Raw genomic sequence first — 50,398 nt, forward strand, 5'->3', positions numbered from 1 at the left:
GCTCGGGCGAGGGTGTGGAAGGTGAGGTTGAAGCCGACGTAGGCGGGGGTGGCGTCGGGGGTCAGGCCGAGGTTCTCCACATCCAGGGCGTGCACCGCGAAGACGTACCGGTGCGGCCGGTCACCGGGCGGCGGCGCGGCACCGCCGAAGCCCTGCTCGCCGTAGTCGTTGCGCACGGTGAACGCATCGCCCAGGTCGTCGCCGGACGCGCCGCGCGGCAACTCCGTCACGTCGGCCGGCAGGTTGACCAGCACCCAGTGCCAGAACCCGCTGCCGGTCGGCGCGTCCGGGTCGAAGCAGGTCACCGCGAAGCCCTTGGTCTCCGCCGGAAAACCCGACCAGGCCAGGTGTGGCGAGACGTTCCCGCCACCGGTGCTGCCGTGCGCGTGGGCCGCGTCCATCGGCTCGCCGTTCTGCACATCGTCGCTGGTCAAGGCGAACGAGGCGACGGTCGGCAGCAGCTCGTACGGATCCGGGGCGATCGGTCGTTCCAGGGTCATCGACACAGGTCCTTCCGGTGGAAGTGGTGTTCTGCGCACCTTTCATACCCTGAGAAGCGGCGGCATTCGCCAAACCCGGTGCCGTGTCCGCCCGTAACCGAGAGCCCCTCACCCGGGTTGTCACCCTGCGACGTCAACTGAAGGAGTTTCTTGGCCGGAATCTGGCGCGACTTCCTCACCGCACTGGTCGAGGCCGTCCGCCGACGCGACACGCAGGCGCCACGCGACGAGCGGCGCCGGGCGGTGCAGCGACTCGCCGAGCAGAAGATCCGCGAGGACCAGCGGGAACACCCGCCGGAGGGGTGAAGCGGAGGGTGTGGGATTCGAACCCACGAAGACATCGCTGCCTTACCGGTTTTCAAGACCAGCGCCATCGGCCACTAGGCGAACCCTCCCGGGGCCGCGCAACGCACGGCCGTGCTTAGTCTGCCACGCCCGGTGAGTCGGGGAACGAGCGAGCTACCCGATCCGCCGTGATCACTCACCCTCCGTGCCCGTCCACAGCCACCCAACCCGATCCACAGTGGTGTCCTGAGCGCTCGATCCGGGATCGAGTGCTCTCGGCGGCCGACGGAGGCCACTTGATCCCGGATCGAGCGTGATCTTGAGCAGGGCGTGGCCGGATCGGCGAGCGTAGCGCGGCCGGATCGGCGAACGTTTCGCCGCCGGTGCGTCAAGCGGTGGGCGAATCGGGTATGACTGGGCCATGCGCGCGATCACGATTCCGGAGCCCGGCGGACCCGACGTGCTGACCTGGAGTGAGGTGCCCGACCCGCAGCCCGGCCCCGGCGAGGTGATCGTCGACGTGCGGGCCACCGCGGTCAACCGGGCCGACCTGCTGCAACGGCAGGGGCACTACCCGCCGCCGCCGGGCGCGCCCGCGTACCCGGGGTTGGAGTGCTCGGGTCTGGTGAGCGCGACCGGTCCCGACGTCACCGGCTGGCGGGTGGGTGACGAGGTCTGCGCGCTGCTGGCCGGCGGCGGGTACGCCGAGCGGGTGGCCGTGCCGGCCGGGCAGTTGCTGCCGGTGCCGGCCGGGGTCGACCTGGTCGACGCAGCCGCGTTACCCGAGGTAGCGTGCACGGTCTGGTCGAACGTGGTCCAGCTGGCCCGCCTGTCGGCGGGCGAAACGCTGCTGGTGCATGGCGGCGGCAGCGGGATCGGCACGTTCGCGGTCCAGCTCGGCGCCGCGCTCGGCGCGACCGTGGTGGCGACCGCGCGGGCGGCGAAACACGACCGGCTGCGCGAGTTGGGGGCCGGGCACCTGGTCGACTACCAGGAGCAGGATTTCGTCGAGGAGGTCCGGAAGGTCACCGACGGCCGGGGCGCGGACGTGGTCCTCGACATCATGGGCGCGTCGTATCTGGGCCGTAACGTGGCCGCGCTGGCCACCGACGGGCGGCTGGTGGTGATCGGCATGCAGGGCGGGCGCAAGGGCGAGCTGGACCTCGGCGCGCTGCTGGCCAAGCGCGGCACGGTCGCGGCGACCGCGCTGCGTTCCCGTCCGCTCGACCAGAAGGCCGCGATCGTCCGAGGGGTACGCGAGCAGGTCTGGCCGCTGGTCGAGGCGGGCCAGGTCCGCCCGGTCGTCGACCGGCGACTGCCGATCACCAGGGTGGCCGACGCGCACCGGCTGGTCGAGTCGAACGAACACGTCGGCAAGGTGCTGCTCACCGTCGGATGAACCCCACGGCAGGCCAGCCGCACGAGGCCAGCGCCAGCCGCACGAGGCCAGGGCCAGCCCGCACAGAGCCAGGGGCCAGCCCACAGAGCCAGGGGCCGGACGCACCGGTCAACCTCCTCAGCGAGGCAGGATGAGGCGCGCGCCGGGTCCCTCGCCGGCCAGCTCGTCGCCGGGGTTGTAGAGGGCGCAGCGGCGCAGCGAGAGGCAGCCGCAGCCGATGCAGCCGTCGAGGTCGTCGCGGAGCTGGGTCATCAGTCTGATTTTCTCTTCCAGCCGTTTGCGCCAGGCGGTGGAGAGCCGCGCCCAGTCCTCGGCGGTGGGCGTACGCGAGGCGGGCAGCGAGTCCAGCGCGGTCCGGATCTCGTCCAGCGAGATGCCGACCTGCTGCGCGATCCGGATGAACGCCACCCGCCGCAACTCGCCGCGGTGGTACCGGCGCTGGTTCCCGCCGGTGCGGTCGGCCCGGATCAGCCCCAGCCGCTCGTAGTAGCGCAGCGCGGACTGCGCCACCCCGCTGCGGGCGGCGAGCTGACCAATGGTGAGCGCTTCCTGCATCACATCGCCTTGAGTTGAACCTCGCTTTAACTTGCAGGCTATCCGCATGACCACACTCGCCACCACCACGGCCCGGATCGCCGAGGCCGCCACGCCCCTCGACGGCCGGCTCCCGGTCGCCCCGCTGCTGGAGCGGGTCCGTGCCGGCCGGGAGTTCGGCCCGAACGTCTATTCGACCGTCGACGTGCTCTGGGTGCTCTACGACCGGATCCTGCGGGTCACTCCCGCGACCGCCGACCACCCCGACCGGGACCGGTTCCTGCTCTCCAAGGGGCACGCGGTCGCCGGCTACTACGCGGTGCTCGCCGCGAAGGGCTTCGTTCCGCCCGACTGGCTGGACGACCAGGGCGGGCCGGAGAGCCGACTCGGCGACCACCCGGACCGGACGCTGGTGCCCGGGGTGGAGATCGGCTCCGGCTCGCTCGGGCACGGCCTGGGCCTGGCCGTCGGCAGCGCGCTCGGGTTGCGCGCCCAGGGACTGCTCGAACCCCGGGTGTACGTCCTCCTCGGCGACGCCGAACTGGACGAGGGCTCGAACCACGAGGCGATCGCGTACGCCGGCACGGCCGGCCTGGGGAACCTGACCGCGATCGTGGTCGACAACTCCTCCGCCACGCACGGCTGGCCGGGTGGGGTGGCCAACCGGTTCACGGTGAACGGGTGGACCGCCGCCACGGTCGACGGGCGGGACCACGCCGCCCTGCACACCGCCCTGACCGGGCACCACGGCCACCGGCCACACCTCGTCGTCGCGGTCGTCGAGAGCGGGGAGCAGCCATGAGGGAGAGCTTCGTCGACACCACCACGACGCTGCTGGCCGAGGATCCGCGTACCGCGCTGGTGCTCGCCGACATCTCCGCCGCCGCGTTCGCCCCGGCCGCGGAGCGGCACCCGGACCGGGTGCTCAACGTCGGCATCCGGGAGCAGTTGATGCTCGGCGTGGCCGGCGGGCTGGCGCTGACCGGGTTGCGGCCGATCGTGCACAGTTACGCGCCGTTCCTCGTCGAGCGGGCGTACGAGCAGATCAAGCTCGACCTCGACCACCAGGGAGTGCACGCGGTGCTGGTCAGCGTCGGCGCGTCGTACGACCGGGCGGCGGCCGGGCGGACCCACCTCAGCCCGGCCGACGTCGCGCTGCTCGACACCCTGGCCGGTTGGACCGTGCACGCGCCGGGTCACCCGGCCGAGGTGCCCGGCCTGCTGCGTGCCGCGGTGGCCGCAGACACCTCGGCGTACCTGCGGCTGTCGTCAGCGCACAACGAGCGCCCGCACGCCGGTGACGGGGCGCTGGTGGTGATGCGGGACGCCGGGGCGGGCGCGCCGCTGCTGATCGCGGTCGGCCCGATGCTGGACGCGGCTCTCGCGGCGGTCGCGGATCTGCCGGTGACCGTGGCGTACACCCATCGACCGCGCCCGTTCGACACCGCCGGCCTGCGGGCGCTCGCCGGCACCGAGGTGATCCTGGTCGAGCCCTACCTGGCGGGCACCTCGGTCCGGCTGGTCTCGACGGCGCTGGCGGACCGGCCGCACCGGTTGCTCGCGCTGGGGGTCGGGCGGGAGGAGTTGCGCCGCTACGGCTCGGCCGAGGACCACACCCGCTGGCATGGGCTGGATGCGGCGGGGTTGCGCCGCTCGCTCACCGGCTTCCTGTCTCCGGCCCGGGTCTAGCCGGGCCGGGTCTAGCCGGGCCGGGTGTCGGCGGGGCGGCGGCGGGCGCGCTCGCGGCCGAGGATCCAGATCGCCTCGACGCCGTCCCGCCAGGTGATCTTCTTGCCTTCCTCCCGGCCCCGGGCCCGGTAGCTGATCGGCACCTCGTACGGCCGGATCCGGCGGCGCAGCAGCTTGCCGGTCACCTCGGCCTCCATGCCGAAGCCGCGGGAGCGGACGTCCAGCGAGCGGTAGAGCGCCACCGGCATCAGCTTGAAGCAGGTCTCCAGGTCGCCGATGTAGGAGTTGAACAGCACGTTCGCCGCCATGGTGACGCCCTTGTTGCCCATCACGTACCAGAAGCTGTAGGCGCTGTGGCTGCCGAAGGTGCGATTGCCGTAGACCACCGTCGCCCGGCCGTCGAGCACCGGGGCGAGCAGCGTGGGGATGTCCTGCGGGTCGTACTCCAGGTCGGCGTCGAGGATGACCATGTACTCACCCTCGGCGCTGGCGACCGCCGTCTTGATGGCCGCGCCCTTGCCCGCGTTGCGCTGATGGGTGATCACCCGCAGCCGCGCGTCGTCGGCCCGGCCGAGAATTTCCCCGGTGCCGTCGCGGCTGCCGTCGTCGACCACCACGAGTTCGATCTCGCACGGATACTCGACGGCCAGCGCCTGCTTCAGGGCATCCGCGATGCGTTCTTCCTCGTTGTAGACCGGCATGAGGATCGACAGCTTCACGGGAATCTCCACGAGGGCGGCAATATGTCGGCCATAGCCTAGCCTGGCAGGTCAGTAATGTGGTGGCGACCACCAATGGAAACCGCGGTTCGGACACTCAGGCCGATGGTGTTTACTTCCGGCCATGTCGGCCGCCGGCTTCTTGTTCGTCCTGGCCCCCATCGCCGCCGCCACCCTGCTCAGCGTGGCGTTGCGGCCACGAGCCGTGGATAGGGCGGCGCCGCGCCGGCTCGCGGTGATCCGGGCGGCCCTGGCCACCGGCGTCTTCGCGGTGCTGGCCGTCGAAGTGCTGGGTGCGCTCCGGCTGCTGACCGCGCCCGCGTTCGGCGCGGCCTGGCTGCTCTTCCTGGCGGGTTGCGCGCTGGCCGCCGGGTGGCGCCGCCGGGTCGACGCGGCGGGCCGGGGCGCGGACACCGCCGGCGGGACGACTCCGTCGCTTTCGGACGCCGACTCGCTCGCCTCGCCGACGCCGTCGCCCGCCCTCGCCACGGCTTCGTCGGGCGCGCCGGCGCCGGTGGCTGTCCGGACGACCGCCGGCACCGCTACCCCCGGGCCGGGGCGGGCGGTGCCACCCTCCGGGGCGGACGCCACACCGGGCGGCCCGACCGGCGGGTGGCGCGCCGCGTTGACCGGTTTCTGGCGTACGGCGAGCCGGGGCGAACGGCTGCTCGCCGGCACGGTCGGCGGGCTGCTCCTGGTCGAGCTGCTGATCGCGCTGCTGGCCGCGCCGAACAACTTCGACTCGCAGACGTACCACCTGCCCAAGGTGGAACGCTGGGTGGCCCAGGGCGACCTGTCCTTCTGGGCCACCGCGATCCACCGGCAGGTGACCATCCCGCCGGGAGCGGAGTACCTGCTGCTGCACCTGCGGTTGTTCACCGGCGGCGACGCGCTGTACAACCTGGTCCAATGGGGTGCCGGGCTGGGCTGCCTGCTGGCGCTCTCCCGGGTGACCGCACAGCTCGGCGGTGGCCGGCGGGCCCAGCTGCTCACCGTGTTCGTGCTGGCCACCACGCCGATGGTGACCCTTCAGGCGACCAGCACCCAGACCGATCTGGTCTGCGCCGCCTGGGTGGCCTGCGCGGCAACCCTCGCCCTGGACGGGCTGCGGCGGCGCGCCGGCGTGGCCGACCTGCTCGCACTCGGGGCGGCCGCCGGGCTGACCGCGCTGACCAAGACCAGCGGACTGCTCGCGGTGGGTCCACTGCTGGTGCTGTGGGGGTTGGGTCAGCTCCGCCTGGCGTACGCCGACCGGCCGACCGGTCGCCGTCGGATCCCGGTCGCCGGCACCGCCCGTACGGTCGGCGCGTCGGTGCTGATCCTGCTGGTGGCCGCCACCGTGGTCGGTCCGTTCCTGGGCCGGGTGAACGCCGAGTTCGGTCACCCGCTCGGCCCGCCCCGGCTGCGCGAGTCGGTGCCGATGGAGCGGCATGACCCGCCGTCGGTACTCGTGAACGCGCTCCGCATCGGGCACACCGCACTGGACACCCCGCTGACCCCGCTGCGTCAGGTGACCGCCGCGGCGATCACCGGCGTGGCCGGGCTGGTCGGGGTCGATCCGCAGGACCGCGCGATCACCTTCGGGCAGGAGACCTTCCCGGAACCGTCCTGGTATCCGGACGAGGACCGGGTGGCGTTTCCGCTGGCCGGGACGTTGGCGCTGATCGCCGCCGTGGCGGCGGTACGCCGGCCGGGCCGGATCAACCCCGACTCGGCCGGGGCGCTGCGCGCGTACGCCCTGACGGTCGCGTTCGCGGTGCTGCTGCACACCGCGATGATCAAGTGGCAACCGTGGGGGAACCGGCTGGTGCTCTACGCCCTGGCGGTGTCGGTGCCGCTGGCCGGGCTCTGGCTGGACGCACTCTTCCGCCGTTCCGGCCGCGCTGCCGACAGGACAGGCCGTGGACGGCGGCCGGTCGCCGCGACGCTCGCGGTGACGGTGCTCGCCACCTGCGCGTTGGCCGGGGTGCTGGCGGTGTCCTACGGCTTCCCGCGCCGGCTGGTCGGCGCGGGCTCGGTCTTCACCACGGCCGAATGGGAGCTGCGCTTCCTGCGGCGTCCCCAGTGGGCGGAGGAGTACCGCTGGGCGGCCGACGCCGTTCGCGCCGCCGACGCCCGCCGGATCGGCCTGTCCCAGCGCAACGACGACTGGGAGTACCCCTGGTGGTTGCTGCTGCGCGACGCCGACGGCGGGCGTCCCGAGTTGCTCGCCCTCCAGTCGGTCCTGCCCGACCGGCCGGCGGCCGATCCGGCCTCGGTGGACGCGATCCTCTGCGTCGGCAGCCGTCCGCTCTGCGCTGAGCTGGTGCCGCCCGACTGGCGGTTGGAGTTCCGCAGCTACGTCGGTTACGCCCTGCCCGCCGACCGATGAGCTGACGACCGCCCGGCCGGCCACGACCTGCCCTATTGGCCCGGTTCGGCACAGCGCGCGCAAGTATTCCGAGATGCATTCACATGCCTCCATGGCACGCGTTACCGTCCGGCAACTCGATCGACGTCCCGCGATCGAGCCGAAAGGAGTGCGTCGATGTCTGGTACCCCTGCCAGGCGTGAACGGACGCAGCGACGGCGGCTCGCCCAGGTCGCCGTCCTCGCCACCGCTCTCGTCCTGCCGATGCTGGCCACCGCCACACCAGCCGCCGCGGCCGACCGTCCGACCGTCCAACCACTCCCCGCCCACCTGGAAACCATCCGGGCCACCGAGGCCACCGCGCTCTACGGCGCGCCGGGCATCCGCCCGCTCGACCAGCGGCGCACCGCGCTGATCACCATGGGCGACAGCCAGATATCCGGCGAGGGGGTGGGCAACTACGTGCCCGGCACCCACCAGCCGGGCAACTGGTGCGACCGCTCCTACGACCAGGCGGTGTTCCGGACCGGGATCACCGCCGACGCGCGGTACAACATCGCCTGTTCCGGAGCCACCCCGTGGAACCTGATCGCGGGCGGCCCGACCCAGCACAACGAGCTGAACCAGGGCGACCACCTCGCGATCAAGGCGCGCAACACGCAGATCAAGTTGATCTGGGTGGTCGTCGGCGCGAACGGCGACGGCACGATCCAGTTCGGCCCGGTCGCCACCGACTGCGCCATCCGCCGGGTCTTCTTCCAGGGCCCGTGCTACCCCACCTACTCCAACCAGTGGACGGTACGCACCGACGGCAGCCGCCGGGCCGTCGAGGAGGCGCTGACCGACATCCGCCGGACCATGACCAACGCCGGCTACCTGCGCTCGGACTACGAGCTGGTGCTCATGTCGTACGCCAGCCCGGCCAGCCCGGACGTGGAGGACAACCCGAACTTCCCCGGCTGGTACAACGGCGGCTGCCTGATCTACCTGGCCGACGCCGCGTTCGCCCGGAACAAGGCGGTGCCGATGTTCGAGACGGCGCTGCGGGCCGCGGCGGCGAACACCGGAACCCGCTACCTCGACGCCAGCCGCCTCTTCCACGGCCACGAGGTGTGCACCGACAACACCTCGGTCCGCGGCCTCTACATCGAATTGGGCATCTGGGACGAGAACGCGGCGCGCCAGTCGTTCCACCCGAACTACCGGGGGCACGGCATGTTCGCGCAGTGCATCACCCAGTTCTACGCTTCCGGCCAGGAGCGGGCGAGCTGCGTCGACCCGGCCAGCACCGGCAACGGCGTGCTCTACGCCGGGCTGATGGAGTTCAAGCAGCTGCGCAACGCGGCCACCGGCACCTGTCTGGACGGCAAGGGCTACGACTCGCGCAACAGCACCGTCCAGCAGTCGTACCGCTGCCACGGCGGGCGCAACCAGGGCTTCTGGTACGACCCGACCTGGCAGTCGCTGCACTCCGAGCTCTCCCACGACCGTTGCCTCGACGTGTCCGGCGGGTCGTTGACCTCCGGCACCGCGGTCAACATCTACGACTGCCACGGCGGCGCCAACCAGAAGTTCGTGTTCTCCGGCAACCAGATCCGGACCGCCGGCAACAGCAACCTCTGCCTGGCCTTCGACAACCCGCTGCTGGGCACGCCAAGGCTGCGCCTGGCCAGCTGCTCCAGCAACTCCCGACAGCAGTGGTCCTTCGACTCCCGCTCGTTCGCCAGCCCGGTGGGCTACGGGTACGACGACTTCATCGGTTCTCGGGTCTACTGACGGGTGGGGTGGCCCGCAGCACGGCGGCGGGCCACCCCCTCTCAGTCCTGCTTGAGCGGGACGACGATCAGCCGGGCTTCGGCGTTGCCGCCGGTCTTGGCGCCGGCGACACCGACGCTCGTGCCGACCTTGATGTCGGTCGACCGGACCGTCCGGCGCCGCTCGACGACCCGCAGGTCGTCGCCGAAGCTCCAGGTCAGGGTGAAGCCGTCGGCCGACCTGACGGTCATCGAGTCGCCGTCGACGGCGGTCACCTCGCCACGCTGCACGGCGACGGTCTTCGTACCGCCGTCCTTCGTCTGCACCACGGCCTCGCCGTGCAGCGTGTGCTCGCGCAGCAGCACCCGGGCCGCGCGGCGCTTGCGCCGCTCCTCGACCCGCTCCTCCCGCGTCTTCCGCTCGCCCGCGGACGACTCCGACGGTGCTGGCGTGGTCGCCTCAGGGTCCAGCTCGGCGGGGTCGAAGCCGAGTGCGGCGAGCGCCTGGCCCTCCGCGCCCATCGCCGCCACCACCTCGACGGCGGTCTCCGAAGCGGCGTCCCTGACGGGCTGGGCCGCACCGCAGCCGGCGGCGCCCAACGCGACCGCCACGAGCAGTGCGGTGGTGGCGGTGACAGGTCCCCTGCGTGCCATGTCTCGTCCTCTCGTCCGTGGTGCCACCAGCGTCACCGGCCCGGATGAGCGAGCCGTCAGGTCGACGTACGGATCAGGTAAGGATCCGGCGGCAGCCGGACGGCGAAGGCCGCCCCGCCCTCCGGTGCGTGTCCGGCGACGATCTCCCCGCCCAGCCGGCGGACCAGCCCGGCGGCGAGCGCCAGGCCGAGCCCGCTGCCGACCTTGCGCAGCCCCCGGTAACGCTGGTGCAGGGCACCGCGCTCGAAGGCCACCGCGAGATCGTCGTCGGTCAGGCCGGGCCCGCCGTCGCGGATCTCGACCACCGCGCCGGCCACCGGGTCCACGCCGGCCGGCCGGACCGCGAGGACCACCGGCGCTCCGGGAGGTACCACCCGCAGCGCGTTCTCCAGCAGCCCATCGACCACCTGCCGGATCCGCACCGGATCGGTGTACGCCGGCACCGGCCGCTCCGGTGTTTCGACCCGGAACACCACCCCGACGGCGGCGCACCGGTCGGCCCAGGTCCGGCCGGCGTCGGCGGCCAGCCGGGCCAGGTCGACCCGCACCGGTTCGATCGGGAAGTCGACCGCCTCCAGCCGGGCCAGCGCCAACAGGTCGGCGACCAGCCGGTCCAGGTGCTCCGCCTCGGCCAGCATGGTCCGGCCGGTGTCGGCCGCCGCCTCCGGCGCGACCACGCCGTCGGCCAGTGCCTCGGCGTAGCCCCGGATGGCAGTCAGCGGGGTACGCAGTTCGTGTGAGACGGAGAGCAGGAACTCCCGCTGCCGTCCCTCACTGGTGGCCAGCGCCGCAGCCAGCCCGTTCAACGCGTACGCCAGGTCGGCCACCTCGGCGGGCGGCTCGACCGGCACCCGGACGGACCGGTCTCCGGCACCCAGCCGGGCGGCGGCGGTGGCCGCCCGCCGGATCGGCCGGGCCAGCCGGCGGGCGAGCAACCACCCGGCCACCGCCCCGGCGGCCAGTCCGGCCAGCAGCGGCAGCCAGAGACCCCGCAGCACCTGGCGCCACACCCCGGCACCGGCCGGCCGGGTCAGCACCACGCCGTCACCGCCGGGCAGCGCCCGTCCCTCGACGAGCGCCCGTTTCCCGGCGACCAGCCGGCGGCCGGAGACGTCGCGCCCGCCGGACACCCGGTGCACCAGCTGCTCGGGCAGGCCCGGGCGGTCGGCGGCACCGTTGGAGATCAGGTAGATGGTGACGCCCTGGTTGCCGAGCTGGCGGACCAGGCGCTCGCCGGCCAGTTCGCGGACCCGAGCGGGCCGGGCCCGCAGCAGCTCGGCGGCGACCTGCGCCTGGGTGGCCAGCGCCCGCTGGTCGCGCCGCTCGGCCGCACGCACCGCCACCGGCGCCGCGACCAGCGCGGTGACCAGCACCGACACCAGGGCCACCGTGCAGGTCACCAGCACCGCGCGGGCGGTGAGTGTACGGCCGGGACGGTCAGCCATCGGCGGCGTACCCGACGCCTCGGTGGGTACGGATCACGCTCGCCTCGCCGAGCTTCGCCCGGACCTGGGCCACGTGCACGTCGACCGTACGGGTGCCCGCGTGGGCCGCGTACCCCCACACCCCGGCCAGCAGCTCCTCCCGGGTGAAGACCCGACCCGGCCGACCCATCAGATGCGCCAACAGGTCGAACTCGGTGGAGGTCAGCTGCACCGGGACGCCGTCCACGGTCACCGCCCGACGGCCCGGGTCGAGGGTGACCCGGCCGAGCGCGACGGGCTGCCCCACGCCGTCCGGTGGCCCGCCGGTGCGCCGCAGCACGGCGCGTACCCGGGCGACGAGTTCGCGGGGACTGAACGGCTTGGTGACGTAGTCGTCGGCGCCCAGTTCCAGGCCGACGATCCGGTCCACCTCGTCGTCGCGGGCGGTGAGGAAGATGACCGGCGTCCAGTCGCCCGCCTCGCGCAGCCGCCGGCAGATCTCGGTGCCGGCCAGACCCGGCAGCGCGATGTCGAGTACACAGGCCACCGGGCGCAGCCGGCGGGCGGCGGCGAGGCCGGCCACGCCGTCCCGTTCGACGTGTACGCCGAAGCCGTCCCGGCTCAGGTAGAGCCGGACCAGGTCGGCGATGCTCGGCTCGTCCTCCACCACGAGGACCAGACCGCGTCGCGGGTTGTCGACGGTCACCGGGCCATGATTGCCGATCGGCGGGGCGGGCCGGCGTCAGGCAGTGTTCGGGTTCGGTAAGAACAGCCGCTCAGCGGGCCACCGCGGGCTGGAACGCGGCGGGCCGGGTGGCGGTGGGAGCCTCGGCGACGGTGGCCACGACCCGCGGTCGCGCGCTGCGTACCCGGCTGCGGAAGGCGTGGTTGAGCACCGCGTCGAGCTGCCACACCTGCTTCGGGTGCTGGGTGCGGATCAGGAATCGCTCACGGATGCCGTCGATGGCGGTGGCGGCCAGTTCGACCGAGTGCAACCGGGGATCGGGGCTCCAGGTGACGTGGCTCAGCTCGCGCAGCTCGGTGTTGAGATGCAGCCGCAGGCGGTGCAGCACCCGGGTCTGCCGGGTCACCACCAGCCGTCGGTGGGTGAGCAGGAGAAGATAATCCACGGTCACCGGCCGGTCGGGCCGGCTGCACCGGGTGACCAGGATGGTGGCGTCGCCGGAACCGACACAGCGACGGAACACCGGCATGTGCCGGCTGGCGGTCTGCATCGCCAGACCGGCCTCGGAGGCGGCCGGGAGGAACGTTCGGGAGAAGACGTCCATGCTCTGCCCAACGACGCTGCCCACGGGGTGACGTGGCTCACTACATGCTTTTTGCAATTTCCACGTCAAGGCGTCGCACCACCAGTCCGGCACCGGCGGCAGCTGCCCGGTGGATCAGCTCGGCTCGATGTCGAGCAGCTCCTCCAACCAGCCGGGCACGGCGGCGGCGTACTCGGCGCGGGCCGGATTGGAGGTGGTCAGCGCACGCCGCCAGGACAGCGACCGGCTGACCATGGTCACCCAGGCGGCGACCTCGGCCAGTTGCCGCAGCGCGGCACGGTCGCGGCCGTCAGTCCACGGCTCCAGGTAGGCGTCCCGCAGTCGGTCCAAGGCCGGGTCGGTGGCGTCGCGCCCGGTGACGTGGGCGACCGACCGCAGCGTGACCAGCAGGGTGCCGAAGGGATGGGCCACCGAGGCGTCGCCCCAGTCGAAGAAGCGGTGACCGGTCGCGGCCACGAAGACGTTGCCGTCGTGCAGGTCGTCGTGCTGGATCGAGGGGAGGATGCCGCTCTCGGCCAGCCACCGGCAGCGGTCCGCGTACGTCGGCAGCAGGGCGCGCAGCCGGTCGTACGCCTCGACGGTCAGCCCGTCCGGGGTGCCCAGGAGCAGGGCCGGACGGTCATCGAGCAGCTCCGCGAAGAGCGCCGGCAGTGCCTCGGGCCGGTGGTCGGGCACGCCGAGGGCGAGCAGTTCCTCGACGTGCGCGGTGGTGGTCCGCTGGAGTTCGGCGTACTCGGACAGCACCCGTTCCCAGCGGCCGAGGTCGGCGTCGCCACCCGTCGCCTCGCGCAGCGTCGCGCCGCCGTCCGGCAGCAACGACCAGCCGCGGGCGGCGTCCACCGCGATCGGGTCGAGCACCCGGCCGGGGTGGAGCCGGGCCAGCGCGGCGAGCAGCGCCGCCTCGTACCTCGTGCCCGGAGTGTTCGCCTTGAACCACACGTCGCCGGCGTCGGTGGGCACCCGCCAGACCAGCGACCAGGGGCGGACCCGGGGCTCGACCGGACCGGCGACACGCCGGCCCGTCGGGGCGAGCGCCTCGGTCACCCAGTTGAGGGCGGCGTCCCGCCAGCGCGGGTCGGTCAGCTCGGTATGCGGTACGGCGGCGGTCACCGGGGCAACCTAGCCCGGTCGAGCCCGGCCCCGCGACCGGGTTTCGCGGCACAGCCGGCCGGTGGGTCACCACCCGAACGGCACGGGTCAGAGCAGCTCGACGATGGTCGCGTTGGCCATCCCGCCGCCCTCGCACATGGTCTGCAGGCCGTACCGGATGCCGTTGTCCCGCATGTGGGCGAGCATCGTGGTCATGATCCGGGCACCGGAGCCGCCGAGCGGATGCCCGAGGGCGATCGCGCCACCCCGCGGGTTGAGTCGCTCCGGGTCCGCCTCGGTCTCCGCCAACCAGGCCAGCGGCACCGGGGCGAACGCCTCGTTCACCTCGTACACCCCGATCTCCTCGATGCCCAGCCCCGCACGGCGCAGCGCCTTCGCGGTGGCCGGGATCGGCGCGGTCAGCATGGTGACCGGGTCGTCGGCGGCAACCACGGCGGTGTGCACCCGGGCCAGCGGACGCAGGCCGTGCCGGCTGGCCCACTCGCTCGTGGTGACCGCCAGCGCCGCGGCACCGTCGGAGATCTGCGAGGCCGACCCGGCGGTGACCACGCCGTCCGGGTGGAACGGGGTGGGCAGCTCGCCGAGCTTCTCCAGCGAGGTGTCGCGCCGGACGCCCTCGTCCGCCTCGAACTTGCCGCCGTCGGCCAGCGCCACCGGGGCCAACTCGGCCTCGAACGCCCCGGCGTCCTGGGCGGCGGCCGCCTTCTCGTGGCTGGCCAGGGCGAACTCGTCGAGCTGGGTACGGGACAGTCGCCACCGCTGGGCGATCAACTCTGCGCCGACGCCCTGATTGAACGGCAGCGGGGAATCCTCCGCGACGCCGGCCACGCCCCGGTAGCGGGCCAGGATCTGCTCGCTGAACGGCATCCCGCCGTGCACACTGGAGCCCATCGGCACCCGGGTCATCGACTCCACGCCGCCCGCGACGACCAGGTCCGCCTGACCGGCGAGCACGGTGGCGGCGGCGAAGTGCAGCGCCTGCTGACTGGAGCCGCACTGCCGGTCCACGGTGGTGCCGGGCACCGTTTCCGGCCAGCCGGCGGCCAGCACGGCGTTGCGGGCGACGTTCCAGGACTGCTCGCCGACCTGGGAGACGCAACCCCAGACCACGTCGTCGACCTGGGCCGGATCGATGCCGGTGCGCTCGGCGAGGGCGCGCAGCACGTGCGCCGACAGGTCCACCGGGTGCACCGTGGCCAGGCTGCCCTTACGCCGCCCGACCGGGGTACGCACCGCACCGACGATTACCGCGTCAACCATGTCTACTCCCCGGTAACTTGGGCTGGCCCCGATCCTACGCCCATGCCGGCGCATCGTCCGCCCGCGCTCACGCTGGCATGCTGGTGCCGTGGCTTCCGAGTCGATCGCGCGTCAGTGGCGGGTGTCCCCGACCCTGCCGGTGCTCAAGCTGGTCGCGGCGGCCGTCCTGCTCGCGCTGGGGCTGCTACTCGCCGACGGTGACCTGCTACGGCCGGTGCTCGGCGGGCTGGCCGCCGCCGCCCTCGTCACGTGGGGGGTGCGGGATCTGGTCGCGCCGGTCCGGCTCGCGATGGACGCGGACGGGATCACCGTGCCGAAGGGGTGGACCGGACGCCGGCACCTGCCCTGGTCGGTGGTCGAGACGATCCGGGTGGACCGCCGCTCCGGGCGCGGGTTCGGCGGCCCGGCACTTGAGATCGACGCGGGAGCCTCGCTGCACCTGTTCAGCCAGTTGGATCTCGGCGCCGATCCCACCGAGGTCGCCGAAGCACTGCTCGCCGCCCGGCCGCCCGCCGGCTGAGGCCAGCCACCATGCACCGACCGCCGACCGCCGACCGCCGACCGCCGACCGACGGTGGGCGGTCGGTGCCACCGCTGGATCGCCGGGCGGACCTGACGTCGTCGGCGTGGGCGTTGTCCTCAGCCGAGCAGCGCACCGTTGTCCTCAGCCGAGCAGCGCGGCGGTGCGGACCAGGACCAGCCCGAGCAGCGCGACCATGATGAGCGCGCCACCGCCGGCCTGCACCAGCGTCCGGCGCGACTTCGGGGCGTAGGCCAGCACCAGGGCCATGAGCGCGCCGAAGACCAGGCCGCCCAGGTGACCGGCGATCGAGATGTTCGGCACGGTGAACGTGAAGATCAGGTTGATCACCAGGATGGGCAGGATGGCCGAGGTGTCCCGGCCCAGCCGCCGCATGATCACGAACATCGCCGCGAAGAGGCCGAAGACGGCGGTGGAGGCACCGGCCGACATCTGGTTGGGAGCGCTGAACACGTACACGGCGACGTTGCCGCCGAAGCCAGCGATGAAATACAGCGCGGCGAAGCGCAGCGGCCCGAGCACCCCCTCCAGCGACCGCCCGAGCACCCAGAGCGCCCACATGTTGAGCAGCAGGTGCACCACGCCGTAGTGCAGGAACATCGCGGTGACCAGGCGGTACCACTCGCCCTCGGCGACGCCGCCGATGTGGCCGTCGGCGAACATCGCCCGGCCCAGCACGGCACCCCATTCGGTCAGCGGGGTGCCACCGCCCAACAGGCCGCCGAAGCCGGCGCCGCCGGCCGCCGCGTCCCCACCCCGGTCCGAGGTGATGGAGAGCAGCATGATCAGCAGGTTGAGGCCGATCAGCGTCTTGGTCACGTAGCCGAGCTGGCCGGCGGCACCGCCGCCAAAGGCGGTACGCGCCGGCCGCACACTACGGCGTCCGTCCGCCACGCACTCCGGGCACTGGAACCCGACCGACGCCTCACGCATGCAGTCCGGGCAGATCGACCGGTCGCATCGGGTGCATCGGACGTACGTCTCCCGGCCGGGGTGGCGGTAGCAGGCCGGGGTGGTCGGCGGGGATTCGCTCACCGCTGGCCCCAGGTGCCCGAGCGCTCAATCATGCGAGCAAAGGTACCTCGGCCCACCAATCAGGCGGACCGGGCCGCGTTCCGGTTGGTCCCGACCCGCCGTGCCCAGGCCCGGCCGGCGGACGGGACCTCGGCGCGCGTCACGCCGTGGGACGCTCGATCTCGACGCGCTCGATGACGACGTCCTGCAGCGGCCGGTCGCTCGGGCCGGTCGGGGTGTTGGCGATCGCCTCGACGACCTTCGCGGACTGCTCGTCGGCCACCTGCCCGAAGATGGTGTGCCGGTTGTTCAGGTGCGGCGTCGGCGAGACGGTGATGAAGAACTGCGAGCCGTTGGTGCCGGGCCCGGCGTTCGCCATCGCCAGCAGGTACGGCCGGTCGAAGCGCAGCTCGGGGTGGAACTCGTCGGCGAAGGTGTAACCCGGGCCGCCGCGACCGGTGCCGGTCGGGTCACCCATCTGGATCATGAAGCCGCTGATCACGCGGTGCGAGATGGTGCCGTCGTAGTACGGACCGCTGCCCGGCTTCCCGGTCCGCGGGTCGGTGTACTCGCGCGTGCCCTCGGCCAGATCGGCGAAGTTACGGACGGTCTTCGGCGCGTGGTTGGGGAAGAGCTCCAGCCGGATCGGGCCGGCGTTGGTGTGCAGAGTGGCGTAGACAGCCTCGGCCACGGGTACTCCTTACTCGTTGGTCAGTTCCATGCGGATCCTCCCATGTGCCCGATCTGGACATGCGGAGGCATCCGAAGGTGGAGGATGAGAAGGAGCAACTCCCAGGAGGTGGGACCGTGTTTGGAATCGGGCGGCGCAAGACCCAGGGGCAACTGGCCAGGGCCGAGCTGAACCGTGGCATCGGTCACCTGCGGCAGGCCGCGACGCACGCGGCAAGGGGTGCCGGCGCCACGGTCGGCCCGCGGGTGCAGGCGGCCCGTGGTGCCGTCGCGCCGACCGCCGTCATGGTCCGGGACCGGGCATCGAGCGGCCTCGTGACGACGGCCGCGGCGCTCGCGCCCCTGGCCATGGCCGTACGTAACGCGCAGGCCGAGGCGGCCGGCAGAGCCGTTGCGGGAAAGAAGGCCGCCACCGCCAAGCAGGCCGCGGTCACCAGAAAGGTCAAGGCGAAGAACATGAAGGCGAAGAGGAAGTCCCGCCGCAGCGGGACCATGATGGCCGGCCTGCTCGCCGCCGGCGCGGTGGCCGGGCTGGCCGGCGCGATGGCCCTGCGGCGCTACCGCGAGCAGCAGGTGTGGGCGGAGTACGACGCCACCACGTCGCTCGAGCCGATGCGCGACGAGGTGGAGACGATCGAGGTACGCACCGCCGGCCCGTCCGGGGCGAGCAAGGGATCGACCGCAGCGGGCAAGGCGGCGGCCAGCGGGAACGGTGCCGCCACCAAGGCGGCCGCCGCGTCCAAGATCGCCCCGACCGACCAGGTCCCGTCGGTCGCCGAAGGTGCCCGCGACACCACCGGCCGCCCCGCCGACAACCTCACCAAGGCCGTCAACAAGACCCGCCCCTGACTCCGCACCCGCCTCCGCACCCGCCGATCTTGCACTTTGCGTCGCCGCACAAGCCACAAAAGCCCCAAGACGGCGACCGAAACTGCAAGATCGCGGGCAGTGGTGTCGTCGGCCATCAGATGCCGTACTCCTTCCAGCGCTTGTCGACCAGCGAGGCCACCTCGGGGGACATGGTCATCTCCTCCGGCCAGCCCCGGGTGTAGCCCTCGCTGGGCAGCTTGCGGGTGGCGTCGATGCCCGCCTTGCCACCCCAGAACTGCTGGTAGGAGGAGTGGTCCAGGTGGTCCACCGGGCCCTCGGTGAGCAGCAGGTCCCGGGCGTAGTCGACGTTGCCGAAGGCGCGGAAGGCGACCTCGCGGTAGTCGTGCACGTCGCAGTCCTCGTCCACGATCACGATCAGCTTGGTCAGCGACATCATGTGCGCGCCCCAGATCGCGTTCATCACCTTCTGCGCGTGCTTCGGGTACCGCTTGCGGATCGACACGATCGCGCAGTTGTGGAAGACCCCGGCGGCCGGCAGGTCGTAGTCGACGATGTCCGGGATGAGGAAGCGCAGCAACGGCGCGAAGATCCGCTCGGTGGCCTTGCCGAGGCCGTGGTCCTCCTGCGGCGGCTTCGAGGTGACGATCGAGTGGTACACCGGGTCACGCTGCATGGTCATCGCCTCGACGTGCAGCACCGGGAACGGCTCGACCGGGGTGTAGAAGCCGGTGTGGTCGCCGAACGGCCCCTCCGGCAGCCGCTCGCCCGGCTCCAGGTAGCCCTCCAGCACCACCTGGGCGTGTGCCGGCACCTGGAGCGGCACGGTCAGACAGTCGACCATCTCGACCCGCTCGCCACGCAGGAACCCGGCGAACAGGTATTCGTCGATGTCAGCGGGGAGCGGCGCGCTCGACGCGTAGCTGACCACCGGGTCGCAGCCGATCGCGATGGCGACCGGCAGCCGCTGGCCGAGCCGCTCGGCGACGGCGTGGTGCGCGGTGGAGTTCTTGTGGATCTGCCAGTGCATGCCGAGGGTGTTGTGGCTGTGCTGCTGGAGCCGGTACAGCCCGAGGTTCCGCTTGCCGGTCTCCGGGTGCTTGGTGTGGGTCAGCCCGAAGTTGTGGAAGATCCCGCCGTCGCCCGGCCACACCTGGAGTCCGGGCAGCCGGTTCAGGTCGACATCGCCGCCCCGGTAGACCACCTGCTGACAGGGGGCGGTCTTGACCTTCTTCGGCGGCATCGACTTGAGCTGCATCACCTTGCCGATGCCGCCCATCATGCCGGAGAAGCCCATCGGCAGCTCCGGCTTGAGCAGCTCGCCGATCCGGTTGCCGATCTCGTCCAGCGACTCGACGCCGAGCGCCATCGCGGTGCGCTTCTCGGTGCCGAACAGGTTGATCGCCACCGGCATCTCGCCCCGGGTGGGCCGCTCGAAGAGCAGCGCCGGCCCGTCGGCCCGGACCGTCCGGGTGACGACCTCGCTGATCTCCAGCGTCGGGTCGACCGGCACGCCGATGCGGTGCAGTTCGCCCTCGCGCTCCAGCGCCGCGAGGAAGTCCTTCAGATCGGTGTACGGGAACCCACGAGCCGCCATGTCAGCAAGTCTCCCCCACCCCCCGCCAGGTGAAAGGAGGGGCCCCTTCTTAACGCCTCCGGTAGAGCAGGGGCCCCTTGTTAACACTCAGCGGCATGGACGGGAGCCGGCCGGGTAGTCGAGCGGCCCGACGAGAGCGGAGGGCCGACCATGGGTGGCGGACGGGTTCCGGCAGGGTTCGCCGAGCAGCGGACACAGGTCGGCGACGTCGCCGTCAACTACGTCCGGGGCGGCAACGGCCCCACGCTGGTGCTGCTGCACGGCTATCCGCAGTCCTGGTACATGTGGCGCCACGTGCTGCCGGAGCTGGGGCAGTCGTACGAGGTGATCGCGCCGGACCTGCGGGGCTTCGGCGACAGCGACGCCCCGTCCGGCGGCTACGACAAGAAGACCCTCGCCGGTGACGTGCACGGGCTGCTCACCAGCCTGGGCCTGGACCGCGACCTGCGGCTGGTCGGCCACGACATCGGCACCATGGTCGCGTACGCGTACGCCGCGGCCCACCCGGACCGGATCAGCCGGCTGGTACTCAGCGAGGCGCCGATCCCCGATGAGAGCATCTACACCTTCCCGGCGCTGACGGCCGCCGGCCCGGCGGTGTGGAACTTCGGCTTCTTCAGCCTGACCAACGGACTGCCGGAGCAGCTCGTCGCCGGCCGAGAGGCGCTCTGGGTCGACCGGTTCACCGACTCGCTGATGATCCGCAAGGGCAGCCTGGACGCGACGGACATCGAGGAGTATGCCCGGCACCTGCGTGACGAGGCCCACCTGCGGGCAAGCTTCGAATGCTTCCGCGCGTTCGGGCAGGACGTCGCCGACAACGCCGGGTACCGGAAGTCGAAGCTGCCCATGCCGGTGCTCGCCATCGGCGCGCAGGCGAGCCTCGGCGGCCAGGTGGCCGAGCAGGTCCGCCGGTACGCCGACACGGTGACCGGCCAGGTCGTCGAGGACAGCGGCCACTGGCTCTTCGAGGAACAGCCCGCCGAACTCACCGCCCTGCTGCTGCCCTTCCTCCAAGCCTGACGGGCTGCCCGGTCAGATCGCGTCAACGGAGACGGCGAGCTGGCCGACGTGCCGGAGGTCGCCTACCAGGTCACCTTGCGGGTCGACGAAACCCTGAGCCGCCGCCCCGGTTGACCGGGAAGCAGTGCATCCGGCCCGGCCAGGCCCGGGTTCCTGCGTCACGTCCTCACAGACCGCCGTACGAGTGCAGGCCCTCGAAGAAGATGTTCACGCCGAACAGGTTCATCAGCACGGTCAGGAAGCCGAGGATGGCCAGCCAGGCGGTGACGTTCCGCTTCACGCTCGGTGTCGCCCGGGCGTGCAGGTAACCGGCGTACACCACCCAGGAGATGAACGCCCAGGTCTCCTTCGGGTCCCAGCCCCACGGCCGGCCCCAGGCCGCCTCGGCCCAGATCGCCCCGGCGATCACCGCGAAGGTGAAGACCGGGAACGAGAAGGCGTGCAGCACGAAGGTGAGTCGCTCCAGGCCGGCCGCCGCCGGCAGCCGCTTCGCCAAGGTGTACGGGAAGCTGCGCTTGCCCTGCTCGTAGCCGGCCCGCATCAGGTACGCCATCGCGGGCACCACGCCGAGCAGGAACAGCCCGGAGGCGAAGACGATGGTCGACACGTGCACGATGAACCAGTACGAGTTGAGCGCCGGCACCAGCGGCACGATCGGCGTGTAGAGCACCAGCTCGGCGGTGGCCAGGAGCAGCGCCATGACCAGGTTCAGGAACAGCCCGAGGCGGCGCAGCGACGGCATCTTCACCAGCACCACCAGCCAGGCGGCGGCACCGATGAACGAGACCGTGAGCACGAACTCGTACATGTTGCCCCACGGCATCCGGTCGGCGGCGAGGCCACGGGTGACCAGCCCGACCAGGTGCAACGCGGCGCCCAGGGCGGTCATCACCACGGCGATCCGGCCGGCCAGCTCGGCACGCCGCGCGGTCCGCTCGGCCCCGGTCTGGGCGGCGGTGACGGCGGCGCTTCCCGCTCCGCCGACGGAGCCGGTCACGCCCGTGGCGCCGCCGCCGACCGCCGCGCCGACCAGTTCGCGGGCGGGTGCCGCGACGACCTTGGCGCGTGCGTTGCCGAGCGCGTACTCGACCGCGTGGCTGATCATCGCCAGCAGGTACACCATGGTGGCGATCGACACCACCTGGTCGGAGAGTGCGGACATCACTCGGCTCCTTCTCGCGCCCCGGCGCCAGCCTCGACTCCGGAGCCGGCGCCGGCTTCACCGCCCCGCTCGTCGCCGCGAATCGCGGACACCAGCTGGGCGAACTCGGCGGCGAACCCGGGATGCTCGGTACGCGGCAGGCCAGCCACCTCGACCAAACTACTACCGCCCGTCGGAGATCCACCGTCGGGGTACCCGGAACCGTCGGCCGAGCCAGCGGGCAGCACCCGGACGAAGATCCGCCGACGCCGGACGAACAGCGAGCCCATCAGCCCGAGCACCAGTCCGACGGAGCTGACCAGCAGCAGCATCGTGCCCGGGTCGTGCCGCACGGACAGCACTATGTACCGTCCCGTGCCCACGAACTCGACCGTGGTGCCGTCGTCCAGCGTCCAGCTCTCGCCCATCCGCAGCTGCTTCTGGCCGATCTCGGTAAGCCGGCCGTTGCGTACCTGACGCTGGTCGAGCTGGTAGACCGAGCCGGGGATGCCGGCGTCCAGGCCCAGGTTGCCCCGATAGGCGATCAGGTCGAGCAGCGGGTTCTGCTCGGTCGGATACTCGGACCGGGTGAACGGGGGCTGCTGCGGCGCGGTCGGCAGGTACAGGCCGGAGAAGGCCACCTGGAGGTTCGGGTCCCGCTCACCGGTGTCCGGGTTGACGTTGGCGTCCGGGAAGGCGGCCAGCCCCTCGCTGGTCAACCCGATGTCGCCGGTGGTGAGGAACGGGAGGTTACTGGTCTGGGTGTTCCCGAACCGGTCGGTGTAGCGGATCAGCGGGACATAGCCGTGCCCGAGCAGGTAGACGTTCGCACCGTCGAGGCGCAGCGGCGAGTTGACCGAGAACTCCGCCGGACGCGGCGCGCCGCCGTACTCGTCGACGGTGACCTTCGCGTTGAAGTACGAGGGCTGGCCGCTCGGCAGGAACCGGGCGTCGAACTCGTCCAGCTGCATGCAGAAGCGGGGCAGGTCGTCGCCGACCCGCGGGCCGAGTTTCGCCTCGGCGTACTGCTGACGGGTGTTGCAGAAGACGCCGTCCGGGCCGGCGACGAGCAGCCGGTTGCCGTGCCACCCGTACCAGGAGCCGAGCGCCACGCCGACCAGCACCACCACCATCGAGGTGTGGAAGATCAGGTTGCCGGTCTCCTTGAGGTAGCCCTTCTCGGCGGAGACCTCGTCGCCGCGGACCACCACCCGCCACCGCCGGCGCCGCAGCGTCTCGGCGACCGCCGCCGCACCCCCGGCCGGGGCGGGCAGCACCTCGTGCTGCGGCAGCCGCTCCAGCCGCTTCGGTACGGCCGGCGGCGCTGCCCGCAGCGCCCGGACGTGGTCGCGTAGCCGGGGCGTGATGCACCCGATCAGCGAGGTGAAGAGCAGCAGGTAGATCGCGGAGAACCAGACCGAGCCGAACGCCTCGAACGCGCCCACCCGGTCGAGCATCGGGGCCAGCTCGGGGTACGCGGTGTAGAAGTCGCGTACGTCCTCCGGGTTGACGCCGCGCTGCGGCAGCACCGAGCCGGGGATCGCGGCGACCGCGAGCAGGAAGAGCAACACCAGCGCGGTACGCATGCTGGTCAGCTGCCGCCACGAGTTGCGCAGCAGGGCGAGCACCGGGTTGGGGCGGCGCCGGGGTGCCTCGGCCGGCGCGGCCGGCCGGTCGTCCACGGCGGTCATCAGATGCTCACCTGGAAATCGCCCACCCCGATAGTGGTCTGCAGCCAGATCACCACGTTGGTCCACCCGCCGGTGACCAGCGCCAGGCCGATCAGGATCAGCAGGACACCGCCGATCCGGGTGATCCACCGGCTGTTGCGCCGTACCGCGCGGAAGACCCCGAGCAGACGGTTGAAGCCCAGCCCGAAGACGATGAACGGGATGCCCAGCCCGAGGCAGTACGCCACGGCCAGCACCACCGCCCGGTCGGTCTGCCCGCTGGTGGTGGCCATGCCGAGCACCGCGGCCAGGGTCGGCCCGGTGCAGGGCACCCAGCTCAGCGCGAACACCGCGCCGAGCACCGGCGCGCCGAGCAGGCCGGCGGCGGGCAGCCGGTTGATCCGGAACTCGCGCTGGAAGCCGGGCAGCACCCCGATGTAGCCCAACCCGAGTACGACGATGAGCCCGCCGATGACGATCTCCAGCGTCCGCTCGTAGTCGAAGAAGACCCGGCCGATGCTGCTGAACAGGACCGCGGTGGCGGTGAACACCACGGTGAAACCGGCGATGAAGAGCAGCGTCCCGGCGAGCACCCGCCCCTTGACGGCCGGGCTGACCGTCGGCCGTTCCTCCCGCACCGCCGTCCCGACGCCGGCTCCCGCGCCGCCCGTGGTGTTAACAGGGGGCCCTTCCTCTACCGGAGGCGTTAAGAGGGGGCCCTTCCTTTCACTACGGCCTTCGAGGTCGGTGCCGGCGAGGCCGGTGACGTAGGAGAGGTAGCCGGGCATCAGCGGGAGTACGCACGGGGACAGGAAGCTGACCAGCCCGGCCAGGGCTGCCGCGCCCACCGCCAACAGCAGCGGGCCGGACTGGGCAAGCTCGCGGAACGTCTCGCCCATCAGCGTTGGCCGGCCGGCGCGGGCGACTCCGCGGCGATCCGCTCCACGATCGGTTGCAGGCCGTCCTGCGTGACCGCCGCCCGGATCACGGTGGCGATCCGCCCCTCCCGGTCGAGGATGACGGTGGCCGGGATGGTGTTCGGCGAGATGTCCAGGTTCAGGGCCAGCCGGCTACCCGGGTCGAAGATGCTCGGGTAGCTGACCCGGCCCTCCTCGAAGGCGATGGCCTTGTCCCGGCTGTCCTGCACGTTGATGCCGAGGAAGGTCACCCGGGAGAGCTTGGTCGCCTGGTAGGTGGCCTCCAGGTCGTCGGCCTCGGCCCGACACGGCGCGCACCAGGAACCCCAGAAGTTGACCACGACGACCTGGCCGCGCTGGTCCGCCACGTCGTAGGACCCGCCCTTGAGCAGCTCACCGGCGATATCGGGGGCGCCGGTCCGTTGGTCCGGGCGGCATTGCACGATGCCGTCGACGTTGTCGCACTGCGGCTTCCCGCCGTCGCCGAAGCAGCCGGTCAGCAGCACCATGGCGGTCACGGCGGCGAACAGGCCGGCGGCCAACCTCCGGGCAGCCATCAGGCCCCCTTGGCCGTCCGCGCAGTCGGCGAGATCGCCACCAGGTGTGCGGCAGGTTCGGAGTAGCCGATGCCGACGACCTTGGCGCCGTCGAAGTGGAACGTGGTCAGCGAGGCCAGCGCGCACTGCCGGCGGCGCGGGTCGTGCCAGAGCCGCTTGCGCTCGACGTGCCGGCGCAGCGTCCAGATCGGCAGCTGGTGCGAGACCAGGACGGCCTCGCGTCCCTCGGCGGCGACCCGGGCGGCGTGCAGCGCGGCGAACATCCGCTCGGCGATCGCCTGGTACGCCTCGCCCCACGACGGGGTCACCGGGTCGCGCAGTACCCACCAGTTGCGCGGGTCGCGGAAGGAACCGTCGCCGGGCGAGACCCGCTTGCCCTCGAACCAGTTGGCGCTCTCGATCAGCCGCTCGTCCACCCCGACGGGCAGCCCGAACTGCGCGGAAATCGGTTCGGCGGTCTGCTGGGCCCGTTCCAGCGGGCTGGCCACCACGTGCACGACCTCGCGTTCGGCGAGCCCCTGCGCGGCGGCCTTGGCCATCTGGACACCCAGCTCGCTGAGGCGGAACCCGGGCAGCCGGCCGTAGAGGATGCCGTCCGGGTTGTGCACCTCGCCGTGCCGAAGCACGTGGACCACCGTCTTACTCACCGCTACCCCCCAGTTACCGCCGCTGCCGCCGCATTGGCCGCCGCCGGCAGGGCAGCGGCGATCTGTTCCAGGGCGGCGTCGTCGATCGCCGCCGAGACGAACCAGGACTCGAACGCGCTCGGCGGCAGGTAGACCCCGGCGGCGAGCATCGCGTGGAAGAACGCCTTGAACGCGGGCACCTGCTGGGTGCGGGCGCTGTCGTAGTCGACCACGTCGGCGTCGGTGAAGAAGATCGAGAACATGCTGCCCGCGTACGACAGCCGGTGCGGGACACCGGCGGCGGCCAGCGCGTCGGCGGCGAGCTTGCCCACGACGGCGGCGGTGTCGTCCAGCCGGCGGTAGAGCGCGTCGTCGGCCAGCCGCAGGGTGGTCAGGCCGGCCGCGCAGGCGAGCGGGTTTCCGGAGAGGGTGCCGGCCTGGTAGACCGGGCCGGCAGGGGCCAGCCGCGACATGATCTCCGCGCGCCCGCCGAACGCCGCGGCGGGCAGCCCACCACCCATGACCTTGCCGTACGTCCACAGGTCCGCGTCGACCGGGTCGAGGCCGTGCCAGCCGGAGCGGGAGACCCGGAACCCGGTCATCACCTCGTCGATGACGAGCAGCGCGCCGTACGCGTGCGCGATCCGCGCCAGTTGGTCGTTGAAGCCGTCGCGGGGGGCGACCACGCCCATGTTGCCCGGGGCCGCCTCGGTGATCACCGCGGCGATGTCCGGTCCCTGGGCGGCGAACGCCTCCTCGACCGCGGCGATGTCGTTGTACGGCAGCACGATGGTCTCGCTGGCCGCCGCGCCTGTCACCCCCGGCGAGTCGGGCAGGCCGAGGGTGGCCACGCCGGAACCCGCGGCGGCGAGCAGCGCGTCGACGTGTCCGTGGTAGCAACCGGCGAACTTGATGATCTTCGAACGGCCGGTGTGACCACGGGCCAGCCGGATCGCCGACATGGTCGCCTCGGTGCCCGAGTTGACGAGGCGGACCTGCTCGACCGGGGTGCGCTCGACGATCTCGGCGGCCAGGTCGACCTCGCCCGGGGTGGGCGTACCGAAGCTGGTGCCCAGCGCGGCGGCGGCCTGCACGGCCGCCACCACCTCGGGGTGGGCGTGGCCGAGGATCAGCGGGCCCCAGGAGCAGACCAGGTCGACGTAGCGCCGGCCGTCGGCGTCGTACAGCCAGGGTCCGTCACCGCGGACCATGAAGCGTGGTGTGCCGCCGACCGCCTGGAAGGCGCGCACCGGGGAGTTCACCCCGCCCGGCACGATGGCGCGAGCGCGGTCGAACAGGGCCGCTGAGGCCGGCGCGTCGACCGGGTAGCGGTCGGATCCGGCGGGAAACACCTCGGTCACGATGCCGCCATTGTGTCAGCGCCGGAAGGCGGATCGTCAGGCACCCCGGATCAGGGTTACCCGGCTCACCTGCGGCAGCTGCCCCCGGGGTGACTCGCCTCGACAGGCCGGGTGCCCGAGATCGCGATAGGCTGACCGGGTGGATCGTGCCGAACTGTCCATCACCGTTCATCGGACTGGCGACGAAGCGACGCTGCGCCTCGCCGGTGAGATCGACATGCTCACGGCCGCCCAGCTGTCGACCGTCGTGAATGAGGTGCTGGCCGAGCCGCCGCCGCGGATCGTGCTCGACCTCGGCGGCGTCACCTTCTGCGACTCGCAGGGGTTGGGGACGCTGGTGGTCCTCAGCCGCAAGGCCAGCCACGCGCAGAGCCTGCTCGTCCTGAGCAACGTGGGCGAGTTCCTGCTGCGCGTCCTGGACATCACCGGCCTCCGCAGCGCCCTGATGATCCGCAACGACGCCCGCACCAGCTGACCCGCCCCGCGCGCGCGTCAGCTGGTGGTGCCCCAGCGGGCCTGTTCGAGGGCGGCCACGGCGCGGGCGACGGCGTCCGGGTCATCCGAGCGGAGCAGGGTGGTGGCCTCGTCGACCGCGTCGGTCAGCAGCCGCCACTGCGCGTCACGCTCCCGCACCATCTCGGACTGCGCGGCCAACTGGCGGGTCTTGGTCCACAGCTCGACGAAGACGGACACCTTGGCCCGCAGCACCCAGGGGTCGAACGGCTTGGTGAGGTAGTCCACCGCGCCGACCGCGTAGCCCCGCAGCGCCAGCTGGGCGTCCCGGTCGGCGGCGGTCAGGAAGATGATCGGTACGTGCCGGGTACGCTCCCGCCGCTTGATGTGGCTGGCCGTCTCGAAGCCGTCCATGTCCGGCATCTGGGCGTCCAGCAGGATCACCGCGAAGTCGTCCACCAGCAGCTGCTTCAGCGCCGCCTCTCCGCTCTCCACCGCGACCGACTGCACCGGCAGCCCCTGAAGGATCGCCTCCAGTGCCATCAGGTTTTCCCGGCGGTCGTCAACCAGCAGCGCCTTCGCCACCTGTGTCACGAGCCCTCCTCGGTCCGGCTGCCGCTGATCCAGGACGCCATCAACTCGATGAGGTCGTCCAGGTCGACCGGCTTGGTGATGTAGTCACTGGCCCCGGCCGTGATCGCCGATTCCCGGTCACCGGGCATGGCCTTGGCGGTCAGGAACACGATCGGCAGGTCCGCGAACCGGTGGTTACGGCGGATCTGCCGGGTCGTCTCGTACCCGTCCTGGTCGGGCATCATGGCGTCCATCAGCACGATGTCGACCTCGGGATGCTCGGCCAGCAGGCGTACCCCGTCGCTGCCGTTGTCGGCGTAGAGCACGGTCATGCCGTGCAGTTCCAGCGCACTGGTCAGCGCGAAGACGTTGCGTACGTCGTCGTCGACGATCAGCACGGTGGCGCCGTCCAGCTGACGGGTCTGCGGGGCCTCCGGCGCCGGCGGCAGCAGCTCCATCGGCGGCATCAGCAGCGACGACGGCAGGCCGGCCCGCTGCGGCGACGGCGGCGACGGTGCCACCACCGCGTCCGGCGCCAGCACGTCGGGCAGGTAGAGGGTGAACGTCGAGCCCTGACCGGGGGCCGAGGTGACCGTGATCGTGCCGCCGAGCAGCCGGGCCAGATCCCGGCTGATGGACAGGCCGAGCCCGGTACCGCCGTACCGGCGGCTGGTGGTGCCGTCCGCCTGCTGGAACGCCTCGAAGATCAGCGACAGCTTGTCGTCGGAGATGCCGATGCCGGTGTCGATCACCGTGAAGGCGATCACCTGCCGGGCATTGGTCAACGCCGGCACGTCGAACACCGCGTTTTCCGGGGCCCGGGAGATGCGCAGCGTCACCGCCCCGTTGTCGGTGAACTTGACCGCGTTCGACAGCATGTTGCGCAGGATCTGCTGGAGCCGCTGGGCGTCGGTGACCACCGCCGGCGGCAGGTCCTTGCCGATCCGCACCTGGAAGTCCAGGCCCTTGTCGTCGGCCTGCGGAGCGAACGCCTGCTCGACGAAGCCGCGGATATCGGCGAACCGGACATCGGTCGGCTCGACGTCCATCCGCCCCGCCTCGATCTTGGACAGATCGAGGATGTCGTCGATCAGGCGCAGCAGGTCCGACCCGGAGCCGTGGATGGTCCGGGCGAACTCGATCTGCTTAGGGCTGAGGTTCTGTTCCGAGTTCTCCATCAGCAGCCGGGCCAGCAGCAGCAGCGAGTTCAGCGGCGTACGCAGCTCGTGGCTCATGTTCGCCAGGAACTCCGACTTGTACGCCGACGCCCGAGTGAGCTGCTGCGCCTTGTCCTCCAGGCCGAGCCGGGCCAGCTCGATCTCCCGGTTCTGTGTCTCGATGTTCGCCTTCTGCTCGGACAGCAGCTTGGCCTTGTCCTCCAGTTCGGCGTTGGTGCGCTGCAACTCCGCCGACTGCTCCTGCAACTCGTGGGCCAGCCGCTGGGACTGGGCGAGCAGTTCCTCGGTACGGCGGTTGGCCTGGATCGTGTTGACCGCGATGCCGATGGTGGCGACCAGCCGCTCCAGGAACGACAGGTGCAGCTCGGAGAACGGGGTCGCGCTGGCGAACTCGATCACGCCGAGCATTTCGCCCTCGAAGAGGACGGGCAGCACGACCAGGTCGGCCGGGGGTGTGTCGGCCAGCCCGGACCGCAGGGTGATCCGGGCGTCCGGCACGGCACCGACCCGGATGGTGCGCCGGGAGAGCGCGGCCTGCCCGACCAGCCCCTCGCCGGGCCCGAAGGTGACGTCATGCCCCCGGGACACGTAGCCGTACGAGGCGGTCAGCCGCAGCCGCATCACCCCCTCGGAGTTGTCCGCCAGGAAGAACGCGCCGAGCTGCGCGTCGACCAGCGGGGTCACCTCCATCATGATCATCCGGCAGACTTCGCCGAGGTCGCGCTGACCCTGCAGCAGACCGCCTATCCGGGCCAGGTTGGAGTCGAGCCAGCCCTGCTCGGCGTTCTTGTGGGTGGTCTCCCGCAGGGTGACGATCATCTGGTTGATGTTGTCCTTGAGCTCGGCGACCTCGCCCTGCGCCTTCACCGCGATCCGCTGGGTGAGGTCGCCCCGGGTCACCGACGTGGAGACCCGGGCGATCGCCCGCAGCTGGGTGGTCAGGGTGGAAGCGAGCTGGTTGACGTTCTCGGTGAGATCCCGCCAGGTGCCGGAGACCCCCTTGACCTGCGCCTGACCGCCCAGCTTCCCCTCGATGCCCACCTCGCGGGCCACCCGGGTCACTTCGTCGGCGAACGACGACAGCTGGTCCACCATCGTGTTGACGGTGTTCTTCAGCTCCAGGATCTCGCCCTGCGCGTCCACCGTGATCTTCTGCGACAGGTCGCCGTTCGCCACCGCCGTGGTGACCGAGGCGATGTTCCGCACCTGCCCGGTCAGGTTCGACGCCATCGAGTTCACGTTGTCGGTCAGATCCCGCCAGGTCCCGGAGACCCCCTTGACCTGGGCCTGACCGCCCAGCTTCCCCTCGGTGCCGACCTCGCGGGCCACCCGGGTGACCTCGTCGGCGAACGACGACAGCTGGTCCACCATCGTGTTGACGGTGTTCTTCAGCTCCAGGATCTCGCCCTGCGCGTCCACCGTGATCTTCTGGCTCAGGTCACCCTTCGCCACTGCCGTCGAGACCTGGGCGATGTTCCGCACCTGGCTGGTCAGGTTCGACGCCATCGAGTTCACATTGTCGGTCAGATCCCGCCAGGTCCCGGCCACGCCACGGACCTGGGCCTGGCCGCCGAGCTTGCCCTCGGTGCCCACCTCACGGGCCACCCGGGTCACCTCGTCGGCGAACGACGACAGCTGATCCACCATCGTGTTCACCGTCGACTTCAGCTCCAGGATCTCGCCCCGGGCGTCCACCGTGATCTTCTGCGACAGGTCACCCTTGGCCACCGCCGTGGTGACCGAGGCGATGTTCCGCACCTGACTGGTCAGGTTCGACGCCATCGAGTTCACGTTGTCGGTCAGATCCCGCCAGGTCCCGGAGACCCCCTTGACCTGCGCCTGACCGCCCAGCTTGCCTTCCGTACCCACCTCACGGGCCACCCGGGTGACCTCGTCGGCGAACGACGACAGCTGGTCCACCATCGTGTTGACGGTGTTCTTCAGCTCCAGGATCTCGCCCCGGGCGTCCACCGTGATCTTCTGGCTCAGGTCACCCTTGGCGACCGCCGTCGAGACCTGGGAGATGTTCCGCACCTGGCTGGTCAGGTTCCCGGCGAGCTGGTTCACGTTCTCGGTGAGATCACGCCAGGTGCCGGAGACACCGCGTACCTGGGCCTGGCCGCCGAGCTTGCCCTCGGTGCCCACCTCACGGGCCACCCGGGTGACCTCGTCGGCGAACGACGACAGCTGATCCACCATCGTGTTGACGGTGTCCTTGAGTTCCAGGATCTCGCCCTGCGCGGCCACCGTGATCTTCTGCGAGAGGTCACCCCGGGCGACCGCGGTGGAGACCTGCGCGATGTTCCGCACCTGCGCGGTGAGGTTCGACGCCATCGAGTTGACGCTGTCGGTCAGGTCCTTCCAGGTGCCGGCGACGTTGGGCACTTCCGCCTGGCCGCCCAGCTTGCCCTCGGTGCCCACCTCACGGGCCACCCGGGTCACCTGCTCGGCGAAGAGCCGCAGGGTGTCGGTCAGCGAGTTGAAGGTGTGCGCCAGCTCGGCCACCTCACCCTTCGCCGACACGGTGATCTTCTGCGACAGGTCGCCCTTGGCCACCGCCGTCGCCACCTGTGAGATCGAGCGCACCTGGTACGTCAGGTTCGACGCCATGGTGTTCACCGAGTCGGTGAGGTCCTTCCAGGTGCCGGCGACGCCGCGTACGTCGGCCTGACCACCCAGCTCGCCCTCTGTGCCCACCTCACGGGCCACCCGGGTCACCTCGTTCGAGAACGACGAGAGCTGGTCGACCATGGTGTTGACGGTGCGGCCGATCCGCAGGTACTCGCCGCGCAGCGGGCGACCGTCGATCTCCAGCGCCATGTGCTGGGAGAGATCGCCGTCGGCGACCGCGACGATGACCCGGGCGATCTCCGTCGCGGGTCGGCCCAGGTCGTCGATCAACGAGTTGACCGCCCGCTGCCCCTCCGCCCAGGAGCCGTCCAGCCCCTCCTCGTCGAGACGCTCGGTCAGCCGGCCGTCGCGGCCCACGATCCGGCTGATCCGGCGCAGGTCCAGCTGCTGCCGCTCCTGGAGCGACACCACGTCGTTGAAGGCGTCCGCCACCTCGCCGGCCGCGCCCGAACGCCGGGCCAGCCTGACCTTGAGGTCACCGCGGCGGACCTGCCGTAGCGCCTCCGCCAGCTCGGTGAGGACCGCCTCGTGGTCGGCGGCGGGGGTGTCCGCGGTCACCGACTGCTTCGCCGTGGTCATCATTCCTCGCTCAACTCGGGGTACACCGGCTCACGCCGGCCACCCCATCATTGTCCCCGTGACCTCGAAACCGCCACGGCACACCGCCGTCCGCGATCGAAGACCCGGCAGTGATCAGCTTGGCACCGGCCGGGTGGCGGTGGAGGATACGAGGGTGTCAGCGGAGGCGGGGCCCGCGATGACCGGAGGCCCAGACGAGCACGTTCGGCGCGTCCGGCTTCCCGCCGACCGCCGTACGCCGGCCGCCGCGCGGGCCGTCGTCCGGTCCGTACTCGCCGAGGCGAACCTGGACGAACTGCTCAACGAGGCACTCCTGCTGACCACGGAGTTGTCCACCAACGCGGTCGAGCACGCCCGCACCGAACTGGACATCGAGGTCACCGCCGACCCGGCGGGGCTGACCGTGACCGTCTCCGACTTCGCCTCCGGCCCGGTCGACGAACTGACCGTGGGCGTACGCAACGTGTCGACCGACATCACCGAGGTCGCCGAACGCGGGCGGGGGCTGCTGCTGGTCGACCACTTCGCCAGCCGCTGGGGCACCACGTACCTGCCCACCGGCAAGGGCGTGTGGTTCCGCCTGGACCGTGCCGACCCGGGCGGGCAGGGCCCGGCCGACCCGCCGACTCCGGCCGCTGATTCGGGCAGCAACGGACACACCTCCACCCCGAGCGCCGGTGCGATGAGCGCGCTGATGCAGACCAGCCCCGACCCGTACGCCGACGATCCGCTGCCGGACTTCGCCACCAGCCTGCTCACCCGGGTAGCGGAGATGGTCGGCGCGGCCGGGGGCGTGGTGCGGCTGGACCGGGGCGACGGCCAGGGCCCGCAGGTGCTCGCCCGGTACGGCCGGCAGCCCCGGGCCGGCAACGACCTGCTCCGGGTGCCGCTGGCGGTGCACCGCCCGTACGCCGGGGAACTGGAACTGGACGCCGCGCCCACCGGGTACGCCCGGCCGCTGGCGGTGCTGACCGCCGAGCGGCTCTCGCTGCACCTGGAGAACGACCGGCTGCGCCGCGCCGACGTCCGCCGGCAGGCCTGGCTGACCTTCCTCGCCGAGGCCAGTGAGCTGCTCGCTCAGTCGCTGGACGTGGAACTCACCATGGCGCTCATCCCGCAGCTGGTGGTGCCCCGGCTCGGCCAGTGGTGCGCGGTGCACACCACCGACGAGTGGGGTCGGCTCCGGCTCGCGGCGGCCAGTCACGCCGACGAGTCGATGCTGCCGCAGCTGCACGCCACGCTGCGGGAGGCCGGCCCGGACTCGATCCAGGCCCGGCTGCGCGAGGCCAGCCGCAACGGCACCCAGACGCCGCTGGGCGCGCCGATGGAGGGCTTTGCCGTGCCCCTGATCGCCCGCGGCCAGCGCCTCGGCACCCTGGCGGTCGGCCGGCACCTGCGGCACCGGCACGACCCGGACGAGATCGCGGTGCTGGAGGACGTGGCCCGGCGGGCGGCCCTGGCCATCGAGAACGCTCGGATCCACGCCGAGCGCCGCCGGGTGGCGCAGACGCTGCAACAGTCGCTGCTGCCGCCCGTACTGCCGGTCGTGGAGGGCATCGGCTTCGCCGCCGAGTACGTACCGACCGGCGGGGACGCCGACGTCGGCGGGGACTTCTACGACGTGGTGCCGATGCCGGACGGGCGCTGGCTGGTGGTGATCGGCGACGTCTCCGGCAAGGGGGTGCAGGCCGCGGCGGTCACCGGGCTGGTCCGGGACGTGATCCGGGTGCTCGCCGGGGACGGCAAGCCGCTGCCCGAGGTGCTGGCCCGGCTCAACGAGACGCTGGTCGAGCGGGGCGCCGGCCGCTACTGCACGCTGGCGCTGGCGGCGGTCGGGCCGGGCGAGGGCGGCCGACTCGACGTCGGGTTGCACCTGGCCGGGCACGACCGTCCGGTGCTGCTGCATTCCGGTGGCGGCCCGGCCACCTTCGTCGGCACTGGCGGCACCGCGCTCGGGCTGCTCGACGCGATCGCCTCGCCGACCGCGGAGATCGCCCTCGACCCGGGCGACTGCCTGGTCTTCTACACCGACGGGGTGACCGAGCGCCGCCGGGGCCGGGAACTGTTCGGCACCGGCCGGCTGCGGGACGCCGCCGCCCCGCTGGCCGGCTACTCGGCGGACGTGGTGGCGGCCCGGCTGCGCGCCACCGCGATCAACTTCTCGGTCGAGGAGCCTCGGGACGACATCGCCATCCTCGTTCTCCGCAACGACGCCGTCTGACGTGGGTTCAGAGGCCGCCGGGGAGACGGCCGGGGGCGAGCCGGTGGGTGGGGTCGAGGTGCTGCTTTACCGCGCGTAACCGGGCCAGGCCGACCAGCTCGCCCCAGAGGTCGACGGCCCGGCGGACGGCGGGCGGGGCGGAAAGCACCACGCACCGGCCCTGCCGGGCGAGCAGCACGCCCCGGACCGCGGCCAGGATCGCCGCCACCCGGTCGGGTGGCATCGCGCCGGGCAGGGCGGCGTGCACCACGCCGAGCCCGGCCGAGCCGCGGACCGGCACCGGCGTGCCGGCCGCGTCGCGTAGCGCGTAGACGGCGGCGTGCAGGTCGGTGATCGGCACCTCCAGCCGGAGCGCGGTGTCGCCGGGGGCGAACGGGTAGCTCCGCCACCACGGCGGTGCCGATCGGGCGACCGTCGCCCGGGCGCCGAACAGCGACGTCAGCCGGTCGGCGCGTTCGGCCACATCGGAGGGCCCGCCCTCCAGCAGCACCACCAGGGAGCCGGCGCTCGCCGGGCCGGTCGGTGCGCGCCCCGCCATGGACGGATGGCGCGCCATCGCCTCGGCCCGACGGTCACGCCGTTGCCGGGATCCCGCGCCGGCCGGCAGGTCCAGCTCGACCGCGGCCGGATCGAGCCGGGCGGCGAGCACCGCGCGGATCAGGTCGTGCACCTCGAGCGGTGTCCACACCGGGCGGGTCACCCAGACCCGGCTGGCCGGCACCGCCTGCACCCGCAGGGTCGCGCTGACCAACACGCCGAGCGCCCCCTCCGAGCCGCACAGCATCCGGGCCTGGGCCAGCCCGGCCGCCCCGCCGCCGGCCTCGGCCAGCTCACCGTCGGCGGCCAGATAGCGCAGGCCGACGAGCTGGTCGCAGGCGGTGCCGTGGCGATGCCGCAACGGGCCGGCCTCGTCCGCGGCGAGCACCCCACCGACGGTGGCGCCGGGCGAGGGCGCGTCCAGGGCGAGCCGCTGGCCGGTGCGCTCCAGGGTGGCCTGTACCGCGCGCAGCGGCGTACCGGCGCCGACCTCGGCCGTGCCCCGGCCCGGCGGCTGGTGGCCGATGCCGGCCAGTCGCCCGGTGTCGAGCATGATGTCGACCCGCTCGGGCGCGGCGCCCCAGTCAATCTTGGTGCCCGCCCCGCGCGGCACCACCGTCAGATCGTGCCGCGCGGCCAGCCGCAACACCTGCGCCGCCGCGTGCGGACCGCCCGGCACAGCCACCCAGCGGGCCGGGCGCCCGGCCACCTCGTCGGCCGGGCCGGCGAACCGAGCGAACCGTGGACCGCAGATCTCGGTCAGTCGATGGGCGATGTCGAGAGCCCCGGACGCGCCGGTGGAACGTGCTGGCACCATGGCGGCAATCGTACATGTGTTCGAACGATCGGGAAGGGATTCGTTCCGCACGGGAGACCGGGACGGCCGGTAACGTGGCGCCGTGACCACCGAGACCCCCGTGCCCGTAGCCAGGCAGGTGCCGACCGAACGCGTCCACCACGGCGACACCGTCGTCGACGAGTACGCCTGGCTGGCCACCAAGGACGATCCGGAGACGATCAACTACCTGAACGCCGAGAACGCCTGGACCGAGGCGCGGACGGCGCACCTGTCCGGGGTGCGTACGGAGTTGTTCGAGGAGATCCGGCGGCGTACCCAGGAGACCGACCTGTCGGTGCCGACCCGCAAGGGCGGGCACTGGTACTACACCCGCACGGTCGAGGGCCGGCAGTACGGCGTGCACTGCCGCCGGGCGGTCCGCGACGGCGAGACCGCGCCGCCGATCAGCACCGACGGCGCTCCACTCGACGGGGAGGAGATCCTGCTCGACGGCAACCTGCTCGCCGAGGGGCACGACTTCTTCGCCATGGGCGCCTTCGACGTGAGCCCGGACGGGCGCTGGTTGGCGTACTCCACCGACTTCTCCGGCGACGAGCGGTTCACCCTGCGGATCAAGGACCTCGACACCGGTGAGCTGCTGCCCGACGAGATCCCCGGGACCTTCTACGGCACCGCCTGGTCCGCCGACGCCTCGGTGCTGTGCTACGTCACCGTGGACGAGGCGTGGCGGCCCCACCGGGTCTGGCGACACGTGGTCGGCACGGCCACGGCCGACGACGTGGTGGTGCACTCCGAGGACGACGAGCGGTTCTGGGTCGGGGTCGAGCTGACCCGGTCGGAGCGGTTCATCCTGATCGACATCGCCAGCAAGCTCACCAGCGAGGTACGGGTCATCCCGGCCGGCAACCCGACCGGCGAGCCTGCGGTGATCGCGCCGCGCCGGCAGGGCGTCGAGTACTCGGTGGAGCACCACGGGCACCGGTTCCTGATCCTGCACAACGACGGCGCGGAGGACTTCGCGCTCGCGTACACCTCGGCGGACACGCCGGGCGACTGGGTGCCGCTGATCGAGCACTCCCCCGGCACCCGACTGGAGTCGGTCGACGCCTTCGCCGACCACCTGGTCGTCACCGTACGCAGCAACGGCCTGACCGGGCTCCGGGTGCTGCCGGTCGGCGGCGACGACGGCCACAACATCGAGTTCCCGGAGCCGCTGCACACCGTCGGGCTGGACGCCAACCCGGAATACCGCACCGGACGCGTGCGGCTGCGTTACACCTCGCTGGTCACCCCGGACTCGGTGTACGACTACGACCTGGTGACCCGCGAGATGACGCTGCTGCGCCGCCGGCCGGTGCTGCCCGGGCCGGACGGGCGGGCGTACCAGCCGGAGGACTACGAGCAGCACCGGGACTGGGCGCTGGCCGACGACGGCACGAAGGTGCCGATCTCGCTGGTCTGCCGCCGGGGTACGCCCCGCGACGGCTCCGCACCCTGCGTCATCTACGGCTACGGCTCGTACGAGGCGAGCATGGATCCGTGGTTCTCGGTCGGCCGGCTGTCCCTGCTGGACCGCGGGGTGGTCTTCGCGGTGGCCCACGTACGCGGCGGCGGCGAGTTGGGCCGCCGCTGGTACGACCAGGGCAAGATGCTGGCCAAGAAGAACACCTTCACCGACTTCGTCGCCTGCGCCCGGCACCTGGCGAAGGCGGGCTGGACGGCTCCGGACCGGCTGGTCGCCCGGGGCGGCTCGGCCGGCGGGCTGTTGATGGGCGCGGTGGCCAACCTCGCGCCGGACGCCTTCACCGGCATCGTCGCGCAGGTGCCGTTCGTGGACGCACTCAGCACGATCCTCGACCCGTCGCTGCCGCTGACCGTCACCGAGTGGGAGGAGTGGGGCAACCCGCTGGCCGACCCCGAGGTGTACGCGTACATGAAGTCGTACACCCCGTACGAGAACGTCGCGGCGCTGGACTACCCGGCGATCCTGGCGATGACCAGCCTCAACGACACCCGGGTGCTCTACCACGAGCCGGCGAAGTGGATCGCGCGGCTGCGCGCGGTCGCGCCGCAGGGCGACTACCTGCTCAAGACCGAGATGGAGGCCGGTCACGGCGGGCCCAGCGGACGCTACGACTCCTGGCGGGAGGAGGCGTTCGTGAACGCCTGGATCCTGGACCGGTTCGGCCGCGCCTGACGTCCCCGGCCGGGCGCCCCGCCGCCAGGCTGCCCGCGCATGACGTCAAGGTCACGCTCGATCCAGGATCCAGTGGCATCGACAGGCGAAGGAAGCCACTCAATCGTGGATCGAGCGTGACCTTGGGCCGGCAAGACCTGACTATGGCATCAAGCTCTGGGGCAGATGGACCTCGCGCTGACACATCGACGCGCCCATGTGGCGGGGGCCGCGTCGGTGGACGACGAACGCGTAGTTGTCGGCCGCGTGAGTGCCTAGACTTCGCTGGGTGAGCGACGCCGAGCGGCAGGCCGAGGAGCAGGCCGGCAACCCGCCGCCAGCGGGCCAGGAGCCGCCAGCGGGCCAGGAGCCGCCAGCGGGCCAGGAGCCGCCAGCGGGCCAGGAGCCGGCAGAGGACGGACAGCCGGCAGAGGACGGACCGGCGGCAACGGGCCGACGTGGGCCGACCTGGCTGATACTCGGTTTGGCCGCCGCCGCACTGCTGGTCTGCTGCTGCTCCGCGGCGGTCGGCCTGGCGATCGCCTGGTCCGCCGGTTTCTTCCACTCCTACTAACCGCCTGCCTCCAAGCCAGACCAGACTGGACCAAGCGTGCTGGCGGCGCTGACCTACCTGCGGGCCGACACCACCTGACCGAGCGAGCTCAGGTGGACCGCAGCTCCTGCACCGCCGTGTTGGCACGCAGGAAGAGCAGCCCCAGCCCGGCCGTGATCAGCACCGCGGCCACGGCGCCGGCACCCAGCAGTGCCAGCTGTTCCAACGGTACGTCCGGCGAGTGAATCACCCGCTCCACCTGGACGATCTCGGTGTAGCGGTCGCGGGTGGCCGGATCCTGGCAGAGCTCGGCTGATGCTCTGCACACCTCCTCCTGGAAGCCACCCGTTACGTGATCGCCGACGAACTGCCGGCCGAAGCCGTGTCCGACGCCGAGCGCGACCAGGACGGCAGGCACCGCAGGCGCCAGCACCTGCCAGAGGATCGAGGTGGCGATGGTGGTACGCGGCACCCCGGTCGCCACGAGCGCCGCGTACGCCCGGCGGCGGGTGACGATCCCCTCCACGAGCGTGACCAGCAGGCCCGCGGCGGCGATCGCCACCGCGGTGACGACCGTCAGATCAACCAGGTCCATGGTGCTCAGGTAGAAGGAGCTGAACGGGCCGGCGTAGTCGTCGTAGCCGGCCCGGCGACTCTGCTCCCGCTGGAGCTGTTCGTCGAGCAGGAACCGGGCTCGGAATGCCGCCGCACCGGCGCCGACGACCAGGCTGGCCAGCAGTGCGGCGAAGGTCCGGCTGCTGGCCCACGGGTCGTCGGTCAGCCGACGGGCAGCCAGCAGGGCGGCCGGACCTCGGGCGAAGCGGTGCAGCAGCTGCCCGGCGAAGTACGAGATCCAACCGGCCCCAAGGATCACCCCCACTACGCCGGCGAACAGACCGACGAAGACGACGAGCACCGCGACCAGGGCGATCACCAGGTCGCGGGTAGCCGGGTCTGCGAACAGCCAGTCGAGGCGGGTGTCCCGGAAAGCCCGCACGATCGGGTCGATCATGGCCACGGCCAGCACACCGAGCCCGATCAGCAGCGCCGGCCAGGGGCGGGGCGCCCCGGTCCGGCGGGCCCGACGGACCACCCCGAGCGGCGTGGCGGTGACCCGGCGCAGCATGACTGCGGTGGCCGCCGCCGCCACCAGCGGCAACCCCAGCACCACCGCTGCCATGGCCGGCACCGACGGCAGCACGTCGGTCGGCAGGACGAGCCGGCCGCTGGCGTCCGGGTGGTGCAGCAGCTTCCGCCCGACGAGGTACCCGGCCAGCCCGACGACGGTGCCGACCAGGCTGGCCAGGCCGGTTTCCAGCATCGCGAGCCGGGTCACCTGGCCGGGGGTCGCGCCGGCCAGCCGCAGCGCGGCGAGCCGACGGTCCCGCCCCGGAGCGCCCATCCGGGCGCTCTGGCCGGCCAGGACCAGCACGGGAATGGCCAGCAGGAGCAGAGCGAACGCGGTGCCGCCGCGCAGCCCAGGCTCGACGAGGAGTTGGATGGTGTACTGCTCGGACCAGCGGTTGGGGTTGTCGTCGGTGGCCGGCGGGGTCGGAATGGCCAGCACGGTCAGCGCGGTGAGGCCGGGGAGGGTGGCCAGGGCGGCACTCAGCGTGGTGAGCGTCACCCGGGCGGCGTCGGTGCGGGTGCCGGCCAGCGCGAGCCGGAGCAGAGTGGCTGGCCTCACCGGACGCCGCCGCCCAGTGACGCTTCGAAGCCCAGGCCGGTGTGGTCCACCATGCCGTCCCGGAGAACGACCTCCCGGTCGGCGTACGCGGCGACCCGGGGCTCGTGGGTGACCAGCACGACGGTGGTGCGCTGCTCGCGGGCGAGCCGGACCAGTTGGGTCAGCACCTGCTCGCCGGTGAGGGTGTCCAGCGCGCCGGTCGGTTCGTCGGCAAAGAGCACCCGTGGTTCGGTGACCAGAGCCCGGGCGGTGGCGCAGCGTTGCTGCTGGCCGCCGGACATCTCGCCGGGTCGGACGTCGGCCAGCTCCGCCACCCCGAACCGGTCCAGCCAGTTGACCGCCGCCGTCCGTGCTGCTCGCCGCCCCGTGCCGGCGAGCAGCAGCGGAAGCGCGACGTTCTCTGCCGCGGTCAGCTCGGCGACCAGCTGTCCGAACTGGAACAGCACCCCGAACTCGGTACGCCGCAGCCGAGACCGGGCGGACTCGGACCAGGTGTCGATCCGGTCGCCACGCCAGCTCACCTCGCCGACATCGGGACGCAGGATGCCGGCGAGGCAGTGCAGCAGGGTGGACTTGCCGCAGCCGCTCGGCCCGCTGACGGCGACGATCTCACCCTCGGCCACGTCCAGCGTGACTCCGCGAAGCGCCGGGGTCGGGCCGTACGCCTTCACCACGCCGCGAGCCTGCAAGTGCGTCACGAATGGACCTCCCGGTGCCAGTCGGCGACCCGACTCAGGGTGGTGTGCAGCCACCGCAGGTCGGCATCGAGGTGGGCGATTGCGTAGTCGGCCGCGACGATGTCGTCGAGAGTGGCCCTGGCAGCGGTCTTCACTGCGGTCAACTCGCGCAGCCGCTCGGTGTGTGCCCGACGCTGCGCGATCAGGTACGCCTGGGCCCGGTCCACGTCGGCGTCCAGCAGCGCCACCACCACCTTGGTGAACAGCGCACCCGTGACGTGCGGCATCGGCGGCTCGACGCTGCCCAGCCACTGGTCCAGCGCGGCCCGGCCGTCGTCGGTCAGCGCGTACGTGGTGCGTTCGGGGCCGGCGTCGCGGTCCTGCCCGGTTGCGGTCACCAGACCGTCCCGGAGCAGGCGGCCGAGCGTCGCGTAGACCTGCCCGTACGCCAGCGGACGGGACCGGGGCAGCCGCTCGTCGTGCGCCCGCTTCAGCTCGTAGCCGTGCTTGCTTCCGGCGCCGAGCAACCCGAGCAGCACATGCGACGTTGACACCGACTCACTATTCACTGAGCGAATAGCGAGTGTCAAGGACTCCCTGGGGGAGCCGGTGAAAGCGTGCCTCCGGTCAGCCGGCGGGCGACCAGGCCGGGTCGCGGCCGGTCACGCCGAGCAGCCGGGGCAGGTCCGGCAGGGCGGTGTCGACGGCCACCGACTCGGCGAAGACGCCCATCTGCCGGGCCGTCGGGCCGAGCTGACCGGCCAGTTCGTGCAACGCGGGCAGCGCCGCCGGGGCCGGCTCGTACGCCTGGCCGGTGGCGACCGCCAGGTCCCAGCCGTGCACGGTCAGGTCGAGCAGCGCCATGCCGCCCACCACCGGCTGCGGCATCCCCATCCCGGGTGAGACGCCCTGCTCGCTGGCCGGATCCGACCACGCCTCGACCAGCCGGCGAGTCTCCGTCTCGAACCGGTCCCGCCAGCCGTCGGTGAGGCGATCGGGCTTGTCGGCCCAAACCACCGGCTCCCGGGCGGCGAGCGCCTGGAAGTTGACCACCACGTCGTACAGGTGGTTGAGCAGGTCGCGGACGGTGTACTCCTGGCAGGGGGTCGGCAGGGCGAGCTGGTCGTCGGTGATCCCGTGGACCACCGCCACGGTTCGCGGCGCCGCTGCCGCCAGCAGATCGCTAGTCTGTGTGGCCATAGGGCCAGCGTATGAGGGTGGTCTTGAAGAAATGCGACAGCCGCGCGGGGACAGCCGGGGCATCCTCGAACCGGCCCGGCTGATGCGGCGGGTCCGGTTCCGCCGGCAGCTGCCCGCCGCCGCGCTGCGGCGCTGGGTGGAGCATTACTGGCTCGTCGACTGGGACCTGACCGAGCCGTTCGAGCAGCGGGTCGTGCCGCATCCGGCGGTCAACGTGGTGTTCCAGCGCCATGGCGACGGGCCGGAACGCGCCGAGGTGGCCGGGGTGGGCCGGAAACTCTTCTCGATCGTGCTCACCGGCACCGGTCGGGTGTGCGGCGTGCAGTTCCGGCCGGGCGGCTTCCACCCGTTCTGGCAGCGGTCGGTCGCCGAGCTGACCGGTCGGCGGTGGTCCTTCGCCGAGCTGACCGACCGCTGGCCGCCGGCCGCGGCGGCGTCCGCGGACCCGACCGGTTTGCCGGCTGCCGGCGGCGCCGCGGCCGGCTCCGGGATCTGCACGGGTACGGACGCCGAGCGCTGCCACGTCCTCGACGCCCTGTTGACGAGCTGGGCGCCCCGGCCGGACCCGGTCACCGACGAGGTGATGGGGCTGGTCGAGGCGATCCGGACCGATCGGGGCGTACGGCGGGTCGACGAGTTCGCCCGGGACCACGGGATCTCCGTCCGGCGGCTGCAACGCCTCTTCGTCACCCACGTCGGGGTGGGGCCGAAGTGGGTGATCCGCCGGTACCGGTTGCACGAGGCGATCGAGCGGGCGGCGGGCGGGCCGCCGGACTGGGCCGGGCTCGCCGCCGAACTCGGCTACAGCGACCAGGCCCACCTCGTACGCGACTTCACCGCCGTCACCGGCGTCTCCCCCGGCGCGTACGCCCACGGGGATCGGCGTTAACAAGGGGCCCTTCCTTACACCTCAGTGGCGGCGGAGGGCGACGACGGCGACGTCGTCCTGGATCTCGTCGGGGGCCAGCTCGACGAGCAGCCGCTGGCAGAACCGGTCGAGGTTGTCGTCGACCCGGGCCGCGCACGCCGCCAGGGCGGTCAGCCCCTCGTCGATGGTGGCGTCCCGCCGTTCGATCAGCCCGTCGGTGTAGAAGACCATCGTCGCCCCGGCCGGTAGCACGAACTCCAGGTCGGCGGGGCGCGGCGCGCGCACCCCGAGCAGCGGCGCAGAGTGTTGCACGTACTCGACCTGGCCGTCCTTACTGATCAACGGCGGCAGGTGGCCCGCGCTGGCCAGCCGGACCCGCCCGGTGGCCGGTTCCATCAGCAGTACGCAGATGGTGGCCAGTTCGCCGGGGAGCAGCGTACGCATCAGCTCGTCGACCCGGTGCAGGATCTCGCCCGGCTGGTGCCCCTCGACCGCGTACGCCCGCAGCGCGTGCCGCAGCTCGGCCATCACCGTCGCGGCGTGCAGGGAGTGACCGGCCACGTCGCCGATGGCCAGCAGCAGGTGACCGTCGAGCATCACCAGTTCGTAGAAGTCGCCGCCCACCTCCGTCTGGGCGCTGGCCGGCTCGTAGCGGACGGCCAGGTCGAGCCCGGCGATCTCCGGGATGCGACGCGGCAGCAGGCTGCGCTGGAGGGTCACCGCGATCCGGTGCTCCTCGTCGAAGGACCGTTGCGCCTCGACGGCGGACGCCACCGCCTGCGCGAGTTGGACCAGCACCGGCGTACGGGCGGTCTGCGTGGCGGTGGGCACCACGACGTAGAGCGGTGCGCGGTCCTCCCGCAGCCGAGCGGCGGCCACCGTGACCGTGTCGCCCCGGGGCCAGTCGACCAGCGCCCAGCCGGCCGGCTCCTGCACCCGGACGGTCGCCCCGGTCGGCACCCCGCGGTCGTCGACGGTCCACGGCACGACTCTGCCCTCGGCACCGGGACCGGCGCAGACCCCGGCCAGGCAGTCACCGTCGAAGGTCTCGGCGACCACCGCGGCGGGGCTCTTGAAGATCTCCGCGGCGCCGGTCGCCGCCGCCTCCAGCAGCCGGGCGAAGTTCGGTGCGGCGTGCACCGCCACGGTGGTGTCCGCCAGCCCGGTGAGCCGCTCGGCGAGCAGCTCGGCCCGCTGCCGGGCCTGGTAGTAGCGCAGCACCGCGTGCGCGGTGGCGATCAGTTCGTCCGGCTCGATCGGCTCCGCCAGGTACGCGTCCGCGCCCCGGGTCAACCCCTGCGTACGGTCGGTCGCGTCGATCGCGTGCGCCGACACGTGGATCACCGGCAGCGCGGGGTGCGCCGACTTGATCCGTTCGCACACCTCGAACCCGCTCAGGTCCGGCAGCCGGACGTCGAGCACCACCAGATCGATCCGATCCACCCCGACCCGGCTCAGCGCCTCGGTGCCCGTCTCGGCCTCCAACACGGTGAACCCGGCCCGGGTCAGCCAGCTCACCAGGAGGTAGCGCTTGGTCTGACTGTCGTCGACCACCAGCACTGTCGGTGTGCCGTCCACGTCACGTCCCGTCCGCCGGCAGCGAGACCGTGAAGGTGCTGCCCCGGCCCGGTTCGCTGGCCAGTTCGAGGGTGCCGCCGAGCAGGGTCACCAGTCGCCGGGCGTACGGCAGGCCGAGGCCGGTGCCGCCGACCCGGGACGGGCCGGGGGCCTGGTAGAACTCCTCGAAGACCCGCTCGTGCAGCTCGGCGGGGATGCCCGGCCCGGTGTCCGAAACGGACAGCCGCCAGTTGCCGTCACCCCGCTGCGCCCGCAGCCGGACCTCGCCCCGGGTGGTGAACTTCAGGCCGTTGTGCAGCAGGTTCCGCAGCACCTGGGCGAGCAGCACCTCGTCGGTGCGCACGGTGGCCGGCGCGGCCGGCTCCTCCACCACCAGCTCGACCTCGGGGCCGCTGGGCAGCGCCCGGAGCGTGCCGCGTAGCTGGCCGAAGACGGCTCGCAGGTCCACCTCGGTCAGCTCCGGGTCGATCCGGCCGGACTCCGCCTTGGCCAGATCGAGCAGCTCGTTGACCAGCGTAAGCAGATCGGACGCCGAGGCGCGGATCAGGCCGACCTGACGCTCCTGCTCGGCGGTGAGCGGGTCGGACGCGGGGTCGCCCAGCAGCCGGGCCAGCCCGATGGTCGCGGTGACCGGTGCCCGCAGCTCGTGGCTGACGTTCGCCAGGAAGCGGCTCTTCGACTCGCTCGCCGCGCGCAGCTGCGCCGACTTCTCGTCCAGCTCGGCGTAGAGGGCCACCACGCCCCGGTTGGTCGCCTCCAGCTCGTCGGTGAGCTGGTGGTAGAGCGCCAGCACCCCACGGTTGGTCTGCTCCAGCTCCTCGTTCAGCTGGGCCAGCTCGTCGCGCTGGCTGCGTACCTCGTCGAGGGCGATGATCAGCTGCGAGTTCTGGGTGGCGAGTTCCTCCTCGGCGGTGCCCGGTGCGCTCTCGGCAAGCTGGACGCGCAACTCGGCGAGGCGCTCGGGGGTGAGCGCCTGCGCGGTCGGTGGAACACGTCGCGACATTCTCACGACCGTATCCCCCTCCACCGTCACCACGCTCAACGTGTCCACCAGGCGCGCCACCGCAGCGGAGTGGGGCTGGTAGCGACCGTCGGGCAGCGGTGTCACCGGGGCCAGATCGACCCGCAGCTGGCGCCGGCCGTCCGCCGTGTCGGCGACGGCGAACACCACGTCCGCCCCGCCGACGGCGCGCAGCAGGTCCCGGGCGATCTCGCTCAGCGCGGTGGCGATCCGGACCTGGTCCTGGTGCTCCAGGCCGACCGCGGCGGCAACCTCCCGGCCCCGCTGGCGGACCACGAAGATGTCCTGCTCCACCCGCAGCACCATGCGCAGCAGGGCGGCCGTGTTCATGACCAGGACCTCGCCACCAGCACCCCGGCGTCGTCGCGCCGGATGCCCGCGTCCCGCAACAGGGTGGCGGCCACCACCAACGGCGACCGCCCGGTGAGGCCGGGGTAGTCGGCGAGCTGCCATCGGTCGACCACGCCGTCGGTGTGCATGACCAGCAGGCTGCCGGGGTCGAACGGATAGTCGTACTGTCGGATCGCCGGCCGCTGATGCCCGGCGATACCGGGCAGCGAGACCAGCCCGCGCCGCCGACCGTCCCCGGTGGCCACGGCACCGCCGATGTTGCCCAGCCCGGCGTACCGCAGCACCCCGGCCGCCGGGTCCGGCTCGGCCACCGCGAGCGCGGCCCCGCGGGTGTGCGACAGCGCCCGGTGCAGGTGCCCGACCACCTCGGCCGGGGCAGCCGCCGGGGCGTCGCGGAACGCGCTGAGCGCGGCGTCGGTGGCCGCGGCGGCCAGCGGCCCGTGCCCCAGTCCGTCGGTGACCAGCACCTGACGGCGGTCGCCGGCGATCCGCCAGGCATGGCCGTCCCCGCTGACCGCTTCGCCGGTCAGCGGCCGGGTGAGCCCGCCGACCCACGAGTCCCGGACGTCCTCGTCGGCGAAGACCCGTACGGCGATGACGGTGCCCCGGCCCGGCTGCGAGTACGCGTCGAACCAGCTGGCCTGGCGGACGATCGCCCCCAGGCCGATGCCGAGGGTGCCGGTGGTGGAGTGTCCGTCGCGGGCGGAGTGGGTGAGGTCCACCATGCCCGGCCCGGAGTCGACCGCGACCAGTTCCACGCCGGCGTCCAGTTCGCGACGCACCGGCCGGAGCAGCAGTACGCCGTCCTCGGCATGTTTGATCAGGTTGCTGGTCAGCTCGGCGGCCACGATGGCCAGGTCGGCGATCCGGCCGGCGGGCAACCCCAACTGGTCCCCCAACCGCTCGGCCGCCCGCCGCACGGCGCTGCCGGCGCTGCCGTTCTCCACCGGGAACCAGGTGCCCCGGTCGGAGACCGGTTCGGCGGTCACCGGGACCACTTGATGATCGTGATGCGGGTGCCCTGGCCCGGGGCGGTCTGGATGTCGAACTCGTCCACCAGCCGCCGGGCTCCGCTGAGGCCGAGGCCGAGGCCGCCACCGGTGGTGTAACCGTCGGTCAGCGCAAGTTCCAGGTCGGCGATGCCGGGACCGGAGTCGGCGAAGACGATCCGGATGCCGGGCCTGCGGCCGTTGTCGACCGGGGTCACCTCGACGGTGCCGCCGCCACCGTAGACGAGGGTGTTGCGGGCGAGTTCGCTCGCCGCGGTGACCACTTTGGTCTGGTCGACGAGGGAGAGCTTGGCCGCCACCGCCACCGTACGCACCAGTTGGCGGACGCGTACCACGTCCTCGTCGCTGCCGACCGTCTGCTGCTGCGGACGGCTCAGGTCGATTCCGCTGGTCACGGCGACGCCGTCGGCTCGGTGTCCGGCCCGTCGTCGAACCAGTCGTCTTCGTCGTGGCCGCGGCCGGCCGCGATGAGTTCCATGCCCCGCTCGACGTTCAGCGCGGTACGGATGCCGTTGAGCGACAGCCCCAGCTCGACCAGGGTGATGGCGACCGCCGGGCGCATCCCGACGACCACCGTCTCCGCGTCGAGCACCCGGGAGATCGAGGCGATGGTGGAGAGCATCCGCCCGACGAAGGAGTCGACGATGTCCAGCGCCGTGATGTCGATGATCACACCGTGGCAGCCGGTGGCGACGATCCGCTCGGCCAGATCCTCCTGGAGCGCGACGGCCGTCTGGTCGGACATGTCGACCTGGATGGAGACCAGCAGGATGTCGCCGATCTTGAGGATCGGCACCCGCTCCATCACAACTCCCGGCGCGGCTGGCGGCGGCTGGTCTCGACGCCGCCGTGCCGAAGCACGTGCCGCAGTGCGTCGGCGAGACTGGCCTTGGTGGCGATGTCGCCGAACTCGATGCCGAGCGCCACGATGGTCTGCGCGATCTGCGGCCGGATACCGGAGATGATGCAGTCCGCCCCCATCAGCCGGGCGGCCACCACGGTCTTCAGGATGTGCTGGGCGACCTGGGTGTCCACCGCCGGCACGCCGGTGATGTCGATGATCGCGTACGGCGAGCTGGTGTCGACCAGGGTCTGCAACAGCCGTTCCATGACCACCTGGGCCCGGGCCGAGTCGAGGGTGCCGACCAGCGGCACCGCCACCACGCCCTCCCAGAGCTTGACCACCGGCGTGGACAGCTCCAGCAACTGCTCGGCCTGGTCGGCGATCAGGCTTTCCCGGGTGCGGACGTAACTCTCGAAGGTGAACAGGCTCATCTGGTCGACCAGCGCGGAGAAGGCGACGTAGTCGCGCAGCGTCCCGGCGGTCTGGTCAGCCTCCATCACACCCAACAGCGCGTCCTTCAGGGCGAACACGCCGGTGGCGGTCTCGGTGGCGGAGAAGCCTTGCCGCGCCTGCCGGCGGGACAGCTCGGCGAGTACGGCCCGCAGCTCGGCCGCCTCCTCGGCGGCCAGGTCGACCGCCCCCTTGCCGAGCGCGTCGACCAGGGCGCGATGCAGCTCCTGCACCTGCCGGACCAGCTCGGCCTGGCTGAGTCGGCCGCGCAGCTGTCCGGCGACGACCTCGGTCCACCGCTGAGTGATCGCCTCGGTGCGGCTGGTCAACAGGTCGGCCAATCGGCCGCTCTCGTCGGTGCTCAGCGCCATGGCACTACCCTTCGAACGTCGGACCGGCCGGACTCTATCACCGAGGCCCGAGAACTAATTGCCCCAGAGCAAGGGAATGACGGTGGCCACCCGATCCCGCTCTCGTTCTGCGTACCAGGGCTCGTGTGGGATACCGTTCCAGCGATAAACAGGAGGTCTGGCGAATGTCCCTGACGGTGCACACGGAACAGCGCGGCGACGTGGTCGTCGTGTCGGTCGCGGGCGAGTTGGACATGGCCACCGCACCGCAGTTGCAGGACCAGATCACCGACCTGCTCGACAAGGGGCGCAGCCGCCTCGTGTTCGATCTGGCGCGTGTCTCGTTCTGCGACTCCACCGGCCTGTCGGTGTTCGTCCGCGCCAAGAACAGCTGCGACGAGGCCGGCGGAGTGGTCCGGCTGGCCGCGCCGCAGCGGGGTGTGCTGCGCATCCTTGAGGTGAGCGGCCTCGTGGAGGTGCTGCACACCTACCCGACCGTCGATCAGGCGGTCGCGGGCGACCCCACGCCGGCCTCCTCCTGACCCCGGCCGCTCAGCGCTCGTCCTCGATGTAGCGGGGACGGGCGATCACCATTCCCGCACCGGTCTGCACCGCGAGCGCGACCAGCAGGAACCCGATCGGCGCCGTCCAGCCTCCGGTGGCCCCGTAGAGGATCCCGACCAGCAGCGGCCCCAGCGCCGCGATGACGTACCCCGTGCTCTGCGCGAAGGCCGACAGCGCGACCGTCCCGTCGGCGGTGCGGGCCCGCAGGCCGATGGTGGTCAGGATGAGCGGGAACGCGCCCTGACCGAACGCCAGCAGCACCACCCACAGCACCGCCCCGCCGCGCGGCGCGAAGGCCAGCCCCAGGTAGGCCAGGGTGGAGGCGGTGGTCAGCGCGAACACCAGCGGACGCAGGCTGCCCAGCCGGCCGGCCAGCGTCGGCATCAGCAGCGCGATCGGCACCCCGAGCGCGGTCACCCCGGCGAGCAGCAGCCCGGCGTCCTGCGGGCGGAAACCCGAGTCGCGGAACAGCTGGGCCAGCCAGCCCATGATCGCGTACCCGCTCAGCGACTGCGCGCCGAAGTAGACCGCCATCGCCCAGCCGAGTCGGGTGCGGGCCGGCCGGATGCCCGACCGGGGCGCGACGGCACCCCGGGCCGTCCGCCGCCCGGCGGTGCGGGCCCGCAGCGCGGCCGGCAGCCACGGGAGTACGGCCACCGCCGCGAGCCCCGCCCAGACGCCCAGCCCGGCCCGCCAGGAGCCGAAGGCGTGCGCCACCGGCACCGCGGATGCGGCGGCCACCGTCGTGCCCACGGTCAGCGCCATGGTGTACGCCCCGGTGACCAGCCCGGTACGGTGCGGGAAGTGCTGCTTGACCAGCATCGGCAGCAGGATGTTCGCGACCGCGATGCCGGCCAGCGCGAGCGCGCTGGTGAGCAGGAACACCACGGCGGAGCCGGTGACCGCGCGCAGCACCTGACCGACGGTGAGGGCGAGCATGCCCAGCACCAGCAGGCGGGCCGGGGAGAGCCGGCGGACCAGCCACGGGGTGGCCGCCCCCAGCCCGGCAAACGCGATGGTGGGCAGGGTGGTGACGAAGCCGGCCATCATCCCGGAGAGCGCCAGCCCGACGCGTACCTCGTCGAGCAGGGCGCCGAGGCTGGTGACGGCGGCTCGCAGGTTGAGTGCCACCAGCAGCATCCCGGCGAGCACCAGCAGTCCACCGG

The 50,398-nt window shown here is 72.2% G+C and carries 47 protein-coding genes and 1 tRNA gene; 15 read left to right on the plus strand and 33 right to left on the minus strand.

Annotated elements, in window-relative coordinates; translation table 11 throughout:
* The coding region (locus C1I95_RS03725; protein ID WP_111212343.1) for a YbhB/YbcL family Raf kinase inhibitor-like protein at positions 1-500 on the minus strand (500 nt) is incomplete at its 3' end.
* Positions 501-650: 150 nt separating this feature from the next.
* Between C1I95_RS03725 and C1I95_RS35110 the strand changes: the two genes are divergently transcribed.
* The gene (locus tag C1I95_RS35110) at positions 651-806 is read left to right on the plus strand and encodes a hypothetical protein (protein ID WP_158566278.1); all 156 of its coding nucleotides are present in this window, start codon (positions 651-653) and stop codon (positions 804-806) included.
* Positions 807-808: 2 nt separating this feature from the next.
* Here the strand turns inward: C1I95_RS35110 and C1I95_RS03730 are convergent.
* A tRNA-Ser gene (locus tag C1I95_RS03730) sits at positions 809-895 on the minus strand.
* A gap of 311 nt (positions 896-1,206) precedes the next feature.
* Here C1I95_RS03730 and C1I95_RS03735 point away from each other — a divergent pair.
* The gene (locus tag C1I95_RS03735; protein WP_111212344.1) at positions 1,207-2,184 is read left to right on the plus strand and encodes an NAD(P)H-quinone oxidoreductase; all 978 of its coding nucleotides are present in this window, start codon (positions 1,207-1,209) and stop codon (positions 2,182-2,184) included.
* Positions 2,185-2,301: 117 nt separating this feature from the next.
* Here the strand turns inward: C1I95_RS03735 and soxR are convergent, their stop codons facing one another.
* Positions 2,302-2,739 (minus strand): redox-sensitive transcriptional activator SoxR, encoded by a 438-nt coding sequence (gene soxR, locus C1I95_RS03740; RefSeq protein ID WP_111212382.1) that lies wholly within the window; start codon positions 2,737-2,739, stop codon positions 2,302-2,304.
* Positions 2,740-2,785: 46 nt separating this feature from the next.
* Between soxR and C1I95_RS03745 the strand changes: the two genes are divergently transcribed.
* Both C1I95_RS03745 and C1I95_RS03750 read left to right on the plus strand, forming a co-directional pair.
* Positions 2,786-3,520 carry a thiamine pyrophosphate-binding protein gene (locus C1I95_RS03745; protein ID WP_111212345.1) on the plus strand — a complete coding sequence of 245 codons (735 nt, stop codon included), beginning with the start codon at positions 2,786-2,788 and terminating at the stop codon, positions 3,518-3,520.
* The gene (locus C1I95_RS03750) at positions 3,517-4,407 is read left to right on the plus strand and encodes a transketolase family protein (protein ID WP_111212346.1); all 891 of its coding nucleotides are present in this window, start codon (positions 3,517-3,519) and stop codon (positions 4,405-4,407) included. Before C1I95_RS03745 ends, C1I95_RS03750 begins: the two co-directional genes overlap by 4 nt.
* An 11-nt stretch (positions 4,408-4,418) precedes the next feature.
* Here C1I95_RS03750 and C1I95_RS03755 read toward each other — a convergent pair whose 3' ends face one another.
* Positions 4,419-5,126: a glycosyltransferase family 2 protein gene (locus C1I95_RS03755; protein WP_111212383.1), complete on the minus strand. Its 708-nt coding sequence runs from the start codon at positions 5,124-5,126 to the stop codon at positions 4,419-4,421.
* A gap of 124 nt (positions 5,127-5,250) precedes the next feature.
* Here C1I95_RS03755 and C1I95_RS03760 point away from each other — a divergent pair, with 124 nt between their 5' ends.
* Positions 5,251-7,497 carry a DUF2142 domain-containing protein gene (locus C1I95_RS03760; protein ID WP_111212347.1) on the plus strand — a complete coding sequence of 749 codons (2,247 nt, stop codon included), beginning with the start codon at positions 5,251-5,253 and terminating at the stop codon, positions 7,495-7,497.
* A gap of 156 nt (positions 7,498-7,653) precedes the next feature.
* Positions 7,654-9,252 carry a ricin-type beta-trefoil lectin domain protein gene (locus C1I95_RS03765; protein WP_111212348.1) on the plus strand — a complete coding sequence of 533 codons (1,599 nt, stop codon included), beginning with the start codon at positions 7,654-7,656 and terminating at the stop codon, positions 9,250-9,252.
* Positions 9,253-9,293: 41 nt separating this feature from the next.
* Here C1I95_RS03765 and C1I95_RS03770 read toward each other — a convergent pair whose 3' ends face one another.
* The 6 genes from C1I95_RS03770 to C1I95_RS03795 form a co-directional block, all read right to left on the minus strand.
* Entirely contained in the window at positions 9,294-9,884 is a 591-nt protein-coding gene (locus C1I95_RS03770) for a hypothetical protein (RefSeq protein ID WP_111212349.1), read from the minus strand.
* 56 nt (positions 9,885-9,940) lie between these two features.
* On the minus strand, positions 9,941-11,329 hold the full coding sequence (locus tag C1I95_RS03775) for a sensor histidine kinase (RefSeq protein ID WP_111212350.1): 1,389 nt from the start codon (positions 11,327-11,329) through the stop codon (positions 9,941-9,943).
* Positions 11,322-12,014 (minus strand): response regulator transcription factor, encoded by a 693-nt coding sequence (locus tag C1I95_RS03780; RefSeq protein ID WP_111212351.1) that lies wholly within the window; start codon positions 12,012-12,014, stop codon positions 11,322-11,324. The genes C1I95_RS03775 and C1I95_RS03780 overlap by 8 nt, the downstream gene beginning before the upstream one ends.
* A 70-nt stretch (positions 12,015-12,084) precedes the next feature.
* Positions 12,085-12,597: a hypothetical protein gene (locus C1I95_RS03785; protein WP_111212352.1), complete on the minus strand. Its 513-nt coding sequence runs from the start codon at positions 12,595-12,597 to the stop codon at positions 12,085-12,087.
* A 114-nt stretch (positions 12,598-12,711) separates the two neighbouring features.
* Entirely contained in the window at positions 12,712-13,707 is a 996-nt protein-coding gene (locus C1I95_RS03790) for a phosphotransferase (protein ID WP_111212353.1), read from the minus strand.
* 87 nt (positions 13,708-13,794) lie between these two features.
* Positions 13,795-14,967: a thiolase family protein gene (locus tag C1I95_RS03795; protein WP_111212354.1), complete on the minus strand. Its 1,173-nt coding sequence runs from the start codon at positions 14,965-14,967 to the stop codon at positions 13,795-13,797.
* Positions 14,968-15,055: 88 nt separating this feature from the next.
* Here C1I95_RS03795 and C1I95_RS03800 point away from each other — a divergent pair, with 88 nt between their 5' ends.
* A complete protein-coding gene (locus C1I95_RS03800; RefSeq protein WP_111212355.1) occupies positions 15,056-15,487 on the plus strand; it encodes a PH domain-containing protein in 432 nt (143 codons plus the stop codon).
* Between the two features lie 144 nt (positions 15,488-15,631).
* On the opposite strand, the gene C1I95_RS03805 is transcribed toward C1I95_RS03800, so the two are convergent.
* Complete coding sequence (locus tag C1I95_RS03805; RefSeq protein ID WP_111212356.1) at positions 15,632-16,543, minus strand: rhomboid family intramembrane serine protease; 912 nt, start codon at positions 16,541-16,543, stop codon at positions 15,632-15,634.
* Between the two features lie 139 nt (positions 16,544-16,682).
* Positions 16,683-17,213, minus strand: a complete 531-nt coding sequence (locus C1I95_RS03810; protein ID WP_111212357.1) for a peptidylprolyl isomerase — start codon at positions 17,211-17,213, stop codon at positions 16,683-16,685.
* 59 nt (positions 17,214-17,272) lie between these two features.
* On the opposite strand from C1I95_RS03810, the gene C1I95_RS03815 reads away from it, so the two are divergent.
* On the plus strand, positions 17,273-18,061 hold the full coding sequence (locus C1I95_RS03815; protein ID WP_111212384.1) for a hypothetical protein: 789 nt from the start codon (positions 17,273-17,275) through the stop codon (positions 18,059-18,061).
* Between the two features lie 115 nt (positions 18,062-18,176).
* Here C1I95_RS03815 and C1I95_RS03820 read toward each other — a convergent pair whose 3' ends face one another.
* Positions 18,177-19,637 (minus strand): menaquinone biosynthesis decarboxylase, encoded by a 1,461-nt coding sequence (locus C1I95_RS03820; protein WP_111212358.1) that lies wholly within the window; start codon positions 19,635-19,637, stop codon positions 18,177-18,179.
* A 150-nt stretch (positions 19,638-19,787) separates the two neighbouring features.
* Between C1I95_RS03820 and C1I95_RS03825 the strand changes: the two genes are divergently transcribed.
* Positions 19,788-20,660: an alpha/beta fold hydrolase gene (locus tag C1I95_RS03825; RefSeq protein ID WP_111212359.1), complete on the plus strand. Its 873-nt coding sequence runs from the start codon at positions 19,788-19,790 to the stop codon at positions 20,658-20,660.
* A 166-nt stretch (positions 20,661-20,826) separates the two neighbouring features.
* Here C1I95_RS03825 and ccsB read toward each other — a convergent pair whose 3' ends face one another.
* Genes ccsB through hemL form a run of 6 tightly spaced genes read right to left on the minus strand, consistent with a single transcriptional unit; the run spans position 20,827 to position 26,932 of the window.
* Positions 20,827-21,822 carry a c-type cytochrome biogenesis protein CcsB gene (gene ccsB / locus C1I95_RS03830; protein WP_111212360.1) on the minus strand — a complete coding sequence of 332 codons (996 nt, stop codon included), beginning with the start codon at positions 21,820-21,822 and terminating at the stop codon, positions 20,827-20,829.
* Positions 21,822-23,492, minus strand: coding sequence for a cytochrome c biogenesis protein ResB (locus C1I95_RS03835; protein ID WP_111212361.1), 1,671 nt, complete (start codon positions 23,490-23,492; stop codon positions 21,822-21,824). The genes ccsB and C1I95_RS03835 overlap by 1 nt, the downstream gene beginning before the upstream one ends.
* Complete coding sequence (locus C1I95_RS03840; RefSeq protein WP_111212362.1) at positions 23,492-24,370, minus strand: cytochrome c biogenesis CcdA family protein; 879 nt, start codon at positions 24,368-24,370, stop codon at positions 23,492-23,494. Before C1I95_RS03840 ends, C1I95_RS03835 begins: the two co-directional genes overlap by 1 nt.
* Positions 24,370-24,945: a TlpA family protein disulfide reductase gene (locus C1I95_RS03845; RefSeq protein ID WP_111212363.1), complete on the minus strand. Its 576-nt coding sequence runs from the start codon at positions 24,943-24,945 to the stop codon at positions 24,370-24,372. Before C1I95_RS03845 ends, C1I95_RS03840 begins: the two co-directional genes overlap by 1 nt.
* Positions 24,945-25,592 carry a histidine phosphatase family protein gene (locus C1I95_RS03850; protein WP_111212364.1) on the minus strand — a complete coding sequence of 216 codons (648 nt, stop codon included), beginning with the start codon at positions 25,590-25,592 and terminating at the stop codon, positions 24,945-24,947. The genes C1I95_RS03845 and C1I95_RS03850 overlap by 1 nt, the downstream gene beginning before the upstream one ends.
* A 2-nt stretch (positions 25,593-25,594) precedes the next feature.
* Positions 25,595-26,932, minus strand: coding sequence for a glutamate-1-semialdehyde 2,1-aminomutase (hemL, locus tag C1I95_RS03855; protein ID WP_111212365.1), 1,338 nt, complete (start codon positions 26,930-26,932; stop codon positions 25,595-25,597).
* Positions 26,933-27,071: 139 nt separating this feature from the next.
* On the opposite strand from hemL, the gene C1I95_RS03860 reads away from it, so the two are divergent.
* Positions 27,072-27,407 carry an STAS domain-containing protein gene (locus C1I95_RS03860; RefSeq protein WP_111212366.1) on the plus strand — a complete coding sequence of 112 codons (336 nt, stop codon included), beginning with the start codon at positions 27,072-27,074 and terminating at the stop codon, positions 27,405-27,407.
* A 17-nt stretch (positions 27,408-27,424) separates the two neighbouring features.
* Here C1I95_RS03860 and C1I95_RS03865 read toward each other — a convergent pair whose 3' ends face one another.
* Both C1I95_RS03865 and C1I95_RS03870 read right to left on the minus strand, forming a co-directional pair.
* The gene (locus tag C1I95_RS03865) at positions 27,425-27,979 is read right to left on the minus strand and encodes a response regulator (RefSeq protein WP_111212367.1); all 555 of its coding nucleotides are present in this window, start codon (positions 27,977-27,979) and stop codon (positions 27,425-27,427) included.
* On the minus strand, positions 27,976-32,346 hold the full coding sequence (locus tag C1I95_RS03870) for a hybrid sensor histidine kinase/response regulator (protein WP_111212385.1): 4,371 nt from the start codon (positions 32,344-32,346) through the stop codon (positions 27,976-27,978). Before C1I95_RS03870 ends, C1I95_RS03865 begins: the two co-directional genes overlap by 4 nt.
* Positions 32,347-32,500: 154 nt before the next feature.
* Between C1I95_RS03870 and C1I95_RS03875 the strand changes: the two genes are divergently transcribed.
* Entirely contained in the window at positions 32,501-34,567 is a 2,067-nt protein-coding gene (locus C1I95_RS03875; RefSeq protein WP_111212368.1) for a SpoIIE family protein phosphatase, read from the plus strand.
* Between the two features lie 7 nt (positions 34,568-34,574).
* On the opposite strand, the gene C1I95_RS03880 is transcribed toward C1I95_RS03875, so the two are convergent.
* Complete coding sequence (locus tag C1I95_RS03880; protein WP_111212369.1) at positions 34,575-35,921, minus strand: FAD-binding oxidoreductase; 1,347 nt, start codon at positions 35,919-35,921, stop codon at positions 34,575-34,577.
* An 82-nt stretch (positions 35,922-36,003) separates the two neighbouring features.
* Here C1I95_RS03880 and C1I95_RS03885 point away from each other — a divergent pair, with 82 nt between their 5' ends.
* Positions 36,004-38,100 carry a S9 family peptidase gene (locus C1I95_RS03885; RefSeq protein ID WP_111212370.1) on the plus strand — a complete coding sequence of 699 codons (2,097 nt, stop codon included), beginning with the start codon at positions 36,004-36,006 and terminating at the stop codon, positions 38,098-38,100.
* Between the two features lie 268 nt (positions 38,101-38,368).
* Positions 38,369-38,653: a hypothetical protein gene (locus C1I95_RS35115; RefSeq protein ID WP_158566280.1), complete on the plus strand. Its 285-nt coding sequence runs from the start codon at positions 38,369-38,371 to the stop codon at positions 38,651-38,653.
* A gap of 88 nt (positions 38,654-38,741) precedes the next feature.
* Here the strand turns inward: C1I95_RS35115 and C1I95_RS03895 are convergent, their stop codons facing one another.
* The 4 genes from C1I95_RS03895 to C1I95_RS03910 form a co-directional block, all read right to left on the minus strand.
* Positions 38,742-40,319 (minus strand): FtsX-like permease family protein, encoded by a 1,578-nt coding sequence (locus C1I95_RS03895; protein WP_111212371.1) that lies wholly within the window; start codon positions 40,317-40,319, stop codon positions 38,742-38,744.
* Positions 40,316-41,017 (minus strand): ABC transporter ATP-binding protein, encoded by a 702-nt coding sequence (locus C1I95_RS03900; RefSeq protein ID WP_111212372.1) that lies wholly within the window; start codon positions 41,015-41,017, stop codon positions 40,316-40,318. The genes C1I95_RS03895 and C1I95_RS03900 overlap by 4 nt, the downstream gene beginning before the upstream one ends.
* A complete protein-coding gene (locus C1I95_RS03905) occupies positions 41,014-41,550 on the minus strand; it encodes a PadR family transcriptional regulator (RefSeq protein WP_111212373.1) in 537 nt (178 codons plus the stop codon). Before C1I95_RS03905 ends, C1I95_RS03900 begins: the two co-directional genes overlap by 4 nt.
* Positions 41,551-41,623: 73 nt before the next feature.
* On the minus strand, positions 41,624-42,196 hold the full coding sequence (locus tag C1I95_RS03910) for a TIGR03086 family metal-binding protein (protein WP_111212374.1): 573 nt from the start codon (positions 42,194-42,196) through the stop codon (positions 41,624-41,626).
* Positions 42,197-42,227: 31 nt separating this feature from the next.
* Here C1I95_RS03910 and C1I95_RS03915 point away from each other — a divergent pair, with 31 nt between their 5' ends.
* Positions 42,228-43,085 (plus strand): helix-turn-helix domain-containing protein, encoded by an 858-nt coding sequence (locus tag C1I95_RS03915; RefSeq protein WP_111212375.1) that lies wholly within the window; start codon positions 42,228-42,230, stop codon positions 43,083-43,085.
* 21 nt (positions 43,086-43,106) lie between these two features.
* Here the strand turns inward: C1I95_RS03915 and C1I95_RS03920 are convergent, their stop codons facing one another.
* The 6 genes from C1I95_RS03920 to C1I95_RS03945 are packed head-to-tail and all read right to left on the minus strand — an operon-like array spanning position 43,107 to position 48,689.
* On the minus strand, positions 43,107-44,642 hold the full coding sequence (locus C1I95_RS03920) for a SpoIIE family protein phosphatase (RefSeq protein WP_111212376.1): 1,536 nt from the start codon (positions 44,640-44,642) through the stop codon (positions 43,107-43,109).
* Between the two features lies 1 nt (position 44,643).
* Complete coding sequence (locus C1I95_RS03925) at positions 44,644-45,993, minus strand: sensor histidine kinase (protein ID WP_111212377.1); 1,350 nt, start codon at positions 45,991-45,993, stop codon at positions 44,644-44,646.
* Entirely contained in the window at positions 45,990-47,012 is a 1,023-nt protein-coding gene (locus C1I95_RS03930; protein WP_438941279.1) for a SpoIIE family protein phosphatase, read from the minus strand. The genes C1I95_RS03925 and C1I95_RS03930 overlap by 4 nt, the downstream gene beginning before the upstream one ends.
* Positions 47,000-47,419, minus strand: a complete 420-nt coding sequence (locus C1I95_RS03935) for an ATP-binding protein (RefSeq protein WP_111212378.1) — start codon at positions 47,417-47,419, stop codon at positions 47,000-47,002. Before C1I95_RS03935 ends, C1I95_RS03930 begins: the two co-directional genes overlap by 13 nt.
* On the minus strand, positions 47,416-47,829 hold the full coding sequence (locus C1I95_RS03940; RefSeq protein ID WP_111212379.1) for an STAS domain-containing protein: 414 nt from the start codon (positions 47,827-47,829) through the stop codon (positions 47,416-47,418). Before C1I95_RS03940 ends, C1I95_RS03935 begins: the two co-directional genes overlap by 4 nt.
* A complete protein-coding gene (locus C1I95_RS03945; RefSeq protein ID WP_111212380.1) occupies positions 47,829-48,689 on the minus strand; it encodes an STAS domain-containing protein in 861 nt (286 codons plus the stop codon). The genes C1I95_RS03940 and C1I95_RS03945 overlap by 1 nt, the downstream gene beginning before the upstream one ends.
* A 164-nt stretch (positions 48,690-48,853) precedes the next feature.
* Between C1I95_RS03945 and C1I95_RS03950 the strand changes: the two genes are divergently transcribed.
* Positions 48,854-49,210 (plus strand): STAS domain-containing protein, encoded by a 357-nt coding sequence (locus C1I95_RS03950; protein ID WP_111212381.1) that lies wholly within the window; start codon positions 48,854-48,856, stop codon positions 49,208-49,210.
* 10 nt (positions 49,211-49,220) lie between these two features.
* On the opposite strand, the gene C1I95_RS03955 is transcribed toward C1I95_RS03950, so the two are convergent.
* Entirely contained in the window at positions 49,221-50,390 is a 1,170-nt protein-coding gene (locus C1I95_RS03955) for an MFS transporter (RefSeq protein ID WP_233513352.1), read from the minus strand.
* Between the last annotated feature and the right edge of the window lie 8 nt (positions 50,391-50,398).

It is taken from the genome of Micromonospora craterilacus, assembly GCF_003236315.1.
GTDB classification, from domain to species: domain Bacteria; phylum Actinomycetota; class Actinomycetes; order Mycobacteriales; family Micromonosporaceae; genus Micromonospora; species Micromonospora craterilacus.

Bases quoted from the DNA above. Each gene is read 5' to 3' on its own strand.
- C1I95_RS03840 (WP_111212362.1), bottom strand. From the start codon at position 24,370: ATGGGCGAGACGTTCCGCGAGCTTGCCCAGTCCGGCCCGCTGCTGTTG.
- C1I95_RS03750 (WP_111212346.1), top strand. From the start codon at position 3,517: ATGAGGGAGAGCTTCGTCGACACCACCACGACGCTGCTGGCCGAGGAT.
- C1I95_RS03880 (WP_111212369.1), bottom strand. From the start codon at position 35,921: ATGGTGCCAGCACGTTCCACCGGCGCGTCCGGGGCTCTCGACATCGCC.
- C1I95_RS03795 (WP_111212354.1), bottom strand. From the start codon at position 14,967: ATGGTTGACGCGGTAATCGTCGGTGCGGTGCGTACCCCGGTCGGGCGG.
- C1I95_RS03940 (WP_111212379.1), bottom strand. From the start codon at position 47,829: ATGGAGCGGGTGCCGATCCTCAAGATCGGCGACATCCTGCTGGTCTCC.
- soxR (WP_111212382.1), bottom strand. From the start codon at position 2,739: ATGCAGGAAGCGCTCACCATTGGTCAGCTCGCCGCCCGCAGCGGGGTG.
- C1I95_RS03785 (WP_111212352.1), bottom strand. From the start codon at position 12,597: ATGGACGTCTTCTCCCGAACGTTCCTCCCGGCCGCCTCCGAGGCCGGT.
- C1I95_RS03765 (WP_111212348.1), top strand. From the start codon at position 7,654: ATGTCTGGTACCCCTGCCAGGCGTGAACGGACGCAGCGACGGCGGCTC.
- C1I95_RS03950 (WP_111212381.1), top strand. From the start codon at position 48,854: ATGTCCCTGACGGTGCACACGGAACAGCGCGGCGACGTGGTCGTCGTG.
- C1I95_RS03835 (WP_111212361.1), bottom strand. From the start codon at position 23,492: ATGACCGCCGTGGACGACCGGCCGGCCGCGCCGGCCGAGGCACCCCGG.
- C1I95_RS03735 (WP_111212344.1), top strand. From the start codon at position 1,207: ATGCGCGCGATCACGATTCCGGAGCCCGGCGGACCCGACGTGCTGACC.
- C1I95_RS03870 (WP_111212385.1), bottom strand. From the start codon at position 32,346: ATGACCACGGCGAAGCAGTCGGTGACCGCGGACACCCCCGCCGCCGAC.
- C1I95_RS03925 (WP_111212377.1), bottom strand. From the start codon at position 45,993: ATGAACACGGCCGCCCTGCTGCGCATGGTGCTGCGGGTGGAGCAGGAC.
- C1I95_RS03910 (WP_111212374.1), bottom strand. From the start codon at position 42,196: ATGGCCACACAGACTAGCGATCTGCTGGCGGCAGCGGCGCCGCGAACC.
- C1I95_RS03815 (WP_111212384.1), top strand. From the start codon at position 17,273: ATGCGGAGGCATCCGAAGGTGGAGGATGAGAAGGAGCAACTCCCAGGA.
- C1I95_RS03825 (WP_111212359.1), top strand. From the start codon at position 19,788: ATGGGTGGCGGACGGGTTCCGGCAGGGTTCGCCGAGCAGCGGACACAG.
- C1I95_RS03775 (WP_111212350.1), bottom strand. From the start codon at position 11,329: ATGGCTGACCGTCCCGGCCGTACACTCACCGCCCGCGCGGTGCTGGTG.
- C1I95_RS03820 (WP_111212358.1), bottom strand. From the start codon at position 19,637: ATGGCGGCTCGTGGGTTCCCGTACACCGATCTGAAGGACTTCCTCGCG.
- C1I95_RS03760 (WP_111212347.1), top strand. From the start codon at position 5,251: ATGTCGGCCGCCGGCTTCTTGTTCGTCCTGGCCCCCATCGCCGCCGCC.
- C1I95_RS03845 (WP_111212363.1), bottom strand. From the start codon at position 24,945: ATGGCTGCCCGGAGGTTGGCCGCCGGCCTGTTCGCCGCCGTGACCGCC.
- C1I95_RS03915 (WP_111212375.1), top strand. From the start codon at position 42,228: ATGCGACAGCCGCGCGGGGACAGCCGGGGCATCCTCGAACCGGCCCGG.
- C1I95_RS03745 (WP_111212345.1), top strand. From the start codon at position 2,786: ATGACCACACTCGCCACCACCACGGCCCGGATCGCCGAGGCCGCCACG.
- C1I95_RS03945 (WP_111212380.1), bottom strand. From the start codon at position 48,689: ATGGCGCTGAGCACCGACGAGAGCGGCCGATTGGCCGACCTGTTGACC.
- ccsB (WP_111212360.1), bottom strand. From the start codon at position 21,822: ATGTCCGCACTCTCCGACCAGGTGGTGTCGATCGCCACCATGGTGTAC.
- C1I95_RS03770 (WP_111212349.1), bottom strand. From the start codon at position 9,884: ATGGCACGCAGGGGACCTGTCACCGCCACCACCGCACTGCTCGTGGCG.